This window comes from Pseudomonas duriflava, assembly GCF_007830155.1.
In the GTDB taxonomy this organism is placed as follows: domain Bacteria; phylum Pseudomonadota; class Gammaproteobacteria; order Pseudomonadales; family Pseudomonadaceae; genus Chryseomonas; species Chryseomonas duriflava.
In genome coordinates, this window is sequence record NZ_VLKY01000005.1 from 1 (window position 1) to 57,364 (window position 57,364).

Annotated in this window: 53 protein-coding genes and 1 pseudogene; 29 read left to right on the top strand and 25 right to left on the bottom strand. The window is 55.8% G+C overall.

Going from position 1 to position 57,364, the window contains the following annotated elements:
- On the bottom strand, positions 1-230 hold a 230-nt coding region (locus IQ22_RS08190), incomplete at its 3' end, for a transposase (protein ID WP_145141161.1).
- Between the two features lie 688 nt (positions 231-918).
- Between IQ22_RS08190 and IQ22_RS08195 the strand changes: the two genes are divergently transcribed.
- The 7 genes from IQ22_RS08195 to IQ22_RS08225 all read left to right on the top strand — a co-directional run bounded on the left by IQ22_RS08195 (position 919) and on the right by IQ22_RS08225 (position 8,425).
- Complete coding sequence (locus IQ22_RS08195; protein ID WP_145140678.1) at positions 919-1,584, top strand: TetR/AcrR family transcriptional regulator; 666 nt, start codon at positions 919-921, stop codon at positions 1,582-1,584.
- The gene (locus tag IQ22_RS08200) at positions 1,581-2,186 is read left to right on the top strand and encodes an IMPACT family protein (RefSeq protein ID WP_145140679.1); all 606 of its coding nucleotides are present in this window, start codon (positions 1,581-1,583) and stop codon (positions 2,184-2,186) included. Before IQ22_RS08195 ends, IQ22_RS08200 begins: the two co-directional genes overlap by 4 nt.
- 249 nt (positions 2,187-2,435) lie before the next feature.
- Entirely contained in the window at positions 2,436-3,644 is a 1,209-nt protein-coding gene (locus IQ22_RS08205) for an ammonium transporter (RefSeq protein ID WP_145140680.1), read from the top strand.
- A gap of 275 nt (positions 3,645-3,919) precedes the next feature.
- Positions 3,920-5,473, top strand: a complete 1,554-nt coding sequence (locus tag IQ22_RS08210; RefSeq protein ID WP_145140681.1) for an ABC transporter ATP-binding protein — start codon at positions 3,920-3,922, stop codon at positions 5,471-5,473.
- 12 nt (positions 5,474-5,485) lie between these two features.
- Positions 5,486-6,604: an ABC transporter permease gene (locus tag IQ22_RS08215; protein ID WP_145140682.1), complete on the top strand. Its 1,119-nt coding sequence runs from the start codon at positions 5,486-5,488 to the stop codon at positions 6,602-6,604.
- 51 nt (positions 6,605-6,655) lie between these two features.
- Positions 6,656-7,582: an ABC transporter permease gene (locus IQ22_RS08220; RefSeq protein WP_145140683.1), complete on the top strand. Its 927-nt coding sequence runs from the start codon at positions 6,656-6,658 to the stop codon at positions 7,580-7,582.
- A 144-nt stretch (positions 7,583-7,726) separates the two neighbouring features.
- Positions 7,727-8,425: a pirin family protein gene (locus tag IQ22_RS08225; protein ID WP_145140684.1), complete on the top strand. Its 699-nt coding sequence runs from the start codon at positions 7,727-7,729 to the stop codon at positions 8,423-8,425.
- A 176-nt stretch (positions 8,426-8,601) separates the two neighbouring features.
- On the opposite strand, the gene IQ22_RS08230 is transcribed toward IQ22_RS08225, so the two are convergent.
- A complete protein-coding gene (locus IQ22_RS08230) occupies positions 8,602-9,699 on the bottom strand; it encodes a calcium:cation antiporter (RefSeq protein WP_145140685.1) in 1,098 nt (365 codons plus the stop codon).
- Between the two features lie 285 nt (positions 9,700-9,984).
- On the opposite strand from IQ22_RS08230, the gene IQ22_RS08235 reads away from it, so the two are divergent.
- Together IQ22_RS08235 and IQ22_RS08240 are read left to right on the top strand one after the other, a co-directional pair.
- Positions 9,985-11,070, top strand: a complete 1,086-nt coding sequence (locus tag IQ22_RS08235) for a BMP family ABC transporter substrate-binding protein (RefSeq protein WP_145140686.1) — start codon at positions 9,985-9,987, stop codon at positions 11,068-11,070.
- A gap of 89 nt (positions 11,071-11,159) precedes the next feature.
- Entirely contained in the window at positions 11,160-12,125 is a 966-nt protein-coding gene (locus tag IQ22_RS08240; RefSeq protein ID WP_145140687.1) for an isopenicillin N synthase family dioxygenase, read from the top strand.
- A gap of 36 nt (positions 12,126-12,161) precedes the next feature.
- On the opposite strand, the gene IQ22_RS08245 is transcribed toward IQ22_RS08240, so the two are convergent.
- The gene (locus IQ22_RS08245; protein WP_145140688.1) at positions 12,162-13,253 is read right to left on the bottom strand and encodes an acyltransferase family protein; all 1,092 of its coding nucleotides are present in this window, start codon (positions 13,251-13,253) and stop codon (positions 12,162-12,164) included.
- Between the two features lie 439 nt (positions 13,254-13,692).
- Here IQ22_RS08245 and IQ22_RS08250 point away from each other — a divergent pair, with 439 nt between their 5' ends.
- Entirely contained in the window at positions 13,693-14,643 is a 951-nt protein-coding gene (locus IQ22_RS08250; protein WP_145140689.1) for an adenosine deaminase, read from the top strand.
- Between the two features lie 69 nt (positions 14,644-14,712).
- Entirely contained in the window at positions 14,713-15,501 is a 789-nt protein-coding gene (hisN, locus tag IQ22_RS08255; protein WP_145140690.1) for a histidinol-phosphatase, read from the top strand.
- Between the two features lie 12 nt (positions 15,502-15,513).
- Here hisN and IQ22_RS08260 read toward each other — a convergent pair whose 3' ends face one another.
- Positions 15,514-16,425: a LysR family transcriptional regulator gene (locus IQ22_RS08260; protein ID WP_145140691.1), complete on the bottom strand. Its 912-nt coding sequence runs from the start codon at positions 16,423-16,425 to the stop codon at positions 15,514-15,516.
- A 94-nt stretch (positions 16,426-16,519) separates the two neighbouring features.
- Here IQ22_RS08260 and IQ22_RS08265 point away from each other — a divergent pair, with 94 nt between their 5' ends.
- The 4 genes from IQ22_RS08265 (at position 16,520) to IQ22_RS23330 (ending at position 21,876) form a co-directional block, all read left to right on the top strand.
- The gene (locus IQ22_RS08265; protein WP_145140692.1) at positions 16,520-16,810 is read left to right on the top strand and encodes a putative quinol monooxygenase; all 291 of its coding nucleotides are present in this window, start codon (positions 16,520-16,522) and stop codon (positions 16,808-16,810) included.
- A gap of 10 nt (positions 16,811-16,820) precedes the next feature.
- The gene (locus tag IQ22_RS08270) at positions 16,821-17,840 is read left to right on the top strand and encodes a zinc-binding alcohol dehydrogenase family protein (RefSeq protein ID WP_145140693.1); all 1,020 of its coding nucleotides are present in this window, start codon (positions 16,821-16,823) and stop codon (positions 17,838-17,840) included.
- Positions 17,841-18,014: 174 nt separating this feature from the next.
- A complete protein-coding gene (locus tag IQ22_RS08275) occupies positions 18,015-21,572 on the top strand; it encodes an EAL domain-containing protein (protein WP_145140694.1) in 3,558 nt (1,185 codons plus the stop codon).
- A gap of 130 nt (positions 21,573-21,702) precedes the next feature.
- Entirely contained in the window at positions 21,703-21,876 is a 174-nt protein-coding gene (locus IQ22_RS23330; RefSeq protein WP_167654163.1) for a hypothetical protein, read from the top strand.
- 10 nt (positions 21,877-21,886) lie between these two features.
- Here IQ22_RS23330 and IQ22_RS08280 read toward each other — a convergent pair whose 3' ends face one another.
- Positions 21,887-23,074 carry a multidrug effflux MFS transporter gene (locus IQ22_RS08280; RefSeq protein WP_145140695.1) on the bottom strand — a complete coding sequence of 396 codons (1,188 nt, stop codon included), beginning with the start codon at positions 23,072-23,074 and terminating at the stop codon, positions 21,887-21,889.
- 122 nt (positions 23,075-23,196) lie between these two features.
- Here IQ22_RS08280 and IQ22_RS08285 point away from each other — a divergent pair, with 122 nt between their 5' ends.
- Positions 23,197-23,829: a TetR family transcriptional regulator gene (locus IQ22_RS08285; protein ID WP_145140696.1), complete on the top strand. Its 633-nt coding sequence runs from the start codon at positions 23,197-23,199 to the stop codon at positions 23,827-23,829.
- Here the strand turns inward: IQ22_RS08285 and IQ22_RS08290 are convergent.
- The gene (locus tag IQ22_RS08290; protein WP_145140697.1) at positions 23,808-24,005 is read right to left on the bottom strand and encodes a heavy-metal-associated domain-containing protein; all 198 of its coding nucleotides are present in this window, start codon (positions 24,003-24,005) and stop codon (positions 23,808-23,810) included. The two genes, IQ22_RS08285 and IQ22_RS08290, sit on opposite strands and share 22 nt — an antisense overlap.
- 152 nt (positions 24,006-24,157) lie before the next feature.
- Between IQ22_RS08290 and IQ22_RS08295 the strand changes: the two genes are divergently transcribed.
- The 4 genes from IQ22_RS08295 (at position 24,158) to cyoB (ending at position 29,681) form a co-directional block, all read left to right on the top strand.
- Positions 24,158-24,691, top strand: a complete 534-nt coding sequence (locus IQ22_RS08295) for a cytochrome b (RefSeq protein ID WP_145140698.1) — start codon at positions 24,158-24,160, stop codon at positions 24,689-24,691.
- Positions 24,692-24,759: 68 nt separating this feature from the next.
- The gene (locus IQ22_RS08300; protein WP_145140699.1) at positions 24,760-27,144 is read left to right on the top strand and encodes a heavy metal translocating P-type ATPase; all 2,385 of its coding nucleotides are present in this window, start codon (positions 24,760-24,762) and stop codon (positions 27,142-27,144) included.
- The gene (cueR, locus tag IQ22_RS08305) at positions 27,141-27,551 is read left to right on the top strand and encodes a Cu(I)-responsive transcriptional regulator (protein WP_145140700.1); all 411 of its coding nucleotides are present in this window, start codon (positions 27,141-27,143) and stop codon (positions 27,549-27,551) included. The genes IQ22_RS08300 and cueR overlap by 4 nt, the downstream gene beginning before the upstream one ends.
- Positions 27,552-27,659: 108 nt before the next feature.
- Positions 27,660-29,681: a cytochrome o ubiquinol oxidase subunit I gene (gene cyoB / locus IQ22_RS08310; RefSeq protein WP_145140701.1), complete on the top strand. Its 2,022-nt coding sequence runs from the start codon at positions 27,660-27,662 to the stop codon at positions 29,679-29,681.
- Between the two features lie 64 nt (positions 29,682-29,745).
- Here the strand turns inward: cyoB and IQ22_RS08315 are convergent, their stop codons facing one another.
- From IQ22_RS08315 to IQ22_RS08335, 5 genes are all read right to left on the bottom strand, one after another.
- Positions 29,746-30,609: an isocitrate lyase/PEP mutase family protein gene (locus IQ22_RS08315; protein WP_145140702.1), complete on the bottom strand. Its 864-nt coding sequence runs from the start codon at positions 30,607-30,609 to the stop codon at positions 29,746-29,748.
- Positions 30,610-30,759: 150 nt separating this feature from the next.
- A complete protein-coding gene (locus IQ22_RS08320) occupies positions 30,760-31,389 on the bottom strand; it encodes a phosphatase PAP2 family protein (protein ID WP_145140703.1) in 630 nt (209 codons plus the stop codon).
- 225 nt (positions 31,390-31,614) lie between these two features.
- Positions 31,615-32,340, bottom strand: coding sequence for a substrate-binding periplasmic protein (locus tag IQ22_RS08325; protein ID WP_145140704.1), 726 nt, complete (start codon positions 32,338-32,340; stop codon positions 31,615-31,617).
- Entirely contained in the window at positions 32,337-34,250 is a 1,914-nt protein-coding gene (locus tag IQ22_RS08330; RefSeq protein WP_145140705.1) for a GGDEF domain-containing protein, read from the bottom strand. The genes IQ22_RS08325 and IQ22_RS08330 overlap by 4 nt, the downstream gene beginning before the upstream one ends.
- Entirely contained in the window at positions 34,238-35,002 is a 765-nt protein-coding gene (locus IQ22_RS08335; protein WP_342212451.1) for a substrate-binding periplasmic protein, read from the bottom strand. The genes IQ22_RS08330 and IQ22_RS08335 overlap by 13 nt, the downstream gene beginning before the upstream one ends.
- Before the next feature lie 257 nt (positions 35,003-35,259).
- Here IQ22_RS08335 and IQ22_RS08340 point away from each other — a divergent pair, with 257 nt between their 5' ends.
- Complete coding sequence (locus tag IQ22_RS08340) at positions 35,260-35,499, top strand: hypothetical protein (protein WP_145140706.1); 240 nt, start codon at positions 35,260-35,262, stop codon at positions 35,497-35,499.
- A 50-nt stretch (positions 35,500-35,549) separates the two neighbouring features.
- On the opposite strand, the gene bfr is transcribed toward IQ22_RS08340, so the two are convergent.
- From bfr to IQ22_RS08370, 6 genes are all read right to left on the bottom strand, one after another.
- Positions 35,550-36,041 carry a bacterioferritin gene (gene bfr / locus IQ22_RS08345; protein WP_145140707.1) on the bottom strand — a complete coding sequence of 164 codons (492 nt, stop codon included), beginning with the start codon at positions 36,039-36,041 and terminating at the stop codon, positions 35,550-35,552.
- 43 nt (positions 36,042-36,084) lie between these two features.
- Positions 36,085-36,978, bottom strand: coding sequence for a PA4780 family RIO1-like protein kinase (locus IQ22_RS08350; RefSeq protein WP_145140708.1), 894 nt, complete (start codon positions 36,976-36,978; stop codon positions 36,085-36,087).
- 75 nt (positions 36,979-37,053) lie between these two features.
- Positions 37,054-38,022 carry a 5-oxoprolinase subunit C family protein gene (locus IQ22_RS08355; protein ID WP_145140709.1) on the bottom strand — a complete coding sequence of 323 codons (969 nt, stop codon included), beginning with the start codon at positions 38,020-38,022 and terminating at the stop codon, positions 37,054-37,056.
- On the bottom strand, positions 38,013-38,702 hold the full coding sequence (gene pxpB, locus IQ22_RS08360; protein ID WP_145140710.1) for a 5-oxoprolinase subunit PxpB: 690 nt from the start codon (positions 38,700-38,702) through the stop codon (positions 38,013-38,015). Before pxpB ends, IQ22_RS08355 begins: the two co-directional genes overlap by 10 nt.
- Positions 38,699-39,445 (bottom strand): 5-oxoprolinase subunit PxpA, encoded by a 747-nt coding sequence (locus tag IQ22_RS08365; protein WP_145140711.1) that lies wholly within the window; start codon positions 39,443-39,445, stop codon positions 38,699-38,701. Before IQ22_RS08365 ends, pxpB begins: the two co-directional genes overlap by 4 nt.
- 108 nt (positions 39,446-39,553) lie before the next feature.
- Complete coding sequence (locus IQ22_RS08370) at positions 39,554-40,468, bottom strand: LysR family transcriptional regulator (RefSeq protein WP_145140712.1); 915 nt, start codon at positions 40,466-40,468, stop codon at positions 39,554-39,556.
- A 358-nt stretch (positions 40,469-40,826) separates the two neighbouring features.
- Here IQ22_RS08370 and IQ22_RS08375 point away from each other — a divergent pair, with 358 nt between their 5' ends.
- From IQ22_RS08375 to pcp, 3 genes are all read left to right on the top strand, one after another.
- A complete protein-coding gene (locus IQ22_RS08375; protein ID WP_145140713.1) occupies positions 40,827-41,558 on the top strand; it encodes a DUF969 domain-containing protein in 732 nt (243 codons plus the stop codon).
- A gap of 4 nt (positions 41,559-41,562) precedes the next feature.
- Positions 41,563-42,513, top strand: coding sequence for a DUF979 domain-containing protein (locus tag IQ22_RS08380; RefSeq protein ID WP_145140714.1), 951 nt, complete (start codon positions 41,563-41,565; stop codon positions 42,511-42,513).
- Positions 42,514-42,595: 82 nt separating this feature from the next.
- Positions 42,596-43,237: a pyroglutamyl-peptidase I gene (pcp, locus tag IQ22_RS08385; RefSeq protein WP_145140715.1), complete on the top strand. Its 642-nt coding sequence runs from the start codon at positions 42,596-42,598 to the stop codon at positions 43,235-43,237.
- A 41-nt stretch (positions 43,238-43,278) separates the two neighbouring features.
- On the opposite strand, the gene IQ22_RS08390 is transcribed toward pcp, so the two are convergent.
- From IQ22_RS08390 to IQ22_RS08420, 7 genes are all read right to left on the bottom strand, one after another.
- Positions 43,279-44,517: an MFS transporter gene (locus IQ22_RS08390; RefSeq protein WP_145140716.1), complete on the bottom strand. Its 1,239-nt coding sequence runs from the start codon at positions 44,515-44,517 to the stop codon at positions 43,279-43,281.
- Between the two features lie 223 nt (positions 44,518-44,740).
- Positions 44,741-45,613, bottom strand: a complete 873-nt coding sequence (locus IQ22_RS08395) for a S1/P1 nuclease (RefSeq protein ID WP_158635417.1) — start codon at positions 45,611-45,613, stop codon at positions 44,741-44,743.
- 89 nt (positions 45,614-45,702) lie between these two features.
- Positions 45,703-47,400 carry a bifunctional metallophosphatase/5'-nucleotidase gene (locus IQ22_RS08400; RefSeq protein ID WP_145140718.1) on the bottom strand — a complete coding sequence of 566 codons (1,698 nt, stop codon included), beginning with the start codon at positions 47,398-47,400 and terminating at the stop codon, positions 45,703-45,705.
- A gap of 16 nt (positions 47,401-47,416) precedes the next feature.
- A complete protein-coding gene (locus IQ22_RS08405) occupies positions 47,417-48,061 on the bottom strand; it encodes a MotA/TolQ/ExbB proton channel family protein (protein WP_145140719.1) in 645 nt (214 codons plus the stop codon).
- 66 nt (positions 48,062-48,127) lie between these two features.
- Positions 48,128-50,395, bottom strand: a complete 2,268-nt coding sequence (locus IQ22_RS08410) for a TonB-dependent receptor family protein (RefSeq protein ID WP_208733621.1) — start codon at positions 50,393-50,395, stop codon at positions 48,128-48,130.
- 36 nt (positions 50,396-50,431) lie between these two features.
- Positions 50,432-51,223, bottom strand: coding sequence for an energy transducer TonB family protein (locus IQ22_RS08415; RefSeq protein ID WP_145140720.1), 792 nt, complete (start codon positions 51,221-51,223; stop codon positions 50,432-50,434).
- A 4-nt stretch (positions 51,224-51,227) separates the two neighbouring features.
- A complete protein-coding gene (locus IQ22_RS08420; protein WP_145140721.1) occupies positions 51,228-51,635 on the bottom strand; it encodes an ExbD/TolR family protein in 408 nt (135 codons plus the stop codon).
- 430 nt (positions 51,636-52,065) lie between these two features.
- On the opposite strand from IQ22_RS08420, the gene aphA reads away from it, so the two are divergent.
- On the top strand, positions 52,066-52,710 hold the full coding sequence (aphA, locus tag IQ22_RS08425; RefSeq protein ID WP_145140722.1) for an acid phosphatase AphA: 645 nt from the start codon (positions 52,066-52,068) through the stop codon (positions 52,708-52,710).
- 58 nt (positions 52,711-52,768) lie between these two features.
- On the opposite strand, the gene IQ22_RS08430 is transcribed toward aphA, so the two are convergent.
- Entirely contained in the window at positions 52,769-53,620 is an 852-nt protein-coding gene (locus IQ22_RS08430; protein WP_145140723.1) for an urea carboxylase-associated family protein, read from the bottom strand.
- 166 nt (positions 53,621-53,786) lie between these two features.
- Here IQ22_RS08430 and IQ22_RS08435 point away from each other — a divergent pair, with 166 nt between their 5' ends.
- From IQ22_RS08435 to IQ22_RS08450, 4 genes and pseudogenes are all read left to right on the top strand, one after another.
- Positions 53,787-55,124, top strand: a complete 1,338-nt coding sequence (locus IQ22_RS08435; RefSeq protein WP_145140724.1) for an MATE family efflux transporter — start codon at positions 53,787-53,789, stop codon at positions 55,122-55,124.
- 286 nt (positions 55,125-55,410) lie between these two features.
- Complete coding sequence (locus tag IQ22_RS08440) at positions 55,411-55,647, top strand: hypothetical protein (protein WP_145140725.1); 237 nt, start codon at positions 55,411-55,413, stop codon at positions 55,645-55,647.
- Between the two features lie 113 nt (positions 55,648-55,760).
- Positions 55,761-56,096 (top strand): annotated as a pseudogene (locus IQ22_RS23540) (methyl-accepting chemotaxis protein); the annotation flags it as partial.
- 132 nt (positions 56,097-56,228) lie between these two features.
- Positions 56,229-57,269, top strand: a complete 1,041-nt coding sequence (locus tag IQ22_RS08450) for a GGDEF domain-containing protein (protein WP_145140726.1) — start codon at positions 56,229-56,231, stop codon at positions 57,267-57,269.
- Positions 57,270-57,364: the final 95 nt, after the last annotated feature.

Here is a 57,364-nt window from a genome sequence, read left to right on the forward strand (position 1 = left end):
TTCATCGCGTCGGCCAGCTCCGAAGCCGGTACCACAGCCTCACCGGCACTGACCGCTGAGAGGTTGCCGTCCTGATAAAGCTTGCGCCAATGGAATAACTGGTTGGGGTTGATGCCGTTGCGCCGAGCCACGACGGAAACGCTTTGCCCCGGCTCCAGGCTCTCGCGAACCATGATGAGCTTTTCCTCGACGCTCCAACGGCGACGCCGCTCTTGGCCGAGCACTTCAATATGTCTGTCTTTGTTGGTAGTCATAAACACGACCGTTTGCCTATCCCTTATGGTAAGGGGAAAACGGTGTCCGGTGTTTCAGGGGGCTTGTTCATAATGCATGCACTGCTATAACACTATAAGGGTACAAGCTCTCGCGGCATTTAGAGCTTTTTAAGTCTTTTTAAACGGCTTTTGCCTGCTCTTTAGCACATGGTTGGCTTTTACGTTGCAGAGCTAGCTTTTATTTAGCTCTCGAGGCCGGTCGAAATCCTTTCTTTAAATTGCAACGATCTCATCTCTCTATAACCTTGATAACCGCCCTGCCCCTCTCACCGCATTTTTTACAGCGCTCCACCTTGGACCTGTCTGTTAGCGCCGCTTACTGGATCGCTGTAGCCTAGCTGTAGCCTATTGGTTATTGCGACGTCCTTAGGAATAGGGCTCGGTATCGCGACTCAGTCCTCTCTACTGCTTAATCAGCTACCCTCACCTCGTCCGGCCTCTTTCTATAGCGCTATTACAAGGGAAGCATTACTGCCATCCTGCTCAATCTTGTTTTGGCAGAAGAGAAAGCTGTGCCTGCCGTCGTGTCTGAAGTAGATTCCCTGTACGCTAAAAACGAAACGCATTTATAAACCGAACGCTTGCTTGAACCGGGGCAGTACACTATCAGTACTGCTCCAACCATTATGGACTGACTGGCTTCATGACTTTGCTAGTACCTGCTCACCACATGGGTGGCGAGAAACCTGCCGGGCGCATTCGCCAGAAGAACGAAGAACTGATCCTGACGGCGGCTGAAGAAGAATTCGCCAAGCATGGCTTCAAGGGCACCAGCATGAATACCATCGCGCAGCGCGTTGGTTTGCCCAAGGCCAACCTGCATTACTACTTCACTAATAAGTTAGGCCTGTATATGTCGGTACTGGCCAACATTCTCGAACTCTGGGATAGCACGTTCAACACACTGACCGTTGAAGACGATCCAGCTGAAGCATTAACCCGCTATATTCGAGCGAAAATGGAATTTTCTCGGCGGCACCCTCTAGCATCGCGGATTTTCGCTATGGAGATCATTGGAGGGGGGGCATGCTTGTATGAGTACTTCAATCAGGACTACCAGATCTGGTTTCGTCAGCGTGCAGCGGTATTTGAGGCCTGGGTCGAGGCAGGTAAGATGGACCCCATCGACCCGGTTCATCTTATTTTCCTGCTCTGGGGCAGTACTCAGCATTATGCCGACTTTTCTAGCCAAATCTGCCATGTGACTGGGCGCAAGCGCCTAACGAAACAGGACTTCGATGAGGCAACACGTACGCTTACTCATATCATTCTCAAAGGGTGTGGTTTGTCGCCACCGGGGTTGGCATGAGCAAAACCTTGATTTCACCTACCGAATTTCGCGAAGAAATTCGTAAAAGTCGATTTCATGCCTTTGCCTCACCGATCCATACGGCTGATAAAGCTCAGGCATTCATCGATCAGATCAGTGATCTTTCCGCTACACATAACTGCTGGGCCTGGAGACTAGGCCAGCAGTATCGTTTCAATGACGATGGAGAGCCTGGCGGTACAGCCGGGCGACCTATTCTAGCGGCAATAGACGGCCAAGATTGCGACCGGGTAGTTGTTGTGGTGACTCGCTGGTTTGGCGGAATCAAACTAGGCACTGGCGGACTGGTACGCGCTTATGGCGGATGTGCAGCCAAATGTTTGCAGAGCGCTGCACATGTTGTGCTGGTTCCACGAGTGACCGTGGCGTTTCAGTGCACCTATTCAGAGCTACCTCTGATTAAGGCACGCCTGGGTGAGTTTGAGGCTTTGCTAGATGGCGAGCGCTTTGCCTCCGACGGGGTTGAACTATGTTTAGCTTTGCCGGAAGTAGATTTATCCCGTATCCAACAGTACCTAGCTGATCTCAGCCGCGGTCGTATCCGTTTGCATCGTCTAGATACATCTCCTTCATTCAGCTAATTCCTTTGTAGCGCGCTGTTTCCTCAAGGCACAGGATTTGCTTATTCGTGGTGCACAAGCAAAACGGTTTGCGCCACAAAGAAGCATTGGCCTATATGGATGGCCACCTTTCTCTGGTTTTCCACCGTAATTTTGTTTGTAGCCTTTTAATAACTGCCTGTTCCTAAATGCTCACGTTTGGTGCACGGCATGAAATGACGAGCCTTTTTGGTGCCCTGCTTCTCTATTGTTTATTAAAGCTGCCGACCCATGAACGAACTACAAAGCGCTGTGAACGTCCTCATTCACGGATCTAATACCCTTTTCATTCTTGTAGGCGCCGTTATGGTGCTGGCCATGCATGCAGGCTTTGCCTTTTTGGAAGTAGGCACCGTTCGACAGAAAAACCAAGTCAATGCTTTATCGAAGATTCTTGCTGACTTCGCTATCTCGACCCTGGCTTACTTTTTTATTGGTTACTGGATTGCCTATGGGGTGAGCTTTTTCGCACCTGCCGAAACGCTCATGACCAACAACGGCTATGCGTTAGTAAAATTCTTCTTTCTACTAACCTTTGCAGCCGCGATACCAGCAATCATTTCCGGTGGCATTGCCGAGCGAGCACGTTTTGCTCCGCAATTGTGCGCGACGGCTTTAATCGTTGCGTTCATCTATCCCTTCTTTGAAGGTATTGTCTGGAATGGCAATTTGGGGCTGCAGGCTTGGCTTACAGAAGCCTTCGGCGCGCCATTCCATGATTTTGCTGGCTCTGTAGTTGTTCACGGTGTAGGTGGCTGGCTGGCATTGGGCGCCGTGTTGATGCTTGGTCAGCGAAACGGCCGCTACCGAGACGGAAAATTGGTGGCGTTCCCGCCTTCGAACATTCCCTTTCTAGCCTTGGGATCTTGGATTTTGATTGTCGGCTGGTTTGGCTTCAACGTTATGAGTGCACAAACTCTAGATGGTGTAAGCGGCTTGGTCGCTGTGAACTCCTTGATGGCCATGGTCGGTGGCGTGGTTGCTTCGCTCATTTTCGGCCGTAATGACCCTGGCTTTCTCCATAACGGTCCCTTGGCAGGTCTAGTGGCGGTGTGTGCGGGCTCGGATCTAATGCATCCTATTGGTGCATTGGCAACTGGCCTGGTGGCAGGCGCCCTGTTCGTCTGGGCATTTACGGCTACTCAGGTCAAATGGAAGATCGACGATGTGCTGGGGGTGTGGCCCCTCCATGGCTTATGTGGCGTATGGGGCGGCATCGCTTGCGGTCTCTTTGGGCAAGAGTTTCTCGAAGGGCGAGGCGGCGTCAGCTTTTTTAGCCAAGTGATCGGTACAGGACTGGGCGTAACTATCGCACTAGTGGGCGGACTGATCGTGTATGGCCTGCTTAAGGTGGTCCTAGGTTTACGTCTTTCCCAAGAGGAGGAATATTACGGGGCCGATCTTTCCATTCACAAAATTTCAGCCATCAATCAAGACTAAGCCTAACAGCCTCTGTACTTATCAAACCGAACAGAGGCTTTTCTTTCTATTACCCACATCTCACGTGGATGGCCCTGTGGATAAACGGAGGATAGCTTGCTCTGGTAGGTGCTACTCATGGCCCCTAAAGAATTGATCATTTTTTGATCAATGCAGTGACTTCTCGATATTCCTCCTTAAGCAAGTCGCGATTTATTGTCGAAAAGCAAAAAGCTGACCACCTGGCCAGCTTTTTGCTTTTCGAAAGGCCACTGCTTTCGTGAAGTGAGTGCCTCATGTCAATCGACACGCAACCGACCTCGTGCCCGCCGCCACGCGTGCAATTGTCCGGAATTACCAAGCGCTACCCTGGGACCCTCGCCAACGACAGAATAGAACTTACTCTTGAGCCAGGCGAGATTCGTGCACTGTTGGGCGAAAACGGTGCAGGCAAGAGCACGCTCATGAAGATCATTTATGGCGTAACTGCTCCAGACGAGGGTGAGATCCGCTGGAACGGTAGACCTGTTGTCATTCGTGACCCCGCCCAGGCCCGCCGTTTGGGAATTGGCATGGTGTTTCAGCACTTCTCCCTGTTCGAGACGCTGACGGTGGCTGAAAACATTGCCTTGGCACTAGGCCCTGAGGCACATCCGCGACGGCTGGTTTCGCGCATCCGTGAAGTCTCTCAGCGCTACGGCATGCCGCTCGAGCCAGACCGTTTAGTGCATAGCCTGTCTATTGGCGAGCGGCAACGGGTGGAAATCGTACGGTGCCTGATGCAAGACATCCAGTTGCTGATTCTGGATGAGCCAACCTCTGTATTGACGCCGCAAGAGGCTGAAGACCTATTTGTGACGCTTCGCCAGTTAGCGGCGGATGGCTGCAGCATTCTCTTTATCAGCCACAAACTGGGAGAAGTGCGAGCCTTGTGCAGCACCGCAACCGTATTGCGAGCCGGATGTGTTGCAGGTCATTGCATTCCAGCCCAGTGCTCGGATCTGGAGCTGGCACGCCTGATGGTGGGCGATGCAGAAGGGCTTGAAGGGAGTTATCCCAAGGCTCACGGCGGTGCCGTTTTTCTGAACGTCAGCCAGTTGAGCTGGCGTAACCCCGATCCGTTTGGTACGTCATTAGTTGATCTAAGCCTGGAAGTGCGGGCCGGTGAGATTATGGGCATCGCTGGTGTGGCCGGAAATGGCCAGGATGAGTTGTTGGCCTTGTTGGCCGGTGAGATACGTCTCCCGCCCCAGGAGAGTGCACGTATTTGCATCGCCAGCGAGCCGGTTGCTCATCTTAGTCCAGAGGCGCGCCGTCGCTGTGGACAAGCCTTTGTTCCGGCCGAACGTCTTGGGCATGGTGCCGTACCGGACATGAGCCTGGCAGACAATGCCCTGCTGACCGGTTTTCAGCAGGGCCTGCTCCAGCATGGCCTGATAAAACATGACAAGGTCATGGCTTTTGCCAATGACATTATTCGGCGTTTCAGCGTTAAGACACCGGATGCTCAAGCCATAGCCAGCAGCCTGTCCGGAGGTAATCTACAAAAATTTATTTTGGGCAGGGAAATCCTGCAGCAGCCAAAACTGTTGATTGCTGCCCATCCGACATGGGGTGTAGACGTAGGCGCCGCGGCGGCCATTCACCGGGCCCTGATCGGCCTGCGCGAGGCCGGTGCAGCGATTCTGGTTATTTCTGAAGACCTAGATGAGTTGTTTCAAATCTGCGATCGCATCGCAGCTCTGAGCAACGGTCGACTCACCACTCCTGTAGAGGTCGCTCACACGCATCCTATCGAGGTCGGCCGCTGGATGGCCGGCCAGTTCGATATTTCCCATTCGGCCGCCTGACGGAGCCCAGCCATGCTGCTCTCACTTGAACCACGCGCACAGCCTTCGCGCCTGATGATGTTGCTATCGCCTGTATTGGCCGGCCTGTTAACCCTTATCAGTGGCTCAATGCTGTTCGGGCTTTTAGGGCGTGATCCGCTACAGGTATTGCACACTTTGTTGATTGCTCCGCTCAGCGATCTTTATGGCATAGGTGAACTCTTGGTCAAAACCTTGCCGATTCTGTTGTGTGCTCTGGGCTTGGCCCTGGCATATCGCGCACGCATCTGGAACATTGGGGCGGAAGGTCAGTTGCTGATCGGCGCTCTGGCAGGTAGCGCGTTGGCAGTAAATATCATCGACATGGAAAGCCGCTGGGCGTTGGTAATGGTTGTGACGACTGGGGTGCTCGGCGGTGCGCTGTGGGCCGGGCTGGCTGCCTGGTTGCGGACGCATTTCCACGCAAATGAGATCCTGACGACAATCATGCTGAACTACATTGCGCTGAACCTGCTGCTGTACTGCGTACATGGGCCGCTTAAAGATCCTGAGGGTTATAACTTTCCGGAGTCTGCGCTGTTCGGCGAGGCCAGCCGGTTGCCTACGTTAAGCGATGACATGCGTGTCACGATCGGTGTGTATTTCGCACTGTTTGTACTGGTTGCCATCTGGGTACTGGCGCAAAAGAGTTTTTTGGGATTTCAGATCAAGGTTCTAGGTCTGGACAGGCGTGCTGCTGGATTCGTAGGGTTTCGTGAAAAGCGCCTGGTCTGGATCGTACTGCTTATCAGCGGTGCGCTGGCGGGTCTGGCCGGCGTATGCGAGGTAACCGGGCCGATTGGCCAGCTTGTCCCACAGGTTTCCCCCGGCTATGGCTACGCAGCTATTACCGTTGCATTTCTAGGACGGCTTCATCCCTTCGGCATCCTGCTTGCGAGCCTGCTTATGGCTTTGCTGTACCTGGGTGGCGAAACGGCACAGATGAGCCTGAACCTGCCAATGGCTGTTACCGGCTTGTTCCAGGGCATGATCCTGTTCTTTCTCTTGGCCTGCGATGTTCTGATCGTGTACCGCCTGCGTGGGAAAAAGAGACCACGCTCGATCATGGCAAGGAGCACCGGTGCAGTATTGCATCAGGCACCGGCCGACTGAGGATTCAACGGGCTGGATTGCAGCCTTCCACGACAATAAAGGTAGACGGTAGTGGATATCGATCTGTTGACCAATGTGTTCTACGCCATGGTGCGTACCGGCACTCCCCTACTGCTGGTGGCACTAGGCGAGATGGTCTGTGAGAAAAGCGGTGTGCTCAACCTTGGCCAAGAAGGCATGATGCTGTTCGGCGCGGTCATTGGCTTCATGGTGGCATTCAGTACCGGGCATCTCTGGCTGGGTGTGCTGCTTGCCATGCTGGCCGGCATACTCTTGTCCCTACTGTTTGCACTGGTAGCGGTCCACCTCAACGCTAATCAAGTAGCCTGCGGCTTGGCCCTGACGATTTTCGGCGTGGGCCTGTCTTCATTCGTAGGAGCCAGCTGGGTAGGTAAACCACTGGAAGGATTTTCTCCGATTGCCATTCCGCTCCTGAGCCAGATTCCAGGCATTGGAAAAATGCTATTTGCTCAGGATGCACTGGTTTATCTGTCCTTTGTCCTGTTTGCCCTCGTCGCCTGGATCGTACTGCGAAGCCGAATCGGGCTAATCATTCAAGCCGTGGGTGAGAACCCCAATGCAGCCAGTGCCATGGGGCTATCTGTTCTACGCGTACGCACGCTGGCCGTAATGTTTGGCGGAGCGATGGCCGGGTTGGCCGGCGGCTATCTCTCATTAGCCTATACCCCCATGTGGGCGGAAAACATGACTGCCGGACGTGGCTGGATCGCACTGGCTCTGGTGGTATTTGCCAGCTGGCGGGTTTTCCGCGTGCTCTTAGGCGCATACCTGTTTGGCTTGGCGAGCATTCTTCATCTAGTGGCTCAGGGCATTGGCGTTACTCTACCGGCCAACCTCATGGCGATGTTGCCTTACGTGGCAACTATCGTTGTGCTGGTATTGCTTTCCCGCGATACGATCAGGACGCGCCTGTATGCTCCTGTTTCCTTAGGGCAACCTTGGAAAGCCGGACACTAAGCTAGAATTCTTCTCACTAAACCATCTATTAAAAGGATCATAACTACGCAATAAATGCGCTTTTATGATCCTTTTAATAGATAGATCATAGCTTCTGTTCTGGTGGTCCATTGACTACACCTCCTCTTCAACAAGGAAACAGGCATGATCGAATTACGCCCTTTTAGCCAGCTCGGCGGCGCTCACCACGGCTGGCTCAATGCCAAGCATCATTTTTCCTTTGCTGATTACCATGATCCCAAGCGTATTCACTGGGGACGGTTACGGGTTTGGAATGATGACGAGATCGCACCAAACAGCGGATTTCCGCCTCACTCACATCAGGATATGGAAATCATTACCTATGTGCGTCAGGGAGCCATTACGCACAAAGACAATCTTGGTAATGAAGGAAGAACCGAGGCGGGTGACGTGCAGGTGATGAGTGCCGGAACCGGGATCACCCATGCCGAATATAACCTTGAGGCCGAAACGACAAAGATCTTCCAGATCTGGATTATTCCAGAGGAGCGTGGCGGTGAACCTTCCTGGGGCGCCAAGCCGTTTCCCAAAGATGACCGCGCCGGTCGCTTCGTAGTCTTGGCCAGCGGGTACGCCAGCGACACCGAGGCTCTGAAGATTCGAGCCGATGCGCGCTTGTTGGCTGCCACGCTCAAGGCAGGCCAGACCGCAGACTATATGTTGGGCAATCAGCGCAAGGGTTATCTAGTGGCAGCTAAGGGCCGCATCGAGGTGAACGGTATCCCAGCCGATGCGCGCGATGGTCTTGCCATTACCCAAGAGGAAGCCATAAAGGTGACGGCGCTGGAGGATAGCGAGGTCATTCTGGTAGATGCAGCCTGAACACTGACCTGTTGAGTTGTATAGGTGTCCCTCTCCTCACGGCAGACGGGATCAGATCGGTAAGCAAGCGAGTCATCATGATCAGATCGAAAGGCTGAACGTGTCAGCCTTGACCGCACGTTAGCGCGAGACAGCCTGGGCTTACTGAGGCGGACCAGAAGGCCCGCCCCAAGCTGCTACAACCCAATCGCCGTCAGCATGATGAAGGTAATGAACAGCACGAAATGCGTCATACCTTCGATAGCGTTGGTTTCGCCGTCGTTGAGGTTAATGGCTGCGATGATCAGAGTTACCCCCATCATTACCGTCTGAACCGGTGTCATGGCCATTTGCATGGGTTGTCCTGTAAACAGCGCGATAGCCTCAACTACCGGGACCGTCAGGATCACGGTGGACAACGACGCCCCTAAAGCAATATTGATTACCGACTGCATGCGATTCGCCATAGCAGCGCGCAAGGCGGTAAGAATCTCCGGGCTGGCAGAAATCACAGCCACGACCAGAGCCGATACCATGGGCGGGATTGGCAGCCCCTCAAGACCTGTATCCAGGGATTTAGACATCACCTCAGCCAGCGCGCCGGTCAACATGATGCCTATTACCAACAAAAGCATGGACAGCTTGAGACTACCCCCATGGGCCTCACCCACACTTTCCGCACCGGGTTTCTTTTTACGCTTTTCCGGGTAGTTGTAGCTAAAGAAATAACTGTGCGGCCCGGTTTGCATGCGTAAAAACACGGCATACATGAGCACCATAACAACAATGGTGAACGCGGAGTAAAAGTGCCAACGCTCTACCGGGATGAATTCCGGCACCAGCATGGAAATACTTACCGCGGTCAGGATCATGACTCCATAGCTGCGGCTGGAGTCATCGTTATAGGCTTGCTCGCCGTGCTTGAGTCCGCCCAGCAAGGCCGCCAAGCCAATAATGCCGTTGATGTCGAGGATAACGGCTGCATAGATGGTATCCCGCGCCAGGGTCGGTGAATGATCATGGCCCATCATGATGGCCAGGATAATTACCTCGACCAGTACAGCCGACAGGGTAAGGATCATCGTGCCATAGGGATCGCCTACCTTCTCAGCTAGAATTTCCGCATGGTTGGCCACTCGCATGGCGGTGCCGATAATGGCGGCAATCAGCACACCCGCCCCTACCAGAGCAATGACTTTCCCACTGTCCACGAGCCAAGGCTCGAATACATAAGCCAAGACGCCGATCACCAAGGCAATCAGCATCAAACTTTCCTCTTTAAGCGTAGCGATCATCCCACCCATGTCCTTTATAGAAGGCAGCCCATAAACAGGCACCATATTTAACAGAATGTTTCCATACGACCGCACAAGGTTTCAGTTAGGTCGGCTACGCGTCTAAAAAATCCCGCACCGTTTGCAGGCATTCCCTTTTGGCAATGCACCTTAATGCACCATGCATTAGCAGCCAGAACGTGACACTCCGCCTGAGCAGGCGACCTCGTGTTTATTGTCTGCTTGGTCAAGTTTTTGCATTTGAGAAGCATCTTTGCGCTCCCCTCTTACCCTCAGGAGTTCTACATGCACAGAAGCATCCTCAAAACGCTGGCCCGTGGCGTCGTAACGACCCTTGGGCTGGTCGCCGCCCTGAATGCCAGCGCGGCTGATCCGCTCAAGGTCGGCTTCGTCTACGTTGGCCCGGTAGGTGACCATGGCTGGACCTACCAGCACGAGCAGGGGCGACAGGAACTGATAGAGCACTTTGGTAACAAGGTCGAGACCAGTTTCGTTGAGAACGTGGCCGAGGGCGCCGATGCGGAGCGGGTAATTCGCAATATGGCCAAGGGCGGTTATGACCTGGTGTTTACGACCTCGTTTGGCTATATGAACCCAACTGTAAAAGTTGCCAAACAATTCCCCAAGGTGACTTTCGAACATGCGACCGGCTACAAACGGGACAAAAACCTGGGCACTTACCTGTCACGCTCTTATGAGGGGCGTTATGTAGGTGGCTTCTTGGCAGCGAAGATGACCAAGAGCCACAAGATCGGCTATATCGCTTCGTTTCCTATTCCAGAAGTTGTTCGCGACATCAATGCGATTCAGCTGGCCCTGAATAAATACGATCCCCAGGCTGAATTGAAAGTAGTGTGGGTAAACACCTGGTTTGATCCGGGCAGGGAATCGGATGCCGCCAACGCGTTGATTGATCAGGGTGTGGACGTGATCTTCCAACATACTGATAGCCCCGCCCCGATCCAGGCCGCTGAACGACGCGGGGTATATGCCGTGGGGTACGCCTCCGATATGCAGCACTTTGGTCCCAAGACGGTACTGACGTCTATCGTCAACGACTGGGGGCCGCATTACATCAAATCCGCTCAGGCGGTCATGGATGGCACCTGGAAATCCCAGGATTTCTGGGGAGGCCTAGCAGAAGACACTATTGTGCTGCCGTTAAACAAGGACATCCTGCCAGCTGATGTACAGGAAGAAGCCAGTGCACTCATTGCCAGCATCAAGAGTGGCGCGTTTCATCCCTTTACCGGCCCGGTCAAAGACAAGGCCGGCAAGGAGCGTATCAGCAGCGGTGCGGTGGCAAGCAATGCTGAACTCGCCTCGATGGATTATTACGTCGAAGGCGTGGACTCGGAACTGCCGAAGTAACGTAGCCCATGTGACATGAGCTTTGCTGCTCAAGCCCTCCCACCAGACGCACCAGACTCTACCTGTTGCGCCCAGCTATGAGAACGCTCATGAACCGTCTGCCAATAATTGATATCGCTCCACTTTACCGTAACGACCAGGCTGCATGGCGCTGTGTAGCCGAGGCCATTGATGCGGCCTGTCAACACTGGGGCTTCTTTTATATCCAGGGCCACCCTCTTCCACCTGAGCGCTTCGACGCCCTCATGACGGCCGCCCGTACCTTTTTCCATCTGCCACTTGAGGAAAAGCTCAAGATCGATATCACTCAGAGTCACAACCATCGAGGCTACGGTGCAGTGGCTAGCGAACAACTCGACCCTAACAAGCCCAGCGATTTGAAAGAAACCTTCGACATGGCATTGAACCTGCCGGAGGACCACCCCGATGTCAGGGCAGGTCGCGCCTTTTACGGTCCCAATCGCTACCCCGACTTGCCGGGCTGGCAACTGTTGCTGGAAGCCCATTACGCCGACATGCTCGATTTGGCGCTCACCGTGTTACGCGCCTTGGCCATCGCGCTAGATCTTGAGCATGACTTCTTTGACAAGCGCTTCGAACAGTCTGTCAGCGTATTCCGCCTGATTCACTATCCGTCACAGCTCACCCGCTCCAACACTGAGCAACAGGGTGCAGGTGCGCATACCGACTACGGTTGCGTGACACTGCTCTATCAGGATGAGGTAGGCGGTTTACAGGTCCAGAACCGGAGCGGTGAATGGATCGATGCACCGCCGATTCCCGGCACGTTCGTGGTCAACATTGGTGACATGATGGCACGATGGAGCAATGACCGTTATCGCTCTACCCCGCACCGGGTGACCAGCCCTGCGGTTGGAGAGCGTTATTCGATGCCTTTCTTTGCTGAGCCGCATATGGATACAGAGATCCGCTGCCTTCCGCACTGTTCAGATCCAGAGCACCCGGTGAAATACCCACCGACTACCTGCGCAGAGTGGCTAACGTCGCGTTTTGCAGCGACTTATGCGTATCGCCGAGACGCGGTAACAACATGACGAAAGCCGGTACGGCCTAACCGTACCGGCCTATGCTCAGGCAGGCGTAGGCCGGAGCTTTTCGAGCAGCGAGCGTGTCGTGTTGGAAAAGAAGGGGCGGAAATTCAAGGCATGTTGCTCGACTACATTCCAAGAAAATATTGCCAACGGCAGAGTAAGGGCAAAGGACAACGCAAACATGGCCCAAGGACCAACGCCTGGAAGCAGGGCCGCTACAGTTTGCTGGACCGGAAAGGCATAGATGTAAATACCATAGGAATAATCGCCTACCGAATTGTAGCGACGGATCACACCTGCCGGCACAAAAGCTACATAGAACAGCCCATACGCCAAGATCAGGTTATAGACGAAAAAGAAGATACCTTGATGAGGCGTTGAGGCCACAAGAAATATCATTGCTAGCCAGAATAGCTTGCGGGACAACGGAATATAATTCCTCAGTACATAAAAACTCCCGCCCATGAAGAACATATAGAACAGACGAATAAACTCCGAACTCATGTCCAACGAATAGGCTGTGAATTTCACAACGCCAGCAAGGAAGGTCAACAATACAATAATGTATTTGAAATACTTGGGACCCAGACGAAGCATATATAAACATAGCCAGAGAGCAGCTACGACAATATACATGCTGACTTCGAACGGAAGTGTCCAAAGCGACCCATTGACTACGCCACGTATGGGATTAGCTTGGAATACCCCAGGCAGATGGAATTCCGCTCCAGCCAATAAACTGGTGTTCTTAAGCAGGTAAATCCACGTTTCCGGGTGAAAAAGATACGACAGTACGGGAAATCTCGTGAAATACAGCCCAAGACCTAGCACCGTGACCACCAACATGACCGCTAGGCCAGGTAGTACTCGCAGCACGCGGGCCCAGATAAAATCGATAATATTAGCCCGAGAAATCAAGCTTTTGACGATCAGAAAACCACTGGTGATAAAGAAGATATCGACTGCCATATCCCCTAGGGTCATGCCAAGCGAATGTCGCAAAGGCTCAGCCTGCGGCGTGCCCGTCGACAAGGCAAAACTGTGACTCATAAGTACCGTAAGGGCTGCGATGATTCGAATCAGATTTAAATTATTGTCCTTTCCCTTTACAAAATCTCCCACTGTTCTCACACCCCACCTCGCTTCCTATAAAAAGTTCACCTGGAGTACATGACTAGCGAGGCTAACATTTGATTCCCTGCGGTAAGTTCATTGTATTCATGGAAACAATGAGATATGCCGCATTTCAAAACATATCAAATTGACAGCATAGACCTCACAAATTATATATAGACTTGATTATATACCGTTAGCGCTTAAGCGGTCGCGATAATTATCTCCCTATAAAAGCCTGCTCATTTCATGAAAGCAAACACAGATAATAGCTGTTCAGTTTTCATTCAAAATCATATATAGCACCCGATTCTGCTTTTGCCTAATAAAGTCCTTCAGTTAGTAATTCATCAATATTTCATGCCTGAATCATAGGTATTTCCCATGACGGCGAAACCTGCGAACCAAGCCGCAGGCATGACATAATTGCACCAAACTGCTGACGAGAATATTCACCATGTACGACTGGCTCAATGCCTTACCTAAAGCCGAACTCCACCTCCATCTCGAAGGCACGCTGGAACCCGAACTCATGTTCATGCTGGCGGAACGCCATGGCGTACGGTTGCCATTCGCAGATGTCGAAGCCTTGCGTCAAGCCTACTCCTTCAACAATCTCCAGGAGTTCCTTGACCTGTATTACCAAGGCGCTGATGTGCTCCGCACCGAGCAAGACTTTTACGATCTGACCTGGGCCTACCTGCTCAAGTGCAAGGAACAGAACGTTGTTCATACCGAGCCGTTCTTTGATCCACAGACCCATACTGACCGTGGCATCCCTTTCGAAGTGGTGCTCAATGGTATTACGCAAGCACTCAAAGACGGCGAGCAAAAGCTCGGTATAAAGAGCGGCCTGATCCTGAGCTTTTTACGCCACCTGTCCGAAGAGGAAGCCTTCAAGACTTTCGAACAGGCCCTGCCCTTCCGGGATGCGTTTGTCGCGGTAGGTCTGGACAGTTCTGAAGTTGGTCATCCCCCTAGCAAGTTCAAGCGAGTATTCGATCGTGCCCGCAGCGAAGGCTTTGCTGCGGTGGCCCATGCCGGTGAAGAAGGTCCGCCTTCTTATATCTGGGAAGCGCTGGACCTGCTCAATGTAGTTCGTATCGATCATGGCGTCCGTGCTGTTGAAGACGAACGCCTTATGCACCGTCTGATCGACCAGCAGATTCCGCTGACAGTCTGCCCGCTATCGAATACCAAATTGCGTGTGTTCGATGACATGAGCCAACACAACATCCTCACCTTGCTTGAGCGTGGCGTGAAAGTTACGGTCAACTCAGACGACCCGGCTTACTTTGGTGGCTATGTCACTGAAAATTTCGCTGCACTGCATGAAAGCCTCGGCATGACCGAAGCACAGGCCAAGCGTCTGGCCCAAAATAGCCTGGACGCACGTCTGGTTATCTGACGACGCCACTCCGTAGCCGCGCCATGCGGCTACGGTTCCTTTCCTCATTTTTGCGCACCGGACGTTTCCATGCCGCTGACTGCCGCTGAATTCAACGACTACCGACTTTTCGCCGAACGCCTGGCCGAGGCAGCTGCCGAAGCCATCTCGCCGTATTTTCGTGCGCCCCTGGCCGTAGACGATAAGGGCGGCCGCCTGTTCGATCCTGTCACCGTAGCCGACAAGGCGGCCGAGCGCGCTATGCGCGAACTTATTCTGAGCGAGTACCCTACGCACGGTATTCTTGGCGAAGAAGAAGAAGCCGTAGCAGGCCAATCCCCTTTGACCTGGGTACTCGACCCCATTGACGGCACCCGTGCCTTTATTACTGGACTCCCCCTCTGGGGCACGCTAATTGCGCTTAACGACGGCACGCGCCCGGTCGTTGGCGTGATGAATCAACCCTACACGCGTGAACGCTTCGTGGGCACGCCAGAAGGCGCCTGGCTCAACGGAACACCCTTAAAAACCCGTGCCTGTGAAACCTTGTCCACGGCCCGATTAATGTGTACGAGCCCGCAGATATTCGATACGCCCGCCCGACTGGCTGCCTTCGAGCGCGTGGCGAATCAGGCGCAGCTAGTGCGCTTTGGCGGCGATTGTTATGCCTACTGCATGCTGGCGTCGGGATTCGTTGACGTGATCATTGAGGCAAGCCTGCAACCCTACGATGTTCAAGCCCTGATCCCGATCATTGAAGGCGCCGGTGGCATCATGACGAGTTGGGATGGCGGTGATGCCCAACACGGAGGGGCTGTCGTGGCATGTGGTGACAAGGCATTGCATGCCCAGGTACTGGCTCTCCTGAACGAGGCCTGAGAGCGGCTCCGCTTACCAGGGCGCGCTGTCCAGCACTTGCTGGCAACGCGCCTGAATCAACTCACGCAGTTGCGTGACGGCGCTCGACAGTTGCTCCCGGTGGGGACACAACAAATTAAGGGGTGAAGCCTCTCCCCGCCACTGCGGCAAGGCCACTTCCAGGCGACCTGCCTGTACATCGTCAGCTACATCCAGCCAAGACTTGTAGACGAGCCCTCGTCCGGCCACGGCCCAGCGTCGAATGACATCAGCATCGTCACTGACCCGATCCCCCTGCACCGTCACCGTGCGGACCTGCTTACCGTCTTCGAACGTCCAGCGGTCATGCACTTTCGACCCTAACATAAAGCACAGGCAGTTATGTCCATTGAGTTCTTCTGGCCGCTCCGGACGCCCGCGACGGTGAAAATAGGCCGGGGATGCGCACAATACACGACGATTGCTGCTTGCCAGCGGCAGCGCTACCAGGCTCGAATCTTCAGGAGCGCCATAACGGATGGCAATATCCACGGGTTCGCGGAACAGGTCATTCAAATGGTCCGATAGCAACAGCCGGAAACTAACGTCCGGATGTTGGTCCTGGAATTCGTCGAGCCACGCCAGGACACGGTTGCGCCCCAAGTCGGACGGAGCCGATAGGTGCAATACCCCACGTATTCCCGCTCTGCCACTGTCCAGAAGACGCTGCCCTTCTTCCAGACTGCTAAGCGCTTGGCGCGCGTGTTCAAGATATAACTGCCCCTCCGGCGTCAGGCGTAGGCTACGTGTCGAACGCGCCAGTAATCGAGTGTCTAGAGCCTGCTCCAGACGCTTGAGCGCCGCGCTGGCTACTGCAGGCGACAGATCCATTTCACGGGCGGCAGCGGAAAGACTAGCGCAGTCCACAGTCCTAACGAACAGTTGTAGATCGAACAGGCGGATCATTTTCAATTTTCCTTTGAAAGAGACTTGCCTTATAGCGCCTTTTATCGCGTCTCGAAAGAGAAGACTATTGCCCTAACTCTTATAGGAGAACCCCATGACAACACCTCTTACCCTTGTCGCCACTCTGGTTGCCAAAGAAGGTCAGGAAGCCGAGCTGGAGCAGGCCCTGCGCGGCCTGCAGCCGTTGAGCCGTGCCGAGGAAGCCTGTATCCAGTACGACTTCCACCGTGATGCGGAACAACCCCGGACTTTCCATATGATCGAGCAATGGAAAGACGAAGCCTCGCTAGCCGCCCACGAAGCCACTCCGCATTACCAGACTGCCCTTCCGGTGCTGCAAAAGGCGAAAAAGTTGACCATCACCAAAATGTACCGTGTCTCCTGAGGAGCCTTCCATGAAAGCTGTAGGTCATTACCAATGCCTGCCGATTGATCATCCCGAAGCGCTGGTCGATATCGAATTACCTGATCCGACACCAGGCCCCCGCGATTTGCTGGTCGAGGTCAAGGCTGTTTCGGTCAATCCTGTAGACACCAAAGTACGCCAGGGCCTGTTGCCGCCTCCGGATAACGGTCAGCCGCGTATCCTGGGCTGGGATGCTGCCGGTGTAGTAAAAGCGGTAGGAAGCGAGGTCACCTTGTTTCAGCCGGGCGATAAAGTCTGGTATGCCGGCTCCCTCATCCGCTCGGGCAGCAACAGCGAGTTGCAGGTTGTAGACGAGCGCATCGTAGGCCGTATGCCGCAGTCCTTGGATTTTGCCCATGCCGCCGCCCTGCCACTGACAACGATCACCGCCTGGGAACTGTTGTTCGACCGACTACAGGTCGCACGGGATCAAAACGATCACGGCCAAACGCTACTAATCATCGGCGCAGCGGGAGGCGTCGGTTCGATCCTGACTCAGCTGGCGCGCCAGTTTACCGGCCTTACCGTGATTGGTACCGCTTCGCGCCCTGAGACGCAGGCGTGGGTAACCGAACTGGGCGCTCATCATGTGATCGATCATACCCAGCCGTTAAGTGAAGAGCTCAAACGCATCGGTATTCCTCAAGTCACTCATGTGGCTAGCCTCACCCAGACGGATCGGCATTTTGCTGAGATCGTTGAAGTACTGGCCCCACAAGGCAAACTGGGGCTGATCGACGATCCGGCGACACTTGATGTGATGCCTATGAAAAAGAAAAGCCTGTCGCTGCATTGGGAGCTGATGTACACCCGTTCGCTGTTCGAAACACCGGACATGCAGGAGCAGCATAACCTGCTCAATGAGGTGGCTCGCCAGATTGATGCCGGTGTACTGCGAACCACGTTCGGCGAACATTATGGCCATATCACGGCGAAAAACCTGCGCCGTGCTCATGCCTTACTAGAAAGCGGAAAGGCAAAAGGAAAGGTCGTTCTGGAAGGTTTCTAAGTCCGACGGCGAGGCGATATTTGTCTGCCTCGCCTTTTCTACTGCTCTCCTTCGCCTCGGCTTTCAATAACCGAGCGTGTCCACTTCTCGCTAATTCCCCATACAGCTGAACCACCTCCTACCCTTCAGGTCCACACTTCATCTTGCCTCTGTCCATGGCATGTGAGGAGACGGATGCTCAACTCTCATCCATTACGTTTGGCTGTCCTGTATGCCCTGATCAGTATTGTCTGGGTAACGACCAGTGATTATCTGCTAGAACACCTGAATCTCAACCACGTTATCGTGAGCGAGTTGCAGACTTTCAAGGGAATAGGCTTTGTTCTCTGCATTACAGTACTGTTGTACTTATATGCCCGTCGCGGTGAATTAGCCCAGGCTCGTCTAATTGCAGACTTGCAGCAACGCACAGATCAACTGTACCAAGCCCAGGCGCTGGCAAAGTTGGGAGACTGGCAGACCGATCAACAAGGACGCATGCTCTGGTCGTCACAGGCTATTACGCTGCTCGGCAGACCGTTGCTCGACAAAGCATTGCCCAGCGAGGGCTTACCTAGTGATGATCTGTCTGATCAGAGCCCCCAGCCGACCTCTCTTACCAGCTTCCTTGATTGTCTGCACCCAGACGACCGCGCCTTTGTCGCCAAAACGTTCGATACGCTGAATCGTCAGCCAGGCCAGGTAAGTGTTACTGCCCGTCTTGGCAACTCGTCAGAAGCCCTGCGCTGGCTGGTCATCGAGGGCAAACATCGCCAGGATGGCCGGGTTTTCGGTACGGTACAGGACATTACCGATCACAAGCGGGCGGAAGAAGCCCTACTGGAAAGCCAGCGTCGTTACCGTGATCTGGTGGAATATGCTCCCGTCGTGGTTTTTGAAAGCGATCTGGCTGGCCGCTGGCAATTCCTGAGCCCTGCCTGGGAGCGGCTAACCGGCAAGGCTACGGCTAACAGCCTGGGCGAGACCATGCCTGAACATTTCCATAGCCAGGAAGTGCAACAACTACGGCAAGTGTTGAATGAATTCCGTGACAGAGCCCGCCAAACCTGGTCAGGCATTCTTCGGCTTTGCCTGAAAGGTGGTGATCACCGGTGGGTCGCTGTTGATATCCATCGGGTAGGCGACCGTTTACAGGGTATCCTCAACGATATTCACCATGAGTTCCAGGCTGACGAGCTGCAACGGGCGCGTAATGCAGTCCTGGATGAATTATTGGGCAGGCAATCCAAGCGCAGCATTCTGACTGGCATCGCTCAACGGCTGGAAAACCTGTACCCGGAGATGCGTGTCATTATCCAGCTAGCCGATGCGAGCCGACAGTTTCTACGGGTCAGCGCAGCCCCCAGCTTGCCGGATCATTACCTGTCTGCCCTGGAAAACACACCGATTACTGCCGAATCCGGTACATGCGGCGCCGCGGTGCACCGGAACGGGCTAGTTATCAGCGAAAACATCGAACAGGATTCCCGCTGGCAGGATTTGCGTGAGGCGGCACAGGAAGCTGGCATCCGCTCGGGCTGGTCATTACCCATCCGCGACGAGAACGAAGAAGCCGTAGGCGCGTTTGGTGTTTACTACCGCACCCCCATGCGACCCGAGCGGGAAACCATTTCACTGGTGACCGAATTTGCTCGTCTGGCGGCTTTAGCGATCCGACAACAACGCCAGGACGCTGAACGGCATGAAATCGAACAACGTTTTCGCGCAACGTTCGAGCATGCTGCCATTGGCATCACGCTGATCAATCTTGATCTCTATTGGATGCGCTGTAACCAATACTTCTGCACCATGGTGGGCTATACCCTCGATGAGCTGCAGACCCGTACCGTACTCGATTTGACCCATCCAGCCGACCTTGCGTTAGGCCATGACAAGGCCGAGGCGTTACTCAACGGCACGGTGGACAGCTACGAATTGCAAAACCGCTATATTTGCAAAAACGGCCAAACTATTTGGGTTGACCTGGATGTCACACTTATCCGTAATACCCGCGGCCAACCGCAGTACTACATTGCCGTCATCGAAGACATTACCCTGCGCAAACAGCAGGAGCAGTCGTTGCGCCAGGCAGCGGCCTTGTTCGAAAACAGCCTTGACGGCATTGTCATACTCGATCAGCAGCGCTGCGTCTTGACGGCCAACCCTACCTTTCAGACGTTATGCGGCCAGCCCGTCAAAACGCTGCGCGGCGCACGGATGGACATACCGCTCGGTGGCCGCCAGGACGCGGAGTTCTATCGCACGCTATGGCGCACGGTCCAACGCCACGGCATCTGGGAAGGCGAAATGCTTTGGCGGCGGCCTAACGGCATGAGTTTTCCCTGCTGGCTGGTTATCACTCGGATCAAGACGCAGAAACAGCGCCAATATGTCATGGTCTTGCGTGATACCAGCGCACTCAAGGAAAGCGAGGCCCGTCTGGCTCACCTGGCCCATTTCGATCCGCTGACTAATCTACCGAACCGGCTACTCGCACGCACCCGTCTGGAGCATGCTGTCAAACGCATGCAAGCCGACGATCAGATTGCCGTCATCCTGCTCGACCTTGATCATTTTCGTACCATCAACGAGAGCTATGGTCATCCACTTGGTGATGAAGTCCTCCGGGTCGTGGCGCGAATCCTCAAGGCAAGCCTGCGCAACGAGGATACCCTCGCCCGGATCGGAGGCGATGAGTTCCTGATCATTATTGAATCGCTCGACCGCCCAGAGGAAATCGCTTCGCTGGTTCAGTTAATCCGGCAACGCTTCGAGACTCCGCTGAACCTGGCGGAAAGTGATGAGATATTTCTCAATGTCAGCCTTGGCATCAGCCTCTACCCCAATGACGGTACGACGGCCGACGAACTCATTCGTAACGCTGACACAGCCATGCACCTGGCCAAAAGCCAGGGCCGGGACACTTATCGCTTTTATACCCAGGCGCTCACAGAGCGGGCCCGCCGACGCTTGAGCCTGGAGTCCCGTCTGCGCATGGCCTTACAACGCGACGATTTTGTTCTGCATTACCAGCCACTCCTGGAGGTAGCAAGCGGTCAACCCTTTGGTGTGGAAGCGCTAGTACGCTGGCAGGACCCCGAGCATGGAATGATCTCGCCGGCAGACTTTATTCCACTGGCTGAAGAAACCGGCTTGATCATTCCCTTGGGCCTTTGGGTTCTGGAGCAGGCGTGTCGGCAAATGCGTCAATGGCTGGATAATGGACTGGCGTTGAATACCATTGCCGTCAACCTGTCGCCTCGCCAGTTTGCTCAGGCCGATCTACCCCAGCGTATCGCCCAGGCACTTGAGCACTATCAACTGCCGGCACACATGTTGGAGCTGGAGATTACCGAAGGTACTCTCATGGAAAATGTCGAAGCCACTTTATCGAGCCTTGCCATGCTTAAAGCACTGGGTGTAAGGATCGCAGTAGACGATTTTGGCACTGGTTACTCATCCTTGGCTTATTTACGCCGCTTTCCGCTGGACAAACTCAAAATCGACCAGAGCTTTATGCGTGATATCCGTAACGACAATGGCGAGCATGGTAATCAGGCCATTGCTGCCGCGATCATTGCGCTGGGACATGGGTTACAACTGGAGGTGCTGGCAGAAGGGGTCGAAACACAGGAGCAACTTGATGTCATGCGTCGCCTGGGCTGCCAGCAATGCCAGGGTTATCTGTTCAGTCGCCCTTTGCCTCCCGACGCGCTGGAGAGCTGGTACCGTGAGCGCCATCGGTCACTTTAGTTGACCTCTGTCATATTTTTGCAATGCTTACGGCCCCTACACTGGAAACAGTTTAGCGATCGGCTATACCCAGCATGCAAGGTTATAAGCCATTCATACCATCCATCTACGATAGCAGGGGGAGTCAGCCATGAAGATTGAAGTCCGCCCATTAACCGCTTCACCTCAGAGCGACTGGCAGGTTCGCCTGGATGAACAGGCGATCACGTTTCATAGCGAAAGCGAAGCGCGCGCCTATGTCGAGCAACTTAATAGCCGCCTGAAGGCACCTCACGAACTCCCGGAAAGCCTGCCGATCACCTAGCGCCAGAGGCTTATGCCTGATCAGACGCGGCCGTACGGCCGCGCATGCCTACCCATGCCAGAATCATCGCCCCTATTCCGCAGCAGGCCATGATTCCGGCCATGGGCCGGGCTGTTCCATCATGCAGTATGCCGACCGCCGCTGAGGACAGGGCTGCAATACTGAACTGAATAGAGCCTAACAAAGCCGAGGCACTGCCAGCCGCTCGCCCTTGCCCGGTCATGGCGCAAGCTGATGAGTTTGGAATAAGGCATCCTAGCGAGGCGATACTGAAAAACAATGGCACCAGCAGCCAGCCAAGCGTAGCGGGCTGAAACGCGGCCACAATCAGTAGTAACACAGTGGCCGAGCCATACAGCACCGTTGCTCGCGGTACCCAGTAAGCCGGACCGTGCTGGCCGAGCAGACGTGCGTTGATCTGGCTGAACAAGATAAAGCCTGCCGCATTGCTTCCAAATACCCAACCGAAATGTTCGGCCGGCACGCCGTAGAGCTCAATAAACACGAACGGCGACCCGGCGATATAGGCAAACATTCCTGCCATCGCTACCCCGCCGATTAGCGCATAGAGCATAAACGAGCGATCAGCGGAAATGCGGCCATATTGACGTAAGGCGCCGCTCAACGGTGAGCGTGGAGCCTCCACCGGCAGACTCTCGGGCAACCAGCGGAATACAGCGAATCCGCAAGCGATTGCAAAGAGGGCCAGGCTCACAAAAATGGCCTGCCAGCCGAATGCATTGAGCAGCCAGCCACCACCGATCGGGGCCAGAATCGGCGCTACCCCAGTGACTAGCATGATTTGTGAGAAGGCCTTGGCTGCCTGAATCGGATCACACAGGTCGCGGACCACTGCTCGTGAAATGACCATACCGGCGCAACCGCCTAGGGCTTGGACAAAACGCGCCACGATCAGCCACTCCAGCGTAGGCGCCAAGGCGCATCCCAGCGACGCCAGACTGAACAGCGTAATACCCACCAACAGAGGTATTCGACGGCCGAAACGGTCGGCCACAGGCCCATAAAACAACTGCCCGATTGCCAAGCCGATAAAATAGGCAGACAGGCTGAGCTGCACGTGCTCTACGTCCGTATCGAACGAACGTGCCAGGGACGAGAAGGCTGGCAGATACATATCGATGGCAAAAGGAGCGAACGCGGAAAGCGCGCCCAAGAGGAAAAGGATACGAAATGTCATGGAATAGGCCTAAGGCGGGCACAAAAGCGATGAACAGTTACGCTGTTACATACATGAATGTTTGTAAATATAGCATCAGTCGTTAAACTGTGCTGTATAAATGCCAGCCGTATTGGATTGCCATGCGCAGAACTAAGGAAGAGGCGGAGCAGACGCGCCGCGATATCATTCATGCCGCCGAAGTGTTATTTCTAGCCAACGGGGTTGCGCATACCAGTCTTGAAATGATCGCCCGCGAATGTGGCGTGACACGAGGCGCCGTATATTGGCATTTTCAGAACAAGGCGCACTTGTTTCACGAAATGCTTAACGAAGTACGCATGCCTATGGAAGAGCTCAACGCTCGACTTTGCGGTTGTCAGGGACGCGATCCGTTGATCTCCCTTCGGGACCTATCGATTCATGCGATTATCGACCTGACACAAGACGAGCGTAACCGCCGGATCATGACGATCTTGTTGCACCGCTGCGAGTTTACCGATGAGCTGCGGGAGGCCGAGGAGCGGCACAAAGCCTTTATCAACGAATTTATTTCGCTATGCGAAAAACTCTTTGAAGCCCAGTCCGCACGTCTGCATTCAGCAATAACGCCGCGCCTGGCCGCCCGCTCTATCCATGCCACAATAGTCGGGCTAATTAACGATTGGTTACGCAACCCGACTCTGTTCGACCCTCATAGCGAGGCTCAAGTGTTGGTCGATAGCATCTTCCGGGGCTTGATCAGAGATTGGGATCAGCTCATCTCAGCAGAATAACCTTCCTCACGAATCGCTTCGAGTAGCGGCTCGGGCGCTTGGTCGCTATCGACCCGAACCTGGCCGCTCGTTAAGTCGATATCGACCTTAGCGGCACTGTCGAGTCCCTTGATTGCTCCGGTTACCGCCTTGACACAATGACCGCAGCTCATGCCTTGTACTGTAAATATGTACATTGATGTTTTCCTCAAACCGTTGAGTTAGGAAAACTTATTCTCAACCTTGCCATAAGGTTAAGGTCAAGTCTGCTATTGGATATGGCTTGGTTACGTTCCTCCTGAGACACGATGAGGTCTACACTCATAAAACTCATGGACCGGGGGACCTTATGGCAACATTACCGCGCTATTCGAACACTCAGATCCTGCTTCATTGGCTCACCGCGCCGCTAGTCATCCTGATTATCGCTTTACCGTATTTCGACGACTTCTTCGCCAGCTTTCTGGGAGGACGAGGCGGAGTGTTCACCCTGCATAAGTCTTTAGGCATTACGGTGCTGGCGCTAACGCTCATTCGTATACTGATACGGATCAAATACGGAGCACCGGCCTTGCTTCCACCTGACGCGATCATGCAGCAGCGCCTGGCAAAGCTGGGGCATTATCTGCTGTATACAATGTTGCTTTTGATGCCTATTACCGGCCTTCTGCTCAACACCCGGCCGATCAATGTTTTTTGGCTGTTTACCCTTCAGCCGCTTCCCCTGTCCGAGGCCGTACACGAGGCAGCCGAGCAGGTTCATGTCACGGTGCAATATGCCTTTATTGTCCTCATCGTTGGCCATATCAGCATGGCGCTATGGCACTACCTGGCCCGCCGAGACCGGGTACTCCCGGGCATGCTGCCCTTGATCAAGGATTGAAAGCGATCCATGTCTTGACCTTGACATGAGGTTAAGGTTGATCCTCTAGAGATCAGGAGGAAGCCGCCATGACAGAATTCAATGTTCCCATTCAAGGGATGACCTGCGCAGCCTGCGCCGGCCGGGTAGAACGTGCCCTAAAGAAAGTACCCGGCGTACAGGATGTCCGAGTCAACTTTGCTAATGAGAAAGCGCGTATCGAGGCGCCCGCCGAGGCGCTGCCCGTCCTGCGCGAAGCGGTCGTGCGTGCAGGCTATAGCGTGCCAGACGAGACGTTGGAGCTTGCTATTCAAGGAATGACGTGCGCCAGCTGCGTCAACCGCGTTGAACGGGTCCTGCACAAAGTGCCTGGCGTGACGGCGGTCAACGTCAATCTAGCCAGCGAGCAGGCGCGCATTACGGCTGTAGCAGGTACGGATATACAAACGCTTTTGGCTGCTGTGGCTAAGGCAGGTTATACCGCCCGTTCGCTGGGGGGCGATGCGCCTGCCCCCCCTGATACCCGTCTCTCTCGCGAGCGCTGGGCGCTGATCGCTGCCTTGCTGCTTGCGTTTCCGCTCGTCTTGCCCATGTTACTGCAACCGTTTGGCCTGGACATCATGCTGCCGATATGGCTGCAATTTGCCCTCGCCACGCCTGTGCAGTTCATCCTGGGTGCACGCTTTTATAGCGCAGCCTGGAAAGCGGTACGAGCACGATCCGGCAACATGGACCTGCTGGTGGCTCTCGGTACCAGCGCCGCGTACGGGCTGAGTCTGTATCAGGCCTGGATCGCCTCGCCGGGTCATATGCCTCATCTTTATCTGGAAGCGGCCGCTGTCGTAATTGCGTTGGTCCGCCTGGGCAAATACCTGGAAAGTCGCGCCAAACGGCAGACCGGCGCCGCTATCCGTGCTTTGCAGGCCCTCCGCCCTGAACGTGCTGTGCGTATCGGCCCGAATGATCAGGAGCAGAGCGTAGCACTGGCTGAAATACACGTTGGTGACCGGATTCGCGTTCGCCCTGGCGAGCGCATCCCTACGGATGGTGTTATTGAAACGGGCGATAGTCATGCCGACGAGGCGTTGATCAGCGGCGAAAGCCGCCCCGTAGCCAAACGCCCTGGTGACAAGGTTACGGGAGGTGCCATCAACGGTGAGGGTATGCTGATTGTGCAGGTGACGGCAGTTGGCGGCGAAAGCGTTCTGGCCCGGATCATCCGTCTGGTCGAAGAAGCTCAGGCGGCCAAGGCTCCCATTCAGCGCCTGGTGGACAAAGTCAGCGAGGTCTTTGTGCCCATCGTACTGGGAATTGCGCTGGTGACGTTGGCCGGCTGGCTGCTGGTTGGCGCTGGGGTGGAAACTGCACTTATCAATGCCGTAGCGGTATTGGTCATCGCCTGCCCTTGCGCCCTGGGCTTGGCTACGCCCACCGCTATCATGGCGGGAACAGGCGTTGCGGCCCGTCATGGCATCTTGATCAAGGATGCGCAAACACTGGAAATTGCACATGCCGTACAGGCGGTGGCCTTCGACAAAACCGGTACGCTGACCTCTGGCCAGCCTCAGCTGGTGCATTTGGCTACGCACTCAATAACGGACGAAGAAGCCCTGACACTGGCCGGCCGCCTGCAGCGCGGTAGTGAACATCCCTTGGCCGGAGCCGTCTTGACGGTCTGCCATGAGCGCGGTCTCAATATCCCGGTTGCAGATGACGTGCGCGCCTTGCCGGGTCGGGGTGTCCAAGGCCGTATAGAGGAACGTCAGTTGGCCTTGGGTAATCTTCGGTTGGTACAGGATACGGGCCTGAACATCGGCACCTTGGCCGAACAGGCCACTGCCTGGGAAAACGAAGGCCGAACTCTGTCCTGGCTGATCGAGCAGTCACCCTCCCCCGGTGTGCTGGCCTTGCTCGCCTTTGGCGATGAACTCAAGCCGGGTGCTGCGCAGGCTGTGGCAGCCTTGACGACACAGCGCATTCACAGCCACCTGATTACGGGCGATACGGCGGGCAGCGCTCAGCATGTGGCCCGGCAGACTGGCATCGATAGCGTTCATGCCCAGGTTCTGCCGGCGGACAAGGCCGCTATCATCGCTCAACTGAAAGCAAACGGCACACGCGTCGCCATGGTCGGCGATGGCATCAATGATGCCCCTGCGCTGGCCGCCGCCGATGTAGGCATCGCCATGGGCAGCGGTACCGATGTGGCTATGCATGCCGCCGGGATCACGCTCCTGCGCGGCGATCCGCGGCTGGTTCCCGCAGCACTGGACATTGCCCGGCGAACGTATCGCAAGATCCGCCAGAACCTATTCTGGGCGTTCATTTATAACGTAATCGGCCTACCGCTGGCAGCTTTCGGCCTGCTGGATCCGGTACTGGCGGGAGCCGCCATGGCGTTTTCCAGCGTAAGCGTGGTCAGTAATGCGTTATTGCTCAAGCGATGGCAGCCTGCCCTGGAGAACAGTCCGTGAACATCAGCCAAGCCGCCCGCGCCAGCGGGCTAACCCCAAAGATGCTGCGCTATTACGAGAGTATTGGTCTGTTGGAGCCTGCTATTCGCACCGCCAGCGGCTATCGGCAGTACCGAGCCAGTGACCTGGAAACCCTGGCATTCATCAAGCGCGCCCGTGATCTGGGGTTCTCGCTGGATGAAGTCGGCACGCTACTCGAGTTGCAACGCGACCGCCAACGCGCCAGTGCCGACGTAAAGGCCTTGGCCAGTGCGCATGTCGCCGCGCTCAATAGCCGGATCGAGCAGTTGATGAGCCTGCGCGATACGCTGCAAACCCTGGTGGACGAATGTCAGGGCAACGAGCATTCCGCTTGCGCCATTCTCGACTCCCTGGCCCATCCGGAGGGCTTCTCACATAGCTCATGACCGCTCGCCCGATTTTAGAGCGGTTGGCTGATAAGTAGCACACATGGAACTTACGAGCACAGGTGCGTTCAGGTCATAACGACCTGTTACAAAGGATTACAGCTCCCCATGTTCGGAAAACTCCACCTGTCGGATGTTCCCTACCACGAGCCCATCGTCATGGGTGCTGTGGGCCTTATCATTCTGGCCGCTCTGGCCACCGTAGGCCTGCTGACCTATTTCCATCGCTGGCGCTGGATCTGGACGGAATGGCTTACGTCAGTCGATCACAAGAAGATTGGCGTCATGTACATCATGGTCGCACTCGTCATGCTGCTGCGTGGCTTTTCCGATGCGGTCATGATGCGCGCGCAGCAGGCGATCGCAGGTGACGGGAGCGCCGGGTATTTGCCACCCCATCATTACGACCAGATTTTTAGCGCACATGGCGTGATCATGATCTTTTTCGTGGCTATGCCACTAGTGGTCGGCCTGATGAATGTTGTGGTGCCGTTACAGATCGGCGCCCGGGATGTTGCCTTTCCGTTCTTGAACTCACTGAGCTTCTGGTTCTTCGTGGTGGGCGCGCTTCTGGTGAACCTGTCTCTGGGCGTGGGCGAGTTCGCCAGAACCGGCTGGGTCGCTTATCCGCCGCTCTCCGGCATTCAATACAGTCCGGGCGTAGGCATGGACTATTACATCTGGAGTCTGCAAATCTCCGGTCTGGGCACCTTGCTTACGGGGGTGAACTTCTTTACTACCATTCTGAAAATGCGAACGACCGGCATGACTCTGATGCGCATGCCGATCTTTACCTGGACGGCGTTGTGTACCAGTGTACTGATTCTGGCTGCCTTTCCGATCCTGACCGCCACCCTGGGCCTGCTCACCCTGGATCGCTACCTCGGGATGCATTTCTTCACGAACGAGCTAGGGGGCAACCCCATGATGTACGTGAACCTATTCTGGAGTTGGGGCCATCCCGAGGTATATATCCTTATCCTGCCGGCCTTTGGTGTGTTCTCCGAAGTAACCGCCACGTTCGCCCGCAAGCGTCTGTTCAGCTACAACATGATGATCTGGGCAACCGTGGCCATTACGGTGCTGTCTTTTGTGGTGTGGCTGCACCACTTTTTCACCATGGGGTCAGGTGCCAACGTAAACGCGTTCTTCGGTATCGCGACGAGTGTCATTGCGATCCCCACGGGAGTAAAAATCTTCACGTGGTTGTTCACTTTATATAAAGGGCGGATCGAATTCACATCTCCCATGCTCTGGACGGTCAGCTTTATCGTCACCTTTACCATCGGAGGCATGACCGGGGTTCTACTGGCCGTACCGGCAGCAGACTTCGTCCTGCACAACAGCCTGTTCCTGGTTGCGCACTTCCATAACGTCATTATCGGCGGAGCGCTGTTTGGTTATTTCGCTGGCGTGACCTTCTGGTTTCCAAAGATGTTCGGCTTCACGCTAAACGAGCGGCTGGGGAAACTGGCGGTCGTGCTCTGGACAGTCGGCTTCTACTTGGCCTTCATGCCGTTATATGTCCTGGGCTTCATGGGCATGACACGACGGTTGAACCATTACGACAACCCGGACTGGCATTTCTGGCTTGTGATCGCAGCCATTGGCGCCGCAGTCATCTTGTGCGGTATCGCCTGCCAAATACTTATGTTTGTGGTCAGTATCTGGCAGCGTGAAGCACATAAGGATCTCACAGGAGATCCCTGGGGCGGCCGGACTCTGGAATGGTCCCTTTCATCGCCACCAGCGCATTACAACTTTGCTGAATTACCCGAGGTACAAGGGATTGATGCCTACCTGAACATGAAAGAAAGCGGCATGTACAACAAGCAGCAACAGGACTACAAAAAGATCCACATGCCTAGTAATACGGGCGCCGGCCTGATCATTGCCGGTTTTAGCCTGGCGTTTGGTTTCGCCATGATCTGGCATATATGGTGGCTGGCCATCGCCAGCTTTCTTGGGATGATCGTAACCTTCATCATCCACAGTGCCTTCGATGATCCCGGCTACTACGTTCCGGCTGAAGAGGTAGCACGCATCGAAGAGGCGCATATCGCTCAACGCCAGCAGGCCCGCACAGACGGCGAACGGCATTCTGGAACAGTTGATTACAGCGTGACGTAAAAAAGAGGCATAGGCCAGGTTTGCCAATCAGCAGACCTGGCCTATGCAATGGAAAGGCACGTCACTATTCCTTGACGTTCATATAGTCACGCGCCCAGAGGCGGTACTCTTCAAGCGTGGAATATTTGGTCGACAGCTCCGAGGCGCTTAGGTCGGATGCGTGAATCTGCCGCTGCTCGCGTAAACAGTCATAAGTGGCTTTGATCGCAGCAAAATAGGCCGCATGGCCATTCACCACGACGCGTACGCCCAAGCTAGCCAACCGCTCAAAATCTCGCAGCTCCGGATTACCGTAGGTAATCAGCATCAGCGGCACGCTGAGCTTGGCGGCAATAAGCTCCAGGTGAGTGAAATCCTTGATACCCACCATACAGATACCATCAGCTCCCGCTTCCTGGTAGGCCAAGGCGCGCTCGATAGTCTTTTCCGTACTCAGAACGCCGGCATTGGTTCGTGCGAAGATGCTCAAGGCCGGGTCGATACGAGCTGCCAAGGCGGCCTGGATCTTGCCCACTGCTTCATCCAGCGGGATCAGATCGGTCGACTTGCGGCCATATTGGGCTGGCAGCAAGGTATCCTCAATCGTGAGCGCAGCGACGCCAGCACGCTCCAACTCGGTAATCGTACGCATCACATTCAAGGCATTGCCGTAGCCATGATCAGCGTCAGCAATGATCGGCAGCGTAGCGACTCGCCCAATGCGCGTAGCCTGTTCAACGAACTCGCTCAGCGTAATCAAGGCAAAGTCAGGCGCCGCCAGAACCTGCAACGAGGCGACAGAGCCGCCCAGAATACCCATTTCGAACCCCAGATCCGCAGCAATACGGGCCGACATCGGATCGAACACCGAGCCGACATCATAGCAACGGTCAGATTCTAATAATGCACGAAACTGCTTTCGCAACTCATGCTGCGAAGGTGTAGCCATGAGACCTCCAGTAAACAAGCCAGGCAGGTATGCGAAGACATGCAAAAATGATTGGATAAACCACCTGCAGACTCTTCTATGACAGCCTGTACGGCCATGGTTGCTCCGTGACAGCTGCCACCTGGACGCCATCATACACTCTACTAAAGTCTAATCGCTTAACGGTTTAACACCGGCCCGCTGATGGGCACGGGTATAAGGGCTCGCGCCGCTGGAAAGCTTGGTAGCAAGATCCTCCATCAGATGCTGGGTAGGCGCGTTCAGCCCATGCAGTACCAGCAGCGGTGCTACTAGGCTTGCCATGACGGCAAGACTGGAACGTAGCTGGACAGACTGGGCCCGCATCAGCCAGAGAAAGCTTCCACTGGTCACCAAGCCGATTGGCGCACCGGTCACGACCTCAGAAATGGAATGGAAACCCAGCTTGATACGGGTCGCGCTGATAACGAGAGCAAATAGCGCGCCTGCCAGCGCAGCGCCTCCACGTACTGCGGCGCGTGTGCGGGAGGCCAGTAGCCAGAACAAAACAGGAATAACACTGCAGGCCAGCATGGAATGACCACTAAAGCCGGTAAAGTCGTAGGCACGGATGCCGACGCCCCAGCCGAAGAAGGCCATCTTGGACACGGCAACGCTCAGACAGGCCGTGCCGAATAAAACGAGCCACAACAGCGCGGCACGGCGAGAGGCGCCAATCCACAGCCACAGCGCAATAATAAGGGCGCACGGCAACATGACCGAGGAGTCGCCGAAGTTCGTAATGAATACCATACCCTGCATGATTGCTGTCCTTGAGCATAAATACGTCGAATGCTCTGGGTGACCAAAGGCCTTATACGCTCAGAGCGGACGCTCAGACCGCCTGGACCGCTGTTTGCTCAGCTTGCTATTAAACAGCGTCTTCAAGCTGAGGAATCATGCAAAAAATCAAACTCAGGTTGGCCATGTGATGAGAGCTATCTCAAGCAATTACGCGCATCCAAGGTGATCAACGCTACGTCTGAATCAATGTGTCCCAAGAATTTTATCAACCACTCCCTCTGCCTTGAGCTGCAAGAAGGCCTTGCGAGTACGCTCGACTGTCTCATCCGGCGTTTGCAGGCTATAGGCTATGTAAAGCGGTGCATTCATACGATCCAGTGTTAACAGCTTTTCCAGTTGCGAACAGTCGAACCGGCTCTGTTCACACTCCGCTGCCGCATCGCCATCAGTCATAGGTACGAGCTGAATCTGGTTGTTGAGCAGCTTATGAAAGTTGTCGCGAGAGGTTGCGGAGACGACTAGCCGGGTGAAGCCCTGACTGGTCAGGTACTGATGACGGACGTCATTACGCAATACCCCGATGTTGTATCGCCGGGCATCCTGCACATCCTTAGGCTGGATATCGGTACGGGATTTGAGCTTGTACAGGTGGTACTGGACGTTTGTTACCTCACCAGTCCACTTGAAAAGTGCTTCACGTTCTGGCGTACGAGCGATCAGAAAAATCAGTACATTGGGCTGATGCATCGCCATGTCATAGGCCCGGGCCCATGGATACAAATTGATCCGGTAATCCTTCAACTCTGCACGATTCAAGGTCAGCTCCACAACCTTAGTGGCTGCACCCACTACCTTGCCATCACGCACGCCTGTATAGGGGGTTTGTTCAGTGACAACGTGAATGGTTTCGGCCTGAAGCCAGGGCGTGACCAGAAACAAGAAAGCTGCAGCAGTTATATACAGCCTCATGAGAACTCCTTGAGCGTATAACTCACGATCTGATTACGGCCTGCGGCTTTGGCCTGGTACAAGGCACGGTCGGCCAGCTCCAACAGGGCTTCGAAGGTAGCGGTCTCGCCCGGCTCAAGCGTGGCCTGCCCGATGCTGAGCGTAATGTGCTCAGCAACGCTTGAAGCCGTATGGGGAATGGCTTGGTCGATCACCGCCAGGCGCAGGCGCTCGGCCAGCGACAAGGCCGCTGCCGCATCCGTTGCCGGCAGAATGACGGCAAATTCCTCCCCACCGATCCGGGCTACCACATCACCGGCGCGCGCAATGCTGGCCCGCATGGTCTGCGCCACCTGGCGCAAGCATTGATCTCCTACGGCATGTCCATAGGTATCGTTGTAACGCTTGAAGAAATCGACATCGCACAGCAGCACGGACAGCGGCTGCCCGGAGCGTTGTGCACGACGCAGCTCAATCTCTTTCACCTCATCGAAATGCCGGCGGTTCGGCAATCCCGTCAGCGAATCACTGCGCGACAGTTCCTCAAGTTGCGCATTGGCCAGCCGCAAAGCCTGCTGACTTTGCAGGATGTCATTCAATTGGGCCTTGTGCCGTGCACTGTGTAAGAGCATCTGAGCAGTCATGGCCATCAAGGCGCACTCATCTGCTCGCCAAGCCTCAACGGCTGAGGCTTTGGTAAATACCAGGAATCCCAGGTCTTCCTCTCCGCGACCTACAGGAACAAAGGCGATTGCCTCTGCCTGCAAAATAAGAAAAGGCTTAGCGCCATAAGGCGTTAGCAGCTCCGTCAGCGCCTTCCAGGAATTGGCAATGACCGGTGCGCCCGCATCCAAGGCGACATCCAAGTGCACTAGCCGTACGCCTTCAAGCTGCCGGGGAGGCGCATTGACCTCAGCGCACCGCCACTGCATAAATAGCTCGAAACAGAGGTTGTTCGAAGTGCGCTGATACCACAGGGCATGTCGTGCACCCAACCGCTGAGCCACTTCGGCCAGACATGATTGTTGAAAAGCATCGAGCTTTTCATAAGGTGCATGGATCAGACGATGCGAGAGGCTCAAAACAACCTGCTGGGCCACGCTCAAGCTTTCCAGCTCGGCGGTGCGCTCGCGTACACGTTCGGCCAGGCGGTCCCGGTGCGCAGCCAGCTCTTGTTCGTAACTGTACTGACGATCCAGGTAACCGGAGAGATTGTCCTGAAGCTGATTAATACCCTGTTCCAGAGCACTCAGCTCATCATCACGTTGTGCCGGCCGATCCAGTTGCAGCGGCTCCCGTAGGTTCTCCGGCGTTAACCGAGCCAAGTGTCGGGCGATTCGACTAACGTGTACGGTAACCGAGCGATTGAACAAGAGCAGAATCAAACTAGCGATCAATAGGCACTGGATTACCTGAAGCACGCTGATATTGAAGATTTCTTTCTTCATTTCAGTGAACAAAATGTTCTCATCACCGTAGAGGATCAGTTCTCCTATATCTTCGCGAGCACCGACAAATGGCTCATACGTCAATGTCAGCTGACGTGTTGGTGCGAACCGCGACGGCTTCCATCCTGTTCGTATGCGTGTCATGACAATCGGGTCCCCCTGTGCCGCAATCTGCTTCAACACGACCCGACCAACTGACTCAACCTGAATGGCGCTCTCCAGATGCGCCTCAAGCGATTCCTGGTCCATTTCCCAAATCGCTTTGCTCAAGGTTCGCTGATAAACCTGCTCGATCAGAGCCAAGTCCTGGTTCATCAGCTTTACATGGTCACCCCACTCCACCCAGGAACGGACCGACACAGTAATCAGCGTAAAAAATGCGCAGAACCCGAGCGTTGCAAAGACCAGACGCAGCCCCAACGACCGCTGAAAATGACCTCGCGAAGCATCAGGCCGGGCAGACTTGTCGTTCACTGGAGCCATTTTTTTACCAGTGCCGCATAGGTGCCGTCCGCATGAATCGCGGCCAGACCATCCTGGAAGCGCTTGACCAGAACATCCGCCGTCTTAACACCAAAGGCCATGTATAGCCCTTCTCCCAGATCAAGCTCTTTCACGGGATAGACCGACTCGATGACCTTCGCGGGGTCTTCACCGCCCTGCCGCACCAGATAGCGCGCCATAACTTCGTTGGCGATCCATAGATCGACCCGTCCGCTTCTGAGCTTGAGGTAGTTCTGCTCATGAGTATTGCTCGACTGGAGATTCCTCCCCATTTCGAAACCCTTGGACTGCAAATACTGTTGGCCTACATCGCCATTAACAGTGGCTATTTGGTAGCGCTGAGCATCGTTGAGTTGGGTAAAAGAAAGGTTTCGGCTCTTAAGGCTGAACAGCCCCCATCTGGACGGTGCAATAACCCCTACCCATTTAAAACGCTGTTCACGCTCAGGAATGCGTGCAATGGAGTAAATCAGGACATTTTCATTGCTCAAGGCGATGTCATAGGCACGCGCCCACGGCATCGATTGAAAATGTCCTTGCATGCCGATACGCGAGAGGACGGCCTGGATCACTTCGGTACTAAAGCCAGTGATCTGGCCTTGCCGGGTCATGTTGTAAGGTGGCAGCTCTTCAGTGACGATACGAAGGGGCCCCTCATCCGCCATAAGCGATGGCCCGGCGCTCAGTATCAAGGCACCTAGAAGAATTTTCAGACGTTTTATTGTGCTCACCACCGGTCCTCACGAGCTCAGGCTACTCGTAGCGCCCTCTCTACCCAGCGTATCGTTCAACCCAACTAAATCTTGATGTCCATCCGATAGAGCGCGTCGCCTGGACGCCATGGATGCGAGACATGCAGGCGGCAAGCTTCTGTTGGAGGCGTGTCACATCGACCCCTTCCATGCGCTTGGAGCATTGAACGTGAAACGTCCGGGCGTCTGCGGCGGTCCATACGCTACGGCTTATAGGATTCGAGGGAGACGGCACCATGCATACCCTGCACCGCTACACGATTACTTACCGCTTCAATGGCGAGCCGCTTGAGGAAACGATGGAAAGCTTCGAGCCGGTTACACAGGAGCAAGCAATCATGCAGCTTTTGATCAAGCATGTGCCCGAACCGCGCGGCGTTTCCGATACCCCGTGGGAGCTGCATGTGCAGCCCAGTATCGAGCGGCGTGCCGTGGAGGTGGGCTTGAGCGATGTGTGCGTCAACCCGGCCACGTGAGCAACTGACCGGGACAATATAGGAGCGATGCCGCCTGGCGGCGGTTCGCCTCAGGCCTGTTCGATCGCAGGCCCAGCCTTCATCTGCGATTGCAGGTAGTTTTCCAAGCCCATCTTGTCAATCAGGCCGAGCTGCTGTTCCAACCAGTAGGCGTGGTCTTCTTCGGTGTCCTCCAGCTGGGCAACCAGAATCTCACGGCTGACGAAGTCCTCCAATTGGTTACATAAGGCCACGCCTTTGGCCAGGGCTTCGCGAACCTCATATTCGAGCGCCAGGTCGCTGCGCAGCATGTCCGGTACGGTATGGCCGATGTCAATGTCCTTGGGTCGCATGTCCGGTTGGCCTTCGAGAAAGAGGATACGCCGCAAAAGCGCGTCAGCGTGCTGAGTCTCCTCCTCCATTTCATGATTGATGCGTTCGTAGAGGCGCCAGTAGCCCCAGTCAGCATACATGCGAGAGTGAATGAAATACTGATCGCGCGCGGCCAACTCACCGCGCAGCAGATCTTTTAGATAATCGATGACTTGCGTATGACCTTTCATAGTTACTACCTAATAAGATGATCACACCGGGCCAAGCGCGGGGTCAGCTTAGCCATGGCGGTGGCGGAGGCTCATCGTTAGACGAAGGTGACTCGGCCTCTTTACGAGCCGCCTGGCGACGCGCCTCTTCGCGCCGGGCATCTTCGATCTCATGCATGACGGACGAGATATCAGTCTCTCCTTCCGGTTCAGCATAGACGCCTGTAAGCGGCGTATCGGGATACAACTCACCCTTTTGATAGAGTGCCCACATCTCAGGTGCATACCGGGTCTTTTTCAGCTCAGGAGCAAAGCGTCCAAAGTACTGGGCCATGTTTTCCACATCCCGTGCCAGCATGCGGAAGGCATGGTTGTTACCTGCCGCGTCGATCGCCTGCGGCAGGTCGATAATCATTGGACCATCGGTTGCCAGCAGTACGTTGAACTCGGACAGGTCACCGTGCACCAGGCCGGCACACAGCATGCGTACAACCTGCCGGATCATCAGCTCATGGTACTCCCGAGCCTCTTCAGGTGTTAGTTCAACGTCGTTCAGCCGCGGAGCGGCATCCCCCCGGTCGTCCGTCACAAGATCCATCAGCAGAACGCCATCCAGGAAATCATGCGGCTTGGGCACCCGAACTCCGGCACTTGCCAGCCGGTACAAGGCGGCGACTTCGGCATTCTGCCAGGCCTCCTCCCGTTCCTTCTTGCCGTATTTGGTGCTTTTGGCCATGGCGCGCGCCTGACGGCTGTTACGCACCTTACGACCCTCCTGGTACTCGGACGCCTGACGGAAGCTGCGCTTGTTAGCCTCCTTGTAAACCTTAGCGCAACGAATTTCGTCACCGCACCGGACTACATATACGGACGCTTCCTTGCCGCTCATCAGCGGGCGCAGCACCTCGTCGATCAGGCCGTCCTCGACCAGAGATTCCATGCGCTTGGGTGTTTTCATTAGCGTTTACGTCAATTTGCCTTGGCCATACATGCTTAACGTTATACGTCATCGCTCCGGACTCGGCAAAAATGATCACACCAGCGAGCCCTCTTGGCTTGGACACAATCCAAGCGCATGGTTCTTGAAAAAGCTATAAAACTGGCGTAATTCAGCCTGAACAGTGCCAAGTTCAGCGGGAATAAAGTGTACTGCATGGTGTGCAGGGCATTGCGCCAGACGCCCCAGGTCCAACGGATGCACAAAGCCCAACACCGGATAACCGCCCATGGTCTGGCAGTCCGCCATAAGCACGATAGGCTGTCCTTGCGGTGGTACCTGCACCGTACCGGCCAGCACACCCAACGACCACTGCCGCGTCGGCGGCACGAGCGGCACCTTACCGGACAGACGGATACCCATGCGATCCGATTGCGGCTGAACATGCCAGGTGTTTTCGAAAAAACGGGCCTGTTGTTCAGGGCCGAACCGTTCACCGTCGCCTCCAATGATCAGGCGTACCCTGGGGGCTTCTCGGTAATCCGGAATAAAACGGCCCGCAGCGCCACGCGTTTGGTCAAAGGCATCCGGAGCGGCTATGCATGGGAGGTGGTCACCGGCTTTCAGAGGCTGACCATTGTGCTGTAACCCGCCTAGCCCGTCCCGTCGATGAGTAGCCACGCTTCCCAATATCGGCGTGGCAGTAATGCCGCCACATACAGCCAGATAGGCACGCTGCCCACTTTGGGCAAAGCCCAGCTTCAGCGTTTGTCCGGCCTTGATGGAAAACCGAGACCAGGCCGGCACTGGTCGTCCATCGAGCAGTGCTCCCATCGGCGCACCAGTCAGGGCCAGCCAGGTATCCACTTCTGCTTCAAGCTCAACCCCACCGAGGGCGATTTCCAGAAGCGGTGCCTCCCAGCGGTTATCCAGCAAATGATTAGCCCAGGCAGCAGCCTGAAGGTCTATTGGGCCGGATACAGAAACGCCCAGGTGCCGCCAACCAAAGCGTCCCGGATCTTGAAGCAGACTCAACGGCCCTGGCTTGATGATTTTTAATCCCATGCTGCTTGCCCTCCTTCTGCACGATAAGTCGCCTCGTCAACTGCAATGAAGCGTACCCGGTCACCTGCCGCCAAGGGGCACGGCGGCTCGGCCTGAGGATCGAACAAGCGCCACGCACTAAACCCCAGCACGTGCCAGCCCCCCGGCGAAGCCTGAGGATAGATTGCCGTTTGCCGTTCAGCGATTGCGACACTGCCCGCCTCGACCCGCACACGTGGCGAGGCCAGTCGTGGCAAGACGAGCCGCTCGTCCAATTCGCCCAAATAGGGAAACCCCGGCGCAAAACCGATGGCACCGACCCGGTATTCGCGTCGGCTGTGCAGGTCGATAACCTGTTCTACCGCCAGGGAGCAGGCCTTGGCCACGCTCTCTAGATCAGGTCCGGCATACCAGACGGGAATCTCGTGCAACCGGGCCACGCGCTCCAAATCGTCCGACTCCTGATGCCAATCTTCAATGACAGGCATTACCCGCGCCTGGATTTCCGACAGGCTGTACTGCATGACATCGTAATGGATCAGCAGGGTCGTCCAACCGGGCACCAGATCGATGAGAGCATCGCCTAATGCCTGGGACAGGTTATCGGCCAGTTGGGCAATACGACCGGGCAAACGCTCTTTTGGCGTGTCGGCCAGGGTCAGCATCAGCGCCTCGGCGCCAAAGGGTTCGATACGGATCATGCCGCATCCAGAGCCGCCCGCAGGCGACGCAAAACGGCCAGGGACTCGGCATTATCGCCATGTACACACAGGCTATCGGCTATGAGACGTAACGGCTTGCCGTCGAATCCTGGAAAGGGCTCACGCCGAGAGATGGCAATGGCCTGAGCGAGAATGCGCTCCGGATCATGGTGCACCGCTCCCGCTTCGCGCCGTGGGGCTAGTTGACCATCCGGCAGGTAGGCGCGGTCGGCAAACGCCTCGCGCAGGAGCGGCACGCCTGCCGCCTCGGCCAGACGCTGCTCACGGGTATTGTCTGCTTTGGCCAGAAGCATGAGCGGCAGTCCCTCACGATACAGGGCACAAGCCTCCAGCACAGCGGTTAGCAACGCATCGTCGCGGACCAGATCGTTGTATAGCGCACCATGAGGCTTCACATAGTCCACCGTGCTGCCTGCTGCACGGCAAAAGGCGTCCAACGCACCGATCTGATACAGCACGAGCGCCTTCACTTCCTCGGGGGAGCAGGCCATGTGCCGTCGGCCGAAGCCGACCAGATCCGGATAAGCCGGGTGAGCACCAATGCACACGCCATGCCTGACAGCCAGCGCTACGGTACGCTGCATGGTCAGCGGATCGGACGCGTGAAAACCACAGGCCAGATTGGCCTGATCCACCAGCGGCATGGCATGGGCATCATCCCCCATGGTCCAGGCCCCAAAGCTTTCACCCATGTCACAGTTCAACAGGATACGCGTGCTCATGTCGGGAGTTCCTTCCAGGCGGAAAGACAAGTCTTTGAGGAAAATGCTCGGACTGTCCAACAAAAGTTTCGTGACCCCGGCGATAAGCTTTCTGGTTGATACCTGACCTCAAGCCAGCACGGCCTGCCCCGGGCCAAACTGCTGGCAGAATTCGCCAACCACCTGACGACTAAGTGCAACAAGGGCTTCGTTTAAGGAGAGGCCGACACCGGTATGCCAGCTGGCATAAACGGCAAACGGCGGTGGTGTTTCCAGCTCAAGCAGCCGCAACGCCCCTTGAGCCAGGGAAACATTGACCAGGGCGGGCGGCAACACCCCTATACCGAACCCCTCATGAACCAACTGGATGATTGCCGCTACCGAGTTGACGCAGCTGACCCGGGGTACGGTGATACTTTGTTGATGAAGAAAATTCAGGAGGTCCTGATGCGGCCGGGAGTGGCGAGAAAAGGTAATCAGCCGCTCGCGTGCCAGCGCTTCTATCGAATCATAGGCTTGGTCCAGCGGAGAGTTCACGGCCACGATCCAGCCGACCGGATAACTGGCCAGCTTGAGATTACGCACACTGTCGGCCCGCAGCAGGTCGGTCTGGAAGATCAGATCAAGCTGCCCCTTGAGCAGTTGCTCGCTGAGGTTCAGTGCGGTATCGGCCACCAGCTCGATCTCAACCTCCGGATGCGCCTCTGTCACAGCGGCGAAAAACGCGCTCAACCAGCTGTGAATTACCGTATCCATCACGCCGATGCGTACCCGGCCGCTCAAACGGGACGTCTGCCCCAGCCCCTGCCGCAGGTCTTGCCACGTGTCGATCATGCGCTCGGCATAAACCAAGACTTTCTGGCCATCAGCCGTCAAGGTTACACCTCGCGGATCACGCAGAAACAATTGCACGCCCAGTTCGCTTTCCAGCACGGCGATACGGCTGGAAATGGCCGCCTGGGTACTGGATAGCTTTTCGGCCGTCAGTCGAAAACTGCCCAACCTGGCCACCCAGACGAACGTTTCGAGAAACCTGAGATTCATACGGCATCCCTGTCTTCATAAGCTTTTTTCACTGTACCGGGATTGGGGTGCGCTGTACTACCTGGCAACCACATCCCCAGGACATGACATTTTTATCAGGGGTGAACACTTTTATTTGTTGGACGCCAGGCGATTTCCACACAAAAAATGCGCCTGCTTCGCTGCTGTACGAAGCGCTGCGAGCATGTCGGGATTTTCAATCCACATGGCCAGGTGCATGACGCCTTGCACCTGCAGAGCACAATAAGAAACGACGCCGAATCGGGCGGCGCATCAAATCCATGGAGGCGCACCCGAACGCTTCCGCACAGCCGTGACGCCAGTCTGCCCTGGGTCCGAACGGCAAAGGGGGAACCCTATGCAAACCACAGTCAACCTCTGGCCGTTGATCGGTGTACTCGTCATCGTCATCGGCTTCGTCCTGCGTTTTAACCCTATGCTGGTCGTTGCCTTGACTGCTCTGGCTACAGGGTTTGCCGCAGCCATGCCGCTCGAAACAATCCTGGCCACTATTGGGACCGGCTTTATCAAGACCCGGGCCCTTCCCCTGATCATCCTGCTACCCCTGGCTATTATCGGCCTGCTGGAACGGCATGGTTTGCGAGAACATGCTCAGCACTTCATCGGCAGGATCCGCTCGGCCACCGTAGGTCGCCTGCTGATCGCTTACCTGTTTGTCCGCGAGACCACCGCTGCCCTGGGGCTCACCAGCCTGGGCGGGCATCCGCAAATGGTACGTCCGTTACTGGCGCCCATGGCTGAAGGCGCGGCCGAGAACCGCTACGGTAAATTGCCGGAGGCCGTCCGCTATAGGCTCCTCGCCCTCTGTGCGGCCACTGACAACATTGGGTTGTTCTTTGGCGAAGACATTTTTGTCGCCTTTGGCGCCATTGCCCTGATGCACACATTCCTGCTCGGATCGGGTATTGACGTAGAACCTCTGCATATCGCGTTCTGGGGCATTCCGACTGCCATCTGCGCCTTTATTATCCATGCGGTGCGCCTCAAGCGCTTCGATAGCCGTCTCGAGCGCGAACTCGGCGGCCAACAGGCAGCCCCCACGCTACCCGCCGCTGTGTCACAGGAGTGATACGATGATCCTTTCGATTCAATACCTGTACTGGCTGGCCGGCGCGATTCTGGCGATCACGGCCCTGATGACCTTTACTGATAAGAATCACCCCAAGCGCTGGACGACCGGCCTGTTCTGGGCGTTATTCAGCCTGGTCTTTCTGATAGCTGACCTTCTGCCGCCTGTATGGGTGGGTATCGGTGTTCTGCTCATGGCCTTGATTGCCGGTACCGGCGGGGTCGGGCTGGGCCGGCATGGTGAGCTGCCGCCGAAAAAGCGCCAGGCCAGTGCACAGCGTTTACGCAACAAACTTTTCATTCCAGCCTTGGCCATTCCACTGGTCACGGTCATCGGCTCGGTGATAGTCAAGGATGCTCACATCGGCGGCGTGCCGCTGCTCGATCCCAAAAATGTCACCTTTGTTTCGTTGGGCGTTGGCTGTCTGGTTGCCTTGGCTCTAGCCTGCTGGCTGACCCGCGACACGCCAATGCAGTCCATGCGTGAGTCGCGCCGTCTGACCGAGGCGCTCGGCTGGGCGCTGGTCCTGCCACAGATGCTCGCCATGCTGGGCTTACTGTTCAACGATGCTGGTGTGGGTAAGGCAGTCGCTCATCTAACGACGGCCTATATCAACATGGATTACCGCCTGGTGGCCGTGACGGTCTATGTAGTGGGAATGGCGTTGTTTACCGTTGTGATGGGTAACGGCTTCGCGGCCTTTCCGGTCATGACCGGCGGCGTGGGCGTCCCGATCCTGGTGGGTGTGTATGACGCCAATCCGGCGGTCATGGCGGCCATTGGCATGTTCTCGGGCTACTGCGGGACGCTGATGACACCCATGGCGGCTAATTTCAACATTGTTCCTGCCGCCCTGCTCAACCTGCCGGACAAGAACAGTGTGATCAAGGCACAGATACCGACCGCCCTGGCACTACTACTGGTCAACATTGTGCTGCTGTATGTACTCATGTGACACAGATTTGGCCCGGGCGCGATGCAACACCGGCTTATAAGGCCTGTCAGACCCCATGATCACCCCAAGGAGAGGCGGCGCCATGACAACCATTCTGCTCACTGGATTCGAACCTTTCGAAAACGAGCCGATTAACCCCTCGTGGGAGGCTGTGCGCCGCCTGGATGGCCTCAAGTTGAGTAGCGCCTATATTGTGACGCGGCAGCTCCCCTGTGTTTTCGGGGCTGCGCTGGTAGCACTGGATCATGCCCTGGCGGCTTACCAGCCAGCCCTGGTCATTGGGGTTGGTCAGGCTGGCGGCCGGGCAGACCTTTCGATCGAGCGGGTCGCCATCAACGTGAACGATGCGCGTATCGCCGATAATAACGGCCAGCAGCCCATCGATACGCCTGTCGTACCCGGTGGCCCGGCTGCTTATTTCTCAACGTTACCCATCAAGGCCATGGCTCATGCCTTGCGCACGTCCGGCATTCCGGCGTCCATTTCGCAAACGGCGGGAACCTTTGTCTGCAATCATGTGTTTTACGGCCTGATGCACCGCCTCGCCGGTACGAACGTACGCGCTGGTTTTATCCACATTCCCTACCTGCCTGAACAGGCAGCCAGGCACCCCGGACAGCCAAGCCTTGCGCTGGATACAGTTGTCGCCGGTCTTGAACTGGCCCTGCGCACGGCCATAGCGACCGGTAAGGACCTTAGAGAAACCGGCGGACAACTGAACTGATCTAAATAAAGTGCCAGCGCTCTTAACTCGATCCGCTGCTTTCAGGGGCGGCACTCCTCTTCAGCCCCAACCGCCGTCCGACTGAACAGCCGAGCCGTTACGACCAATAGACCCAGCGCCGCGCAGGCTGCCAGTGCGCTGACCAAGTAGACCGAACCATACCCAAACGCTGTTGCAATGGCGCCCGTGACCGGACCACTGATGAGATACGCCACATCCAGAAACGCCGAATAAGTACCAAGGCATGTTCCGCGAATGCTGGCCGGAACACGCTTGACCACTTCGAGCCCCATGGAGGGAAAGACCAGGGAAGAGCCGCAGCCTGCAAGCCCTGCCCCGAGAAAGGCCATCCAGGGAGACGTGGCTTGCCAGAGCAGCAGAAGTCCGGCGATTTCAATCAGGATCGAACCGAACGCTACCGGCACACCGCCGCGACGGTCCGGCAACCAACCCAGCACCAGCCGTACCATGACAAAGGCAATCCCAAAGACCGAGAGCGCCATACCCGCCCCCGCCCACCCCTGAGCGTTGAAATAAAGCACGATGAACGCGCCGATGGTGGCAAATCCTACACCGTGCAAGGCCAGGACACTGCCCTCGCGCCAGACCAGGCCGATCACCTTGGAATACGGCAGCTGCGTACTGGCCGTTCCCAATGGGCGAACACCGCCGACCCGGGCGCATACCAGAAAAGCCAGAACAGGCAACAGGCAGATAGCAACAGTCACGCTCTGGAAACCGCCCACGCTTTCCAGCCAGACGCCTGCCGGCACGCCAGCCGCCAGGGCGCTAAAGATTGCCGCGCCCGTCCATGACATGACCCGGCCCGACTGCGCTGCACCGAGCCGTCCAATTGCCCAAGCCAGCGCACCCGTAATCAGCAGGCTTTCACCGATGCCCAGAAACAACCGGCTGATAAACAATGTCGCCAGTTGCAACGTTTCCATCCCTAACAGCAGGCTGGTAACAAACATAGTGATACCGGCCAGACTGGCCGCACAGAGCCCACGCAGCAAGGCACTTTTCGCTCCGCGCATGTCGGCCATTTGCCCGGCGTAGCGGCGAGTCATGACGGTGGCCAGGGATTGCAGCCCTACCGTCAATCCAACGATAACATTACCAAAGCCCAGCGTCTGATGGACGTAAGCCGGTACGACGCCCAGCGACATGCTGATTGTCAGACAACAAAAAAAGACGGTCGCATTGATAAGGATCAGCACGAGTGTGCCGTTTAACGCCGGCGTAGCTTCAGCGCTTTGAGAAGAACTCGAAGAAGACATGATTGCACTCCAATGCAAAGTCTCGGAACGCAGTGCATTGGCGGAAGCGATACTGGAGAACCCAATGCTTTAACATCGGAAACAGCCACGCCCGCCCGCCAGCCTTCATGAAGGCACACTGCGAGTTAGCACGTTGGCTGACGTTAACGCTTACGTGATCCGACGGCACGCCGCATCAATGCCCAAAACAATAGCGAAGCAGCTTACCGGTGGCAACCTGGGGTTAATCTCCGGTTATAGGCGCACCGGCGATAAGGCTGGTGTTCAATAGCTGTGCCAACCGTACCGCCGCCTGCTGGATACGCTTTTCAGCCAGCGGCCGATACTGGGCTACATACGCCCTGTCGACCGTATCGATTGCTGTATTAGCCGCGCCTTGCGCTGGTTCACTGGAGTCAGCAGAGACCGTCAGGGCCGCAGGATAAAGGCCATCGTCCCGCACGATACGGCAGGACTCCTGCGACCACTCGACCGGACCGGTAGCGTCCTTGTGCGGCAACGCCTTCAGACGCTGGGCATAGGTCTTTTCATCCAGCCGTCGGGTCGACAGCAGATAGCTGTCCCACACGGTGTGCAGGTTGGTCTGCTTGCCGGCGATTCGGACCGGATAATCGTTTCCACCCTTGTCGTCACGGTAGCCGTTGTGCAGCGGCTGGTGAATATCACCCACGTAATGCACAACAAACATCAATGCCCGTACACGCTCCTGATCCGTTGCTAACGGATTGGCCAGCACAGCGGCGTTCCGCTCGATGGCAGACACGATGCACTGCCCCTCGGGACAGTCACGAGCCGCCTCGTACAGGCAGTCCGCATGGGTATAGTTGATGTAATGTTCCCGCTGGGTCTCTTTCCACAGCGCCTGCTCGTCCGGGTTCGTTCGCAAGCTATCGGCCCAACTGGAAACGGCCGCCAGGCTCGGCTGATCAACCACGGCCAGCAGCCGCTGCGCCTCAACACGAGCTATCGGGCTCAACTGCCTCTCGGCCAGATCGGCCACGAGCGCATGGCCCAGTTGGCCCCAGGCCAGGGCCTGAATGTGCCATGTGCATCCTATAACAGTCGCCAACACGGCATACCATGACCTTGCGTTCATACATCCTGTCCTGTCGTCAGTTATGTCCATTCGTTCTACCGTCTTTTTGCCCCTGGACAAACTGCCCGATTGTCCAGGGGCATCGGCGCTTACAAGGTTTTATCAACCCTGACGATACGTTCGGCCGTAGCTCCTCCTGCCGGCGTTCCGGCCTTATCCAAGGCCATCAAGTGATTGATCAAGGCTTCAATGTCAGAGATGCCCGTATCACGATGCGTCTGGGCCTTCGTCAGAATGGAAAACCGATCGCCGCCTTCAGCCAGGAAGTTATTGACTACCACGGTATAGGAGCGATTCGCCTCAACCGGCTTGCCCTCGATCCGCAGACTGCCGGGAACGACTCGATCATTCACCGGGCGGCGACCATCCCAGCGGTAGCTGAACGTACTGGAGACCTGTAAGGGATTGAAGTCTCCTGTCTGACTCCATTGCTCGTTTAACAATGCCTGTAATTGACTGCCCGTCAGCGTCAGCAGGACCAGGCTGTTATTGAACGGCTGCACGCTCGCTACCTGGGAATAGGTCAGGCGGTCCTGCCCCGGCTCAAGGAAAAGATCCCCACGGATACCGCCGAGGTTCATGAAAGCCACTTGGGCGCCCATCGAGCGGGTAGCGGCCAGTTGAGCATCGGCGATCACATTACCCGCCAGGGATTCGCCGGCTCGATTGAGCTTGCGACCTAGCAGATTGCCCTGGATACGGGCGATAGGCCGTTGCAGGATATCCCGGCTGCGCGACTCGATTTCCGCCTGTAACGCGGCCAATTGGGGGCTAGGCTTGTAACGGTTCGGGTCAGCGACAAGGTTACTGGCAGTTACCGAGGTGACCCGATGTTCACCGGGCGTAACGGTCAAAGTCAGGTGCGTCAGCAGATGGCCGTAGGAATTACCCTGCGTGATCAACAAGCGCCCGACGCGACACAGATAGGCTTGGTGCGTGTGCGCTGAAATCAGCGCATCCACCCGAGGCGAAAGCCGTTGGGCAATATCTACGATGTCCCCCTGCAGGTGCTCACAATCGGGTTTGTCGAAGGGCTCTGGTGTAGCGCCACCCTGGTGGACCACCGCCACGATAGCGTTCACGCCTTGCTTTTCGAGTTCAGGAATCAACGCATTAATCGCCTCGGCCTCATCCGTGACCCGCAGACCTGCCAGGCCGCTGGGCCTGACGACCGATGCTACATCTTGCAAGACCGCCCCAACAAAGGCGACTTTGACACCATGTGCCTCTTCGATGCGATACGGCGGAAGCAGCGGTTGGCCGGTCTGAGTGTCGATCACATTGGCCGCCAGATACGGGAAGCCGGTGCCGCTGAAATCGGCCCGGAACGTACAGGCTTTGTCCTTGCGTACAGAATCACAGCCACCATGGATCTGCCGGAGCAGTTCCTCCTTTCCGGCGTCCAGCTCATGGTTACCCAATGCTGAAAAACGCAGCCCCATCGCCTTGAAGGCCTCCAGGGTCGGCTCATCAGCCCACAGGGCTGAAATCGGCGGGCTTCCGCCAATCAGATCGCCCGCACTGACAAACAGGAGCTGCGGGTCCTGCTGACGCAACTCATCCAGCATACCGCCCAGCGTGGCGATACCGCCTGCCTTGATTGAGCGGACGCCATCAGGCGCGGCCGGGTCGGCATAGCGGAACGTATTGGGCTGAAGGTAACCATGAAAATCGTTGATGGCCAGAATATTGACCTCAACGGGTGCGCGTGGCGAAGTGGCGCACCCGACGAGCCCCGCCAGTATCAGGGCACAGGCCCACCGTAGCGATAGGGTATTTCGAAGCATGGCAGGTCTCGTCTCGTCAGGCGGGTTGATAACGTGCAGGCGCCACGCCTTCATCGTGTTCTGCCTGGAACGACGTCCCCATACCGGCACGCAAAAGCAGAATTTTCAGATGGTCTGTGATGCGCTCGATTCGATCCTGAAAATAATTGTGAAAAACCATGCCCATCAGGGCAATGGCAATACCCAGGGCCGTGGCATACAGCGCCGTACCAATACCTCGGGACACTTCGCCAGGGTCGGATACGCCGGCCACCGCAAGCGCCTTGAACGTATCGATAATACCTAGGATGGTGCCGAGCAAGCCCAGCAGCGGCGCGGCGGTGACTACCGTTTCGAGAATCCACAGGCCGTGCATCAGCTTGCTGCGTGTGGCGATGTAGATCGACTCGCTCAGGTCTTCCAGGTCCTTGTGCGTCGCCAGGCCCCGCTTCTGTTCGAATAGCTGACGCACCATCTCCAACGGCAGGCTTTTGCGTCGAGTCACTTCTCCTGGCAGCTCGTCAACGTGCTGCGTCTGATGCCTGAGTACCGTTTCGAGCCTTTTGGCCTGACGCAGGTTGAAGCTGAAAAAAATGCCACGCTCGACAATGACGAACGCTGCCAGCGCCGCCGCCCCGTAGAGAATATAGAAGGTGATATCGTGGAGCAGATCCATGTTCATCGTGAAACCTCACTACCTGTGCAATGGATCGGCTTCGGCACCCGCCGCCGAAGCCGACAGCCTGGGTTAGAAGGACGCCTCGAACGAGACGACAGCCGTGCGCTCTTCACCTACGTTGTAGTAGGACGTGCTCGAACTCAGCCCGTTGTACGGCTGGGCATTGAACCCGATGGTGCGAGCCGAGCTGAGGTACTCCTTGTCAAACAGGTTGGCCACGGAAAAGCGAATGGCCGCGCTCTTGAACATCTTTTTGTTGACCGGCAGCCGGACGCCGGTATTCAGGTCGAAGACGGTCCGACCGGAGATCTTTTCGTCGTTGGTCAGGTCACCGTAGTAGGAGCCGACATACTTCCCGACGATGTTTCCGTAGTAACGGCCATCGTCATAGCCGAAACTCAGGTTGAACATGTTCTTGGGTACGTTGGCCACCTGCTTGCCAGATGTAGGAAGCTGGGTATTACGGGTCGTGATGTCGTCCTGTTGTTCTGAATCGGTGTAGGTATAGGACGCGTAATAGTTGAAGTTATAAGGCAGCAGGCCGCTCCACTCCAGCTCCAGGCCCTTGTTCACCACATCGCCGACATTGATCATCACATAGTCGCCGTTGGTGTCGTAGCTGGAGAGCTGGCGATCCTTGAAGGTCAGGTAGAACAGTGTGGCGCTTAGGGCCATGTCGTCACGGGTGAAGCGCCAGCCCAGCTCCTGGTTCCAGCTCAGCTCGGGATTCAGGCTGATCGAGTCACCAGTGTTGTACAGCACATAGTTCTGCGGCGTACGCATGTTACGCGTAACGTTATAGAACGCCTGGTTTTCCTCGTTAATCTGGTATTTGGCGCTGAAGTTGGGCAGGAACTCGTGATATTTCGCATTCCGTTTTTCCGGCTCGTCGTAAAGGCTGCCTCGATTGTTGCCTTTACGCTCCACGTACTCGTATGACAGTCCAGTCGTGAAAGTCAGGTCCGGCGAAAAATACCAGGTATCCTGAACCCAGAGCTTTTGAGCAGGCGTTACGGTGTAATAATTCCGTCCCTGTACGGTGTTGCCGTTCGCGTCCACCACCTGGTTCGATGAACCGTAATCGGCCCAGATATCGTCCGGCGTGCCGTCTTCCTCAATGGAGATGAACGGCTGTGTCTGACGCTGCCGAGCACGCTCGTACCAATAGCCGAAATCCAGGCTATGCTGCTCGCTGAAATCCCATTTCAACTTAGTCGTAACGCCAGGACGCCAGGTCTCGCTCCAAGATGGACGATAGTAAGTGTTGTAGGACAAATTGCTCAGATCATAGTTACCGGCCTGATCCGAAGTGCTGGACAGCGAAGAGGCCGAACCGGGGCTAAAGCTTCCGCCATTAGCCCAGTAGTAGTAAGGCTGGAAGGTCAGCGTAAGATCGTCTCGCAACTGAAAGCGCTGGGTGAGGGATGCCGTCAGGTTCTCGAAGGGGTTGCGGTTCAGTTTGTAATAACTAGAGATCTGCCCGCTGCTGTTGCGCTTGAGGGTTTCCGAATAATCGTAATCGCGCCCGTATTGCTCGTACTGCCCTTTGCTGATGGTGTAGTAGTTGTAGTTTTCTTGACGATGGTATTTCACGATCGCATTGGTGGAATTGCCATTGCCGCCCTCAAACAATGCGTTCCACTCGACCTTGTCGGCCTTGAGGCTGCCCTTGCCCTTCCACTTGTCCGCTTCCTCATGGGAGGCGGAAATGAAACTGCTGAATCCGTTGTGCTCGCCCGTGTTAAGGCGTGCAAACGTCTTGGTCAGATCGTTCGTGCCGAGCGATTGTTTGAAGAAGACGCCGAAATCCTTTTCGGGGCGCATGGTCACCAGGCCGATATTGCCGCCGCTGGAGCCGATATGTGGTGCATCCGCTTCAGACGAACCCTGTGTCACGAAGATCTCGCCGAGGTTTTCGGGGTCCCCCAGCAGGTTGGGGTAGATGTTGTAATCCCCCGAGTCGTTGATGGGAATTCCATCTGAAGAAATACCGACCTGACTGGAGGACATCCCACGCATGGTAAATGTCGTACCGCTCAAGCCAGTGGCATCATCACTGGACACGTTGATGCCCGGTGTGTACTTGAGCTTATCCAGCGCATTCGCCGCCGGGTTCATTTTTTCCAGAGCTTCCTTGGTCACGGTGGAACGCGCCTTGCCGCTGTCCTCCTGAACCATCTGGCCATTGCCCAGGCTCTGCCCCCTGACGTTGACCGCGCCAACATCCACTGAATCCTGGCTGCTCTCGCTTTCCGTCGACTCCTGAGCTAACGCACCGGATGCCCACCCCGCCATACCGGCTGCCCACAACATTACGTACAACTGGCTTAGTTTCACGACTCGCTCCCCATGATTATTAATGTGAAACAACGGCTATTGCTCGGCTGTGTAATTAAACGTAACGGTGAATCGTTGTTGTTCTTTTCCAGCAAAGGCCTCGGCCGGAAACGGCGACACCCTTTCCATGCGCCTCAGGCTTGTTTGTGCGGCTCTGTTCAGCAGCATGTTCCTGGCTTTCGTCTCGATCCCCGAGTCGATGACGTTGCCGCGGCGGTCCACGACGAGCCACAACACAACAGCGCCCTCCGGCCGCTGCAGAGACGCTTCTCGCCCATGCGGGTACTGTTTGTATTTCTCCAGCTCACGTCGCAAAGCCGCGGTATAAGTGCTTTCCAAGGCTGCCGTATTAATGGCAGGGGCCGGTGAAAGCGCCGATACGGGTGCAGGCTTGGGCGCAACCGGTGCCGGCGCCCTGGCCACGGGCTGGCTGGGTGCAGGCTTGGGTCTCGCGGGCTCCGTCTTGACTACAGGCTTGGGCGGTGCCGGCTTGGCCACCGGTGGCTTGGGTTTCTCCACAGGCTTTGGCTTGGGCTTTGGCTTTGGCTTGGGCGGCTCGATGACCTCGGCTTCCGCCACCACGGGCTCAACGGGTGGTGACGGTTCTTCCGGTACGGGTTCCGGCTCGGGCGGAGGAGCAACCTCAGGCACAGGCTCGGGCGGTGGTGCCAGCTCTGCCAGATCGATCAAGGCCACCTCGACCGTGCTCTCGTCGTATTTCGGCTTTATTTGCAAATCATCATGCGTGGCCGAGTACACCATGGCGGCCAATAGGCAAGCCGAGGGCATACACGCAAGTACCTTGCGAGTTTTATAGATGGCAGACATGGTTTTAGGATTTACGGGTAGCGATAGAGACGGAAGAGAAGCCGTTGCCTTTCAACTGGTCCATGACGGACACCAGCCGTTTCACTTCGACGCCCTGGTCACTGTTGATGATGATGACCAGTTTTTCGCCATCCTTCTGCAAGGCCTTCAGGCGAGTCATCAGCTCCGATTCACCTACATCCTGCCCGTCGAGCTGCAATCTGTCGTCGAGCCCCAGCGTGATGATGGCCTTGTTCTGTGGCTTGAGTTGCTGCGACTGACTGGCGGATGGAAGCTGCGTCTTGATTCCCAAAGCAGGGATAACGTTCAGGCTGATCAGAACGAAAAAGACCAGCAAAAACATCATGACGTCGATCATTGGGATGATCTCGATGTGTACCTTTTTCTTCTTAGCTACTTCCCAGTTACGCATAAGCTCTCCAGCTCTACCACGTATTAAACAGGCTTTTCACTACTCAACCTGCCAGGGTTAACAGGAATGGGGCGGTATCATGGTTGCAGTTTGTTACAAACCAATGAACGCATGGAACATGCCAAATCCTGACCACACGCTCAGATTTCGAATAAGCGTATGAAAACCAATAAAAATCCTTTCAAAACCCCTCTTTTTGCAATGAACATATTCAATCGTGTTACAAACATGCATGGTCCATTTTGGTGAGAACAGACTGTTCCCTGCACTGTCTTGAGCTACTTTCCTGACCGTTTCGTCAGGATTTTTTTCATGAAAACTCATCGATACCGAATAGGATGCGTACGGTCACGGCAGCCATCCTTCTGCCCAAGACCAGGCATGCACCTTGCTTTTCCCCGCGTAAGAATTTTTGGAAAAGGAACGCCTCATGCGTGTGCAATTGAGTGTCATCGCTCTGGTTCTGGGTATGAGCGGCTGTACATCACCGGACTTACCCGACCCGAAAACCACTATTCACTGGATTTCGACGGATGACGTGGCACACAGCCTGACCGCCCAGCCGGCCCTGGCCGTCGGCTTCGATATCGACGATACGGTGCTGTTTTCCAGCCCTTGCTTCTACTATGGAAAAATGAAGTATTCGCCTGGCAGCGAGGATTACTTGAAGGAAGAGCACTTCTGGGAGGAAACCAATGGCGGCTGCGATCGTTATTCGATACCCAAGCAGGTCGCCAGAACCTTAATCGCCCTGCATCAGCAGCGCGGTGACACGCTCTATTTCATCACCGGCCGACCGCAAACCCGCAACGAAAAGCTCAGCGAAATCCTGCAACAGGACTTCCAGTTGAGTGCCATGAATCCGGTCATCTTTACTTCAGGTCCGGAAAAAACCGCCTTCCTCAAGGCGCATGGCATCAAAATCTACTACGGCGACTCCGACAGCGACATCACCTCAGCCCAGGCAGCCGGCGCGCGCGGTATCCGAGTCATGCGGGCAGCGAACTCCACGAACCTTCCTTTACCACGTAATGGCGCACTCGGCGAGGAAGTCATCATCGATTCCGACCATTGAGGTTCAGGCCTGCCCAGCCGTTGGGGCAGGCCCAAGGAAAAGCCCGACGGTCAGCTGATTATTTCTCCCATGCAGGCGTAACCAGTTCCAGCCCATGGTTTCCCTTGTAAGGAGCACGCTCGGGCGGTGTCCAGCCTTGCAGCAGCGAATCATCCAGGGAATAGATCTCCACGCCCAGCGGCCGGCAGACCGACAACGGGTCCTGGGCATCCGGCCCCCACAGCGCGACGGACAGGTCACCGCCCGGACAGGTAGAGAGCGCGCACAGCACGTCGATCTCGGCAAAGAACTCCAGGTAATCGCCTTTCTGAGCCGGGCAGGCTTTCATAAAATACAGATCGTCATCGTTTAGCCCGGTTACCTGGAATATGTTCAGTACATCGTGCACATCAAACTCAGTCAGCCCATGGGGCAGCACGGCGCGGGTCAGGTTGGAATGGCAGTGATGATGGAAATCTTCGCCGGTCAGCAGCTTGTTCACATAGGGGTCGCAGCGAGTACCTAGCAGATCATGGACACGCCCGCCATGTTCATCGATGCCGTAATCCGCCAGGGTATCGTCCGTAATCGTGACCAAGGGCCGTAGAAACGGCAGGTTAGACCATAGCCTATCGTATGTGGAAACATGCGCGCCCTGTAGCTGACGTGTACGCGCTGCCCATAACCGCTCACGTGGGTCATGGGCGTTCCAGATATTGAAGTCGCCTACTTGCGGCCCTACCGGTGCCGTTACTCTAAACACCTGCCCTGCCGATACCTTCCAGGCACGACCGGTACGGATCGGCACCTCAAACTGCTCAATCAAGGTACGTGCGTTCTTAGCCTCACGGATACGGTCGTAGAAAGCCTTGTCCACCGCAAGCGCAGAACCTTTGGAGACCTGATACGCCGCGGGATAATGTTTATACATGTAGACTCCTTATCAATCAAACGTCCAGTAACAGCAGTATCGGAACCCCTTCGACTATAGCGCTGTACAGCCCGTCATGCGCATCCGCGAGCAAGACCTTTGCCAAGAAAAACGCCCTATTGGCGGCGCTCCTTTTACAATGCTCGCCTCGCTGACTGGAGTTACCATGCCTACCCTGCTTGCCGACTGGCACTACCGACCCCTGCATCGACGTGTATGGGCCTTGGCCGGCCCGATGATTCTGTCGAACCTGACAGTTCCCCTGGTGACGCTGGTAGACAGCGCCATTGCCGGCCATTTACCCAACGCGCATGACCTGGGGGCCGTCGCGGTGGGCGGCAGCGTATACACCGCTATGGTGGGCGTGCTGGGTTTTCTACGCATGGGCACAACCGGTTTTACCGCCCAGGCTAGCGGGCGAGCGGATGGCAGTGCGCTCCGGCAGATTCTGTTGCAGGCGTTGCTCCTGGCCTTTGGCCTCGCCTTTGGCTTGATGGTGCTCTCCTGGTTTTTTCTAGGCCCCCTGCTAGGGCTCATGAAGGCCTCGCCCGAGTTGGCCATTACAACCGAAGCCTTTTTCAATCTGCGCCTGCTGGGTTTACCGGCTGCGTTAGCCAGCTATGCCCTTATAGGTTGGTTACTAGGCACCCAGAACGCGCGCGCTCCGCTGGCCATGCTGGTAGCCACCAACCTTATCAACTTAGGGCTTGAGGTACTTTTCGTCTTTGGGTTTGGCTGGGGCGTAAAAGGTATTGCCGCTGCAACGGCGCTCGCGGAATGGTGCGGCGCAGGCCTGGGGTTATGGCTGGCCTGGGCAACCTTGAAACAGCAGGCAGGCACGCTACACGTCAAGGCACTGAAATATTGGCAGGCCTGGCGCCCCTTGCTTTCAGTGAATCGCGATATTTTCATCCGCTCCCTGGTATTGCAGAGCGTCTTTTTCCTGATGACTGTTCAGGGCACCCGCCTGGGTGAGTCTACGGTAGCCGCCAATGCGCTTCTGCTTAACGGCCTCATGCTGACATCCTTTGCGCTCGATGGGTTGGCTCATGCCGTCGAGGCCCTTACCGGTCACGCCATTGGCGCACGTGACCGTACAACGCTACGGCGTGCCATGGTTATCGCCAGCGGATGGTCTTTTCTCGCCAGCCTTGGATTTGCCTTGCTATTTGCCATGGGCGGCTCGCTCTTCATCGACCTGCAAACCAATATTTCCTCGGTTCGCCTCGAAGCCTATGCCTATCTGCCTTATCTGGCCGCACTTCCCGTTATCGCCATGGCAAGTTATCTGTTGGACGGCCTGTTCATTGGCGCAACGCGGGCCCGGGAAATGCGTAACGCCATGGTCATCGCGGCTGCGCTGGCATTTCCCATCGGGCTTTTACTACAAGGCCTCGGTAACCATGGGCTCTGGTTGGCCTTTCTGTGTTTCATGGCTTTGCGGGGGCTGGTCCTGGGCATCCAAGCCTGGAAAATGACCCAGCACAATGTCTGGATTCCCTAACCTGTTTCCAAACGAGCCTATGCGGTGAAACAGGGGTGCCTATAGAGGTTAAAAGAAATCGTCCCGCTTATTCGTATCCGCATGAATAACTATTCTGTCTGAGCCGCTACTGACAACTTCAATTCAATATTTTGTTCATATCTTGATAATGTTTTAGTCAGCCAATGCCTTTAAAGAAACCACAGGTTAGCCGATAGATTCAGCTCGCATTCTAACTCACTGCCCGCTTGAGCATGGACTTCAGGTAGCTGGCCACGAGCAGCTTTGTTCTTTCGGAGAAAACCTGATGTTACCGTTCCTTAACAAAGGTACTACCGAGTACCTTAACCAATTGATTGGCGTACTGGAGGGTAAACGTAAGCAATTTGAGCCTACCCTCCAGGGGGACATAGTTGAAAGGGCTCACCGGGCCTGGCTCAATTCCAATCAAGAGCGCATAGAAGAGCAGCGACAGCACACAGCCCTTACTGATGAACTGCAAGTACTGACGGCTCGCCTGACCGAAAGTGAGACAGGTGGCTAACGTACGACTATTCGCTTCAACCTGATCAATCAGGTCAGCAACGAAAGCTTATGGGATATGGAGGTTATTGCAGGCGACCCGGTCAACCCTCGCCCCCCTGCTGCTGGTCTTCCCAGTTTCGGCGCTTGCCTGACGGAACACCACTCCGTGTTTCGGGTGCTCTGGTCGATATCCATACCCAGCATCAGGAAGAGGCGCTTAAAAAGGCTCAGCAACAACAACGGCAGGCGCCTGAGAATAATCTCAACAAACTAACTGACATCGTGGCCGCCATTCAGAGCATTGCCCAGCAGCCCAATCTGCTGGCACTCAACGCAGCAATCGAGGCGGCACGAGCAGGCGATGCCGGTCGTGGATTTGCCGTCGTGGCGGACGAGGTTCGTAAATGGGCTACCCGAATAACCGAGGCGACTCAACAAGCGCCCGACATGATCAATCAGCGGTCCTGAGCCGCTGCCAATAGCCCTGCCAAACGGTAGGGCTACAGTGGTGGCATCATGCAACATCGGGCCAGGAAACAGGTCTAGAAGCATGATGTCACTCTGCTTCTGGAGTGAGCCTGCTTACGTCCAGGATGTCTTATGTACGCCATTCCCCTGCATCCACATGAGCACGAACGCCTGCAGGCCCTAGAGGAGCTGGAACTGCTCGATACGCCCAGGGATCCTTATATGGATTCGCTCGTTCGCATAGCGCGTGACTTGTTCAAGGTCGAGCGTGCCCTTATCAGCTTGATCGACTACGACAAGCAGTGCGTAAAGGCCCAGGCAGGCGAACCCTTTAGCGCCACGTCCCGCAGCGCCTCCTTTTGTGCCTATGCGCTGCTCGATCCTCATAAAGCATTAGTGATCTCAGATGCGCGTCTAGATGAACGCTTCTCTAGCAATCCGCTCGTAATCGCACCACCCTATATACGTTTCTATGCCGGGCATCCCTTGATTGCATCCTCAGGCCTTCCCATCGGCACGCTGTGCCTGCTGCACAGTCAACCCCGACAACTGAGCGATGAAGAGCGTTACCGCCTCCAGGATCTTGCTCAACTGATCGAAGGTCACCTGAAACTACGCAGCCTGACCGAGCAGACGCGCTACCTTCGGGAAGCCATCCACCGTGAACGTCGCAAGGCCTTGCTGGATCCCCTGACCCAGCTGTGGAATCGTGCCGCGCTGGAACATTTTTATCCTGTCGAGCAAGCGGCTGCCCGACGTGATCAGGAGCAGATCGGTATATTGTTTATCGACCTTGACCGCTTCAAAAGCATTAATGACCGCTATGGTCATGCTACAGGTGACGAGGTATTGGTCGAAACCGCCGGCCGCATAGCCAGCAGCTTGCGACCTCACGATGTACTGATGCGTTTTGGCGGCGAGGAGTTTGTAGTGATCGCTCGCGTCAAGACTGCTAGCCAATTGAAAAGCGTGGCCGAACGTATTCGGGTCGCCGTTGCCAGCGAGCCCTACCCTACCACTCAAGGTGCCATCACAGTGACGACCAGTGTGGGCGGTACCGAGGGCAGCCCTGACGAGGCAGTAGAGCTGTTGCTAAGCCGCGCGGATACGGCCCTTTATCAGGCCAAACATGAAGGCCGTAATCGTGTCGTGTTAACCACAGCCCTAGGGTAACAACAGACTGACAGCACGTGTGTCACTAGCCTTGATGACGGATCCTGTTGATTATTTCCGCCTTCCGGCAAGGAACCTCGTTTCTTTCGCCAGGC

What these genes read in the sequence shown, in the direction of transcription:
- IQ22_RS08435 (WP_145140724.1), top strand. Translation starts at nt 53,787, where the DNA reads ATGCCTACCCTGCTTGCCGACTGGCACTACCGACCCCTGCATCGACGT.
- IQ22_RS08390 (WP_145140716.1), bottom strand. Translation starts at nt 44,517, where the DNA reads ATGTCTTCTTCGAGTTCTTCTCAAAGCGCTGAAGCTACGCCGGCGTTA.
- IQ22_RS08265 (WP_145140692.1), top strand. Translation starts at nt 16,520, where the DNA reads ATGACAACACCTCTTACCCTTGTCGCCACTCTGGTTGCCAAAGAAGGT.
- IQ22_RS08260 (WP_145140691.1), bottom strand. Translation starts at nt 16,425, where the DNA reads ATGATCCGCCTGTTCGATCTACAACTGTTCGTTAGGACTGTGGACTGC.
- IQ22_RS08300 (WP_145140699.1), top strand. Translation starts at nt 24,760, where the DNA reads ATGACAGAATTCAATGTTCCCATTCAAGGGATGACCTGCGCAGCCTGC.
- IQ22_RS08195 (WP_145140678.1), top strand. Translation starts at nt 919, where the DNA reads ATGACTTTGCTAGTACCTGCTCACCACATGGGTGGCGAGAAACCTGCC.
- IQ22_RS08270 (WP_145140693.1), top strand. Translation starts at nt 16,821, where the DNA reads ATGAAAGCTGTAGGTCATTACCAATGCCTGCCGATTGATCATCCCGAA.
- IQ22_RS08295 (WP_145140698.1), top strand. Translation starts at nt 24,158, where the DNA reads ATGGCAACATTACCGCGCTATTCGAACACTCAGATCCTGCTTCATTGG.
- IQ22_RS08225 (WP_145140684.1), top strand. Translation starts at nt 7,727, where the DNA reads ATGATCGAATTACGCCCTTTTAGCCAGCTCGGCGGCGCTCACCACGGC.
- IQ22_RS08400 (WP_145140718.1), bottom strand. Translation starts at nt 47,400, where the DNA reads ATGCTTCGAAATACCCTATCGCTACGGTGGGCCTGTGCCCTGATACTG.
- IQ22_RS08215 (WP_145140682.1), top strand. Translation starts at nt 5,486, where the DNA reads ATGCTGCTCTCACTTGAACCACGCGCACAGCCTTCGCGCCTGATGATG.
- IQ22_RS08380 (WP_145140714.1), top strand. Translation starts at nt 41,563, where the DNA reads ATGATCCTTTCGATTCAATACCTGTACTGGCTGGCCGGCGCGATTCTG.
- bfr (WP_145140707.1), bottom strand. Translation starts at nt 36,041, where the DNA reads ATGAAAGGTCATACGCAAGTCATCGATTATCTAAAAGATCTGCTGCGC.
- IQ22_RS08340 (WP_145140706.1), top strand. Translation starts at nt 35,260, where the DNA reads ATGCATACCCTGCACCGCTACACGATTACTTACCGCTTCAATGGCGAG.
- IQ22_RS08450 (WP_145140726.1), top strand. Translation starts at nt 56,229, where the DNA reads ATGTACGCCATTCCCCTGCATCCACATGAGCACGAACGCCTGCAGGCC.
- IQ22_RS08205 (WP_145140680.1), top strand. Translation starts at nt 2,436, where the DNA reads ATGAACGAACTACAAAGCGCTGTGAACGTCCTCATTCACGGATCTAAT.
- IQ22_RS08405 (WP_145140719.1), bottom strand. Translation starts at nt 48,061, where the DNA reads ATGAACATGGATCTGCTCCACGATATCACCTTCTATATTCTCTACGGG.
- IQ22_RS08350 (WP_145140708.1), bottom strand. Translation starts at nt 36,978, where the DNA reads ATGAAAACACCCAAGCGCATGGAATCTCTGGTCGAGGACGGCCTGATC.
- IQ22_RS08440 (WP_145140725.1), top strand. Translation starts at nt 55,411, where the DNA reads ATGTTACCGTTCCTTAACAAAGGTACTACCGAGTACCTTAACCAATTG.
- pxpB (WP_145140710.1), bottom strand. Translation starts at nt 38,702, where the DNA reads ATGATCCGTATCGAACCCTTTGGCGCCGAGGCGCTGATGCTGACCCTG.
- IQ22_RS08235 (WP_145140686.1), top strand. Translation starts at nt 9,985, where the DNA reads ATGCACAGAAGCATCCTCAAAACGCTGGCCCGTGGCGTCGTAACGACC.
- pcp (WP_145140715.1), top strand. Translation starts at nt 42,596, where the DNA reads ATGACAACCATTCTGCTCACTGGATTCGAACCTTTCGAAAACGAGCCG.
- IQ22_RS08375 (WP_145140713.1), top strand. Translation starts at nt 40,827, where the DNA reads ATGCAAACCACAGTCAACCTCTGGCCGTTGATCGGTGTACTCGTCATC.
- IQ22_RS08395 (WP_158635417.1), bottom strand. Translation starts at nt 45,613, where the DNA reads ATGAACGCAAGGTCATGGTATGCCGTGTTGGCGACTGTTATAGGATGC.
- aphA (WP_145140722.1), top strand. Translation starts at nt 52,066, where the DNA reads ATGCGTGTGCAATTGAGTGTCATCGCTCTGGTTCTGGGTATGAGCGGC.
- cyoB (WP_145140701.1), top strand. Translation starts at nt 27,660, where the DNA reads ATGTTCGGAAAACTCCACCTGTCGGATGTTCCCTACCACGAGCCCATC.
- IQ22_RS08285 (WP_145140696.1), top strand. Translation starts at nt 23,197, where the DNA reads ATGCGCAGAACTAAGGAAGAGGCGGAGCAGACGCGCCGCGATATCATT.
- IQ22_RS08315 (WP_145140702.1), bottom strand. Translation starts at nt 30,609, where the DNA reads ATGGCTACACCTTCGCAGCATGAGTTGCGAAAGCAGTTTCGTGCATTA.
- IQ22_RS08210 (WP_145140681.1), top strand. Translation starts at nt 3,920, where the DNA reads ATGTCAATCGACACGCAACCGACCTCGTGCCCGCCGCCACGCGTGCAA.
- IQ22_RS08415 (WP_145140720.1), bottom strand. Translation starts at nt 51,223, where the DNA reads ATGTCTGCCATCTATAAAACTCGCAAGGTACTTGCGTGTATGCCCTCG.
- IQ22_RS08230 (WP_145140685.1), bottom strand. Translation starts at nt 9,699, where the DNA reads ATGATCGCTACGCTTAAAGAGGAAAGTTTGATGCTGATTGCCTTGGTG.
- IQ22_RS08430 (WP_145140723.1), bottom strand. Translation starts at nt 53,620, where the DNA reads ATGTATAAACATTATCCCGCGGCGTATCAGGTCTCCAAAGGTTCTGCG.
- IQ22_RS08325 (WP_145140704.1), bottom strand. Translation starts at nt 32,340, where the DNA reads ATGAGGCTGTATATAACTGCTGCAGCTTTCTTGTTTCTGGTCACGCCC.
- hisN (WP_145140690.1), top strand. Translation starts at nt 14,713, where the DNA reads ATGCCGCTGACTGCCGCTGAATTCAACGACTACCGACTTTTCGCCGAA.
- IQ22_RS08250 (WP_145140689.1), top strand. Translation starts at nt 13,693, where the DNA reads ATGTACGACTGGCTCAATGCCTTACCTAAAGCCGAACTCCACCTCCAT.
- IQ22_RS08420 (WP_145140721.1), bottom strand. Translation starts at nt 51,635, where the DNA reads ATGCGTAACTGGGAAGTAGCTAAGAAGAAAAAGGTACACATCGAGATC.
- IQ22_RS08330 (WP_145140705.1), bottom strand. Translation starts at nt 34,250, where the DNA reads ATGGCTCCAGTGAACGACAAGTCTGCCCGGCCTGATGCTTCGCGAGGT.
- IQ22_RS08355 (WP_145140709.1), bottom strand. Translation starts at nt 38,022, where the DNA reads ATGGGATTAAAAATCATCAAGCCAGGGCCGTTGAGTCTGCTTCAAGAT.
- IQ22_RS23330 (WP_167654163.1), top strand. Translation starts at nt 21,703, where the DNA reads ATGAAGATTGAAGTCCGCCCATTAACCGCTTCACCTCAGAGCGACTGG.
- IQ22_RS08200 (WP_145140679.1), top strand. Translation starts at nt 1,581, where the DNA reads ATGAGCAAAACCTTGATTTCACCTACCGAATTTCGCGAAGAAATTCGT.
- IQ22_RS08320 (WP_145140703.1), bottom strand. Translation starts at nt 31,389, where the DNA reads ATGCAGGGTATGGTATTCATTACGAACTTCGGCGACTCCTCGGTCATG.
- IQ22_RS08240 (WP_145140687.1), top strand. Translation starts at nt 11,160, where the DNA reads ATGAACCGTCTGCCAATAATTGATATCGCTCCACTTTACCGTAACGAC.
- IQ22_RS08275 (WP_145140694.1), top strand. Translation starts at nt 18,015, where the DNA reads ATGCTCAACTCTCATCCATTACGTTTGGCTGTCCTGTATGCCCTGATC.
- IQ22_RS08365 (WP_145140711.1), bottom strand. Translation starts at nt 39,445, where the DNA reads ATGAGCACGCGTATCCTGTTGAACTGTGACATGGGTGAAAGCTTTGGG.
- IQ22_RS08290 (WP_145140697.1), bottom strand. Translation starts at nt 24,005, where the DNA reads ATGTACATATTTACAGTACAAGGCATGAGCTGCGGTCATTGTGTCAAG.
- IQ22_RS08370 (WP_145140712.1), bottom strand. Translation starts at nt 40,468, where the DNA reads ATGAATCTCAGGTTTCTCGAAACGTTCGTCTGGGTGGCCAGGTTGGGC.
- IQ22_RS08280 (WP_145140695.1), bottom strand. Translation starts at nt 23,074, where the DNA reads ATGACATTTCGTATCCTTTTCCTCTTGGGCGCGCTTTCCGCGTTCGCT.